Below are 57,671 nucleotides of genomic sequence, written 5' to 3'. Positions count from 1 at the left end.
ACAAGAAGAAGTAGATAGTACTCAACTTCTTTTTGGGTTAACAGGAGAAGAAGAAAAAAAGGAAGAAAAAAAAGAAGAACTCTTCGGATATGACTTTTTTAATAATCCTAATATTTCGTTTACACCAAATTTAAATATAGCTACACCAGAGAATTATATAATAGGAGCGGGAGATGTAGTTTCAATTGATCTTTGGGGTGCTGCAGAGGTAAATTATGAGAAAAAAGTAAACAAACAAGGAGCAATAAATGTAGAAGGTGTTGGTTATATTCAATTAATAGGATTACCAGTTAGTGCTGCAAAATCTAAAATAAAAAACTACCTAAAAAGAATCTATGCAGGAATAGGAGCTTCTTCTGGTAGTTATAATAAAGTAAATATAGCTGTTTCTATAAAAGAAGTAAGAAATGTTCAAGTGAATATTGTAGGAGAAGTGAAGGTCCCAGGGTCATATTCAATTAGTGCTTTATCCACAGTATTAAATGCTTTATATGCAGCAGGAGGGCCAACAAAGAATGGTACTTTCAGAAGGATCCAGCTTTTTAGGAGAGGAGTGAAGGAAGCTGATTTTGATTTTTATCAGTTTTTAGTAAATGGTTCAGAAGAAGGAAACATAACGGTTCAAGATCAAGATGTTATAATAGTAAAACCTTATGAAAGTAAAATTACTATTGAAGGGGCCGTTAAAAGACCAGGTATTTTTGAGATGAAAACTGAAGAAAGTGTAAAAGACTTATTAAATTATTGTAGTGGTTTCACTTCAAATGCATATAAACAAAAAGTTGTTATAGAGAGAATTAAAGGGGTTCAAAAAGAGATTGTAGAGGTTTCAAAAGATAATTTTGATTTAGTTAAAATAAAAGACGGAGATTATATCAAAGTAAATGAAATAGTAGACGAGTTTTTGAATAGAGTTAGTATTGGTGGGGCTGTTTTTCAGCCTGGTAACTACGAATATAAAGAAGGAATGACTGCTTCTAACTTGTTGCTAAAAGCTGAAGGGGTAACCAAAGAAGCCTTTTTAGATAGAGGTATTATTGTAAGAACACATGATAAGAGTAATAAGGAAACGCTATCTTTCTCTCCAAGAAAGGCAATGGAAAATAAAGAACATATACTCTTAAAGGAAAGTGATAGTATTTACATTTTTACGAAAGAGGAGTTGAAAGAAAAAGAGTTTATTACTATTAATGGAGCAGTGAATAAAGAAGGAGAGTTTGACTATATGAAAGGAATGCGTGTTGAGGATTTAATAGTATTGGCGGGAGGATTGAAAGATGGGGCGGATGCAAGTATGATTGATGTATCTAGAAGACTGAAAGATGGAAGTTTTGAAACGGTTAGTGAAAATTTTGATTTAAGTGCAAGTAAAAATCTAGGTACTGATCATTTAGATAATTTTGTGCTAAAACCGTTTGATATTGTTTCTGTAAGATACTTAAAAGGGTATACAGAACAAAAAAGAGTAACTATTACTGGTGAAGTTAATTTTGAAGGAGAGTATTCAATTGGTCAAAAAAACCAAAGAATTTCTGATTTAATAGAACAAGCTGGAGGTTTAACAAAGTATGCTTATGTAGAAGGAGCTTTTTTAACTAGAAAAAATAACGAAGAGGAAGATGAAAAACAGTCAGTTTTTATAGCTGATTTTGCACAAAGAGATTCGTTAGCTAGCAATGTTGAAGAACGTATACAGAAGAAAAAAGATTTTAAAATAGGAATAGAGTTACAAAAAATATTAGCCTCAGGAGGGAAAAAATCAAAGTATGATATAATTTTAGAAGAAGGAGACGAGTTATTTATCCCTTCTGAAAGACAAACGGTGAAGGTTGAAGGAGAGGTGTTGTCACCATCATTGGTGAGATATGAAAAAGGGAAATCATTTAAACATTATATAGAAAACTCTGGAGGTTTTTCTGAAAATGCGAAAAAGAGTAGAGCATATATAGTGTATGCAAACGGAGATATTAGAACAACAAAAAAGTTTTTGTTCTTTAAATCATATCCAGATGTAAAACCAGGTGCAGTTATTTTAGTACCTAAAAAACCTGAGGTAACAAATAAAGTTACAACCCAACAAGTAATAGCTATAACTACAGGGTTAGCAACATTAGGAGTATTGGTAAAAACATTAACGGAGAAATAACTATAGTAAACTATGGAAAGTAAAACTAAATATACTTCTAATGATGAAATAGATTTATTAGATATATTTAAAACTATCTGGGAAGGACGAAGAACGGTTGTCAAATTTCTTATAGTTTTTGTACTAATAGGTTTGTTTATAGCCGTTTTTTCAGGTAAAGAATATACGGCGACAACAATTGTGTTACCACAGAGCTCGAATAACAAAGTAGGAGGTAGTTTAGGTGGATTGGCAGCAATTGCAGGAATTAATTTAGGAGGTGGTAGTTCGGAAGGTATTCCACCTAGTCTATACCCTAAAGTGGTTCAAAGTATTCCTTTTCAAAAAGCACTTTTAGAGGCGCCTTTGAATTTTTCTAGTCTGGAAAAAGAAATTACCTATAAAGAATATTACACAGATTATCAAAAATTTAATTTATTATCTGCTATTAAGGAATACACTGTTGGATTACCAGGGAAAATACTAGGTTTATTTAAAAAGGGAAGAAGTACATTGCCGCAGCAGAGCGAGGTACAAGATTCTATATATGTAATGTCAATAGAGGAAAAAAAACTATTTGATTTATTACAAAGTCAATTTGTTTTAGATGTTAATGATAAAGAAGGTTTTGTTAAAATATCATTCTCAATGCCTGAAGCATTACCAGCAGCACAAATGACAAAAAAAACTCAAGAACTTTTACAAAAGGCTATAACAGAGTTCAAAATACAAAAAGCTAGAGAACAATATAAGTTTATAGAAGAGCGATACAAGGAAGTTAAGAAAGACTTTGTAAGGAAACAATCTATATTGGCTAGTTTTAGAGATAAAAATCAAGGTTTGATACTATCCCGTTCTCAATCACGTTTAGAAAGATTACAATCGGATTATAACCTAGCATACGAAGTATATTCTGAATTAGCAAAACAACTAGAGACTCAAAAAATTAAGTTGAAAGAAGATACTCCTGTTTTTACAGTGATAGAACCAGTAAGCGTACCTGTAATAAAATCAAAACCAAAAAGGCTTTTCATAATAGTTATATGGACTTTTATAGGTTTCATTATGGGGGTGTTGACTCTTTTTATAAAAGTTTTTTTTAATTCCCTTAAATATAGATTGAAAAGTGTAAGTTTTGAAAAAAGCTAGTGTAGAACTTATAAATAATTAAAAATGAGTAGAAAAATATGTATAGTTGGGCTTGGTTATGTAGGATTACCTTTAGCGCATGCATTTGCAGCAAAGAAATATAGTGTTGTTGGTTTTGATATTAATGATAGGAGGATAGAAGAATTAAATACAGGTTATGACAGAACCCAGGAAATAGAAAAAAATCAGTTAGATGATGTTAAAAGTTATATAAAATATACAGCGGATTTAAAGGAGGCTGAAGATTGTACAGTTTTTATAGTAACGGTTCCTACGCCCATAGATACTAACAATCGCCCTAACTTAACCCCTTTGATAGATTCTTCTAAATTAGTAGCTAGTGTTTTAAAAAAGGGAGACATTGTTATCTACGAATCCACAGTATATCCTGGAGTGACAGAAGAGGTATGTGTTCCTGAGTTAGAAAAGAATTCAAAATTAAAATTTAATAAAGATTTCTTCTGCGGTTATAGCCCTGAGAGAATTAACCCAGGAGATAAAGAACACACAGTAACAAAAATTCTTAAAGTAACTTCTGGTTCAACACCTGAGGTCGCAAATGAAGTTGATGAATTGTACAAATCAATAATTGTTGCTGGAACTCATAAGGCATCAAGTATTAAAGTTGCCGAAGCAAGTAAAGTCATAGAAAATACACAAAGAGATGTAAACATAGCTTTAATTAATGAATTAGCATTAATTTTTGATGCAATGGATATTGATACAAATGAAGTTTTAGAAGCGGCCGCAACAAAATGGAACTTTATTAAATTATCACCAGGCCTTGTTGGAGGGCATTGTATAGGTGTTGATCCTTATTATTTAACTTTTAAAGCTGAAGAGTTAGGATACAAACCTAATCTTATACTAGGTGCTAGACAGATAAATAATGGAATGGGGAAATATATTGCCGAGAATACGGTAAAAGTAATGATAGCTAATGACAAAAAGATCAATAAATCAGACGTACTAATTCTAGGAGTAACTTTTAAAGAAGATTGTCCAGATATGAGAAATACAAAAGTTGTAGATATTATTGAAGAGTTAAAGACATTTGGCTGTAATGTTGACGTATATGATCCATGGGTAGATCCAAATGGAGATTATAGTAGTTATAAACACGGAGTAATTGATAACCCTTTTAATTCAACAAAAAAATATGATTCTATAATTGTAGCAGTTGCTCACAAACAGTTTAAAGAGTTAACTGAAAATGATTATAAGAAAATATCAAAAAATGTACCTGTTATTATGGATATAAAAGGAATTGTAAAAAATCCAAATTGGAGATTATAAATGAAAAATTTTGCACTAATAGGGGCTTCAGGATATATTGCCCCAAGACACATGAAGGCGATTAAAGAAACTGGAAATAATTTGATAGCAGCGTTAGATCCCTATGATGGTATAGGGGTTATGGATAGTAACTTTCCTGAGGCAAATTTTTTCACCGAGTTTGAAAGATTTGATAGGTTTGTTGATAAATGGCATAGAGATAATACAGGAAAAAGAATAGATTATATTTCAATTTGTTCTCCTAATTATTTACATGATTCTCATATCAGGTTTGCCTTAAAAAATGGGGCAGATGCTATTTCTGAAAAACCTCTTGTATTGAATCCATGGAATATAGATCAATTAAAAATTATAGAAAAAGAATCGGGTAAAAAAGTTTATAACATACTTCAATTAAGGTTACACCCTTCAATAATAGCTTTAAAAGAAAAAGTAACTAAGGAGTTGGAATTAAACCCAAACAAGGTATATGACATAGATTTAACATATTTAACTTCTAGAGGAAAATGGTATTTTGTTTCATGGAAAGGTGACGAATCTAAATCTGGAGGTATTGCATCTAATATCGGAGTACATTTTTATGATATGTTATGTTGGATTTTTGGTGAAGTACAAGAAAATACGGTTCATTTAAAAGAGGCAGATGCAAATGCAGGAAGTTTTAGGCTTAAAAATGCAAATGTAAGATGGTTTTTATCTGTAAACTACGATTATATTCCAGAAGATGTTAAAATGAAAGGTTTACGTACTTATCGATCAATAACTGTTGACGGAGAAGAGATAGAGTTTAGTGGAGGTTTTACTGATTTACATACTCGTAGTTATGAGGAAATCTTGAAAGGAAACGGTTTTGGTTTAGATGAAGCTTATGGGTCTATTAGTACAGTATCCACAATTCGAAACTTAGATCCAATAGGATTAAAAGGGGAGTATCATCCATTTTGTAAAAAAGTTATAAATGGCTAAATATTTTGTACATGAGTCTTCTTTCATAGATAAAGATGTTAGTATAGGAGATAATACTAAGATATGGCATTTTAGTCATGTTTTATCGAAAAGCAAAATAGGAGAGAATTGTTCTTTCGGACAAAATTGCGTGATTGGCCCTAATGTCAAGGTAGGTAATGGCGTAAAAGTACAAAACAATATCTCTATCTATGAAGGAGTTGAAGTAGAAGATGATGTTTTTCTTGGACCATCAATGGTGTTTACCAATGTAGTTAATCCAAGAAGTTTTATTATCAGAAGAGAAGAGTTTAAAAAAACATTATTAAAGAAAGGTTGTTCGATAGGCGCAAACGCAACAATTATTTGTGGAGTTACAATCGGTGAGTATGCTTTAGTGGGGTCTGGGGCTGTTGTTAATAAAGATGTAAAACCTTACGCTTTAATCGTAGGTGTACCAGGTAAACAAATAGGTTGGGTAAGTAAAGCAGGAAATACATTAAAGTTTGATAAAGATAATAGAGCGATAGATACTTTCGATAATAGTGTATATAGAATTATAGATAATCAGTTAATCGAAGAAAAGTAGTAGAATGAAAATAGATTTTGCAAAACTTCAATATCAGTATCAATTATATAAAGAAGAAATAGACACTTCAATACAGGTGGTATTGAATAAATCTAATTATATAATGGGTGAAGAGGTTTCTGAATTAGAAAAATCTTTGGAAGCGTTTACTGGGGTTAAATATGCAATATCATGCTCTTCTGGAACAGATGCTTTATTGTTAGCAATGATGAGCTTAAATATTAAGCCAGGAGAAGAAATAATAACAACACCTTTTACTTTTGTAGCAACTGCTGAAACAATTGCTTTTTTAGGTTTCAAACCAGTGTTTGTTGATATTGATGAGAAAACATATAATATTGATTCTTCAAAGATAGAAGAAGCAATTACCACAAGAACAAAGGCTATTATGCCTGTTTCGTTATACGGACAACCAGCAAATATGGACGTTATTCAAAAGATAGCGGATAAACATGGTTTAAAAGTAATAATAGATGGTGCTCAATCATTTGGTTCAACATATAATGGTAAAACAGATAGTAATTTAGGAGATATTTCAACAACTTCTTTTTTTCCCGCAAAACCTTTAGGGTGTTTTGGAGATGGAGGAGCTGTATTTACTAATGATAGTAAGTTGGCAGAAAAAATAAAGTCATTACGACTACATGGCCAATCTAAAAGGTATCATCATAAGCATATTGGAATAGGAGGTAGATTAGATACTCTTCAAGCAGCTGTTTTAAATGTAAAGATGAAACATTATAGAAAAGATTTAAAATTAAGGCAAGAAGTAGCAGGTAATTATACTAAAACAATTGATAACTTTGATGTTATAAAACCATTTGTTGAAGAGAATTGTACTTCAGCATGGGCTCAATATTCTATTAGAGTAAAAAACAGGGAAGAGTTACAAGTAAAGTTAAAAGAAAACGGAATTCCTACAGCTGTTCATTACCCGATGCCATTACATTTACAGGAGTGTTTTGAATATTTAGGATACAATGAAGGTGACTTTCCTATTTCTGAACATGTTTCAAAAGAAATTTTAAGTTTACCAATGAACCCTTATTTGACTGAAGAAGAAATAAAATATATTTCGACTAGACTATAAGATAAATGCTTCAAAAATTATTTTCAAAATCAGAATTTTTAAAAAATGTTCTTACATTAACCACAGGAGCAACATTAAGTTCTGCAATACCAATATTAGCATATTTTTTTTTAACTAGGATTTATACCCCATCTGATTTTGGTACCTTATCAGTATTTATTTCTATATACTCCATATTAGCTGTAATAGGAACGGGTAAATATGAGTTAGCTATTCCATTGCCTGAAAAAAAGGAGGATGCAGTTTATCTAGTATTTTTGTGTTTAATTCTTAACACGCTTTTTTCAGTTTTTTTATTATTAATAGTTTTTCTTTTTTACGATTATATAGTTTTCCTGATAGATAATAATGATTTAAAAAAATGGATTTATTTCTTCCCCGTCTTAACGTTTTTGGTCGGAACGTATCAAACCTTTTATTACTATAATTTAAGAGTTAAAAAATTTAAAGAAATATCAAAGTCAAAAATTTATAAATCTTTAAGTTTATCTTTTTCTCAAATTGTATTAGGCCTGTTTAAATTTACCTCATTTGGTTTAATTTTAGGGAATATTATATCAAACTTCTCAGCTAATATTAATCTTATTAAAACCTTTTTTGTAAATGAAGGATTATATTCATACAAACAAAAAACAAAAAAAGACTTTAAACTTGTTGCAAAAGAATACATAAATTTCCCGAAGTTTACATTAGTATCTACCCTTTTAAATACTGCATCTGTTCAAATTCCAATACTTTTATTTTCAGCTTTATTTACTACCAGTTTTGTAGGGCAGTTTTCTATTTCTCATAAAGTTTTAAGCATGCCTATGATTTTATTAGGAGGTGCCATAGGGCAAGTGTACTATCAACGAATTACAGATCAAGAGTTTGTTAGTGACGAATATTTAAAACATATTACATGGAAATTATATAAAATATTATTATTGGTAGGTATATTACCTTTGTCTATAATTTTCTTTTTTGGCGACTCTATATTTGTATTTGCTTTTGGTAGTAAGTGGTTATTGGCAGGTGAGTATGCAAAACCAATAAGTATTTGGATTCTTTTTGTGTTTATATCTTCCCCATTATCCTCAATGTTATTCGCTAAGGGTTTTCAAAAGCAAGCTTTGTTGTTTCAAATTTTTGTATTCATCTCTAGAGTTTTGATAATTTATATTTGCGCAAAGATAGGAGAGGATGAATTATCAATGGTTAATTATTATTCAGTAGTAGGTTTTTTATTGTATTTATTTTTAGTATTTTATGTTTTTTATAAGATAAAAATTCCGATAATAAAAGTTTTTAAGTTTACAGTTATTGTGTTTTTAGCTGTTTTTAGCTTGTTAAAAATATTAAAACTTATAATATTATAATTATGAAATTATCATTAATAAATAACAAGGGGTTTAGGTGGTGTAAATACCAGAATATTTACTTTAAAGGAAACTTTATATTAAATAATGTAATTTATAATTCTAATTTATTTAATAATCAAACGGATCAATTACCAAAAAACATAATAGAAAATGATTCGTTAAAAAAAACGTATGGACAATTTTTATTTGTTGTAGAAGAGGGAAATACTATTATAGTAATAACAGACTTTTTAAGAAGCTTTAACCTATTTTATCAAAAGAATAATTCTGAATATATAATCTCGGATCTTAACGATAAGTTTAATAAAAAAGATATAAACAATAGTTGCTTAGATGAGTTTACTTATACAGGCTTTGTTACAAATAATAATACTATTTACAACGGAGTTAAATCACTAGAATCCTGTAGAAAGTATATATTTAAAAACGATAAAGTAACAAGCTTAGAATATTTTAAATTTAAGTATGATCATACAGCAAAAATAAATTGTAAAGAAAAGATAAATTCTATTTACGATGCTGTTTTTAAGGATTTTATTACTGCCACAAAAGATAAAACTATTGTTATTCCTTTAAGTGGCGGTTATGACTCTAGAATTATTGTGCAGTATTTACATAAATATAAAGTACCCAATAAAGTTATTTGTTTTACTTATGGGGTCAAAGGAAATAAAGAATCGAATATATCTAAAGAGGTAGCAAATTTTTATGGATATGAATGGCATTTTGTAGAGTATACAAAAAGTAAATGGTCACAATCCAGGGTGCTTAAATATGTGGAGGAAACATTTGATGGTGTTTCATTACCACATATTCAGGATTTTATAGCTATAAAAGAATTGAAAGACAATAAGTTAATACCAGACGATGCTATTATTGTACCTGGACATTCAGGAGATTTTATTGCAGGTAGTCACCTAAATCAAAGAGTATTAAACTGTAAAACAAGAGAAGTTTTCGTATATGAAATTCTCTGGAAAAATTATATCCTTAATTTTAGTTTAAATTTTAAAACATTGTATTCACTTGTTAATAAACAAGTAGAAAAATATTTAAATAACTCAGACTATGTGAATTCTTTTGAAGAATGGAATTTTAAGGAGAGACAAGCAAAATTTATAGTTAATTCAGTTAGGGTTTATGAGTATTTTGGTTACGAATGGAGTATTCCCCTTTGGGATGTAAGATTAATAGAATTTTGGTTGAGGGTTAACAATCAAGAACGTTTAAATAGAAAATTATATTTTGAATTTATAAGTTCAAAAGATAAATGGCATATACCAGAAATAAAAACTAATTTGGTAACAGAATTAAAAATATATAAGTACTATTTAAAATGGGCACGCGTGATCTACTTAAATATTACTAATTCTATTTTAAATAAAGAACATCCAATGGGGTGGTACGGAATTTTTAATTATAAATTTAGATTTTCTCATAGCTCAATAAACTCATTGTTAGTTAAGGAGTTAGAGGATGTGGTAAAAAATAAATAAATGATTTATCTTCTTATAAGCCTATTTGTTTTACTTGTTTCTTTTAAATTGTTTAAAAAAGCGGCGGGTACTATGCAACTTAATAGATTAAACATGATTTCTTGGGTTTTTTATTTCAATTTACTAGTACAGTCTTTTTTTGCTGCATTATTGGTTGTAAATAAATTAGATAACCATTATATGATTGATAAAATTTATTACGAAAGTTCTCGGTTTTATGGATGGTTAGCTGTTATGTATACTATGGTTGCTATGCCCATAGGGATGCTTTTTGCCAATCTTTTCTTTAAAGGTGAAGTTAAAACTTATTTAAATGAGTATGCAAAAAAAAAAATTGTTTCTGTAATAAGTTTTAAAGACTCTTACATACGGTTACCTTTATATTTAATTTCAATTATTTGTATATTATCAATTTTTTACACCTTTCATTATTTGTCAGAAATACCTATTTTAAAAGTAATTAAAGGTAATGCTACAGTTATAGAGTTAGCTGGATTGAGAGCAAATTCTTCAAGAAATTTTGCAGGAAATGTATTTATAAGGAACATTTTTGGAATAACATTAACTCCAATTTTAACTTTTATTTTTTATTGTTACTATAAAAAAACAAAATCAAAAAAAGATTTAATCATTTTTTTAATAATGTTCATGTTTTCTTTTTTAATATTAACATATAATCTTGAAAAATCTAGGTTTGTTTTTTTTCTTTTAGGTTTTATGTTTTTAAAGATTCTTATTAATGGTACAATAAGAAAGAAAGTACTAATTTATTTTGGAAGCTTAACAATGATTTTAATTGTTATAGCCTATATGAAAATATCTCAAAAAACAGATGTGACAATGTTGTTTTCAAATTATAGTTCTGGTATTTTAGGACGAGTTTTTTTATCACAAGCAGGTGGTACCTATTTAATGTTTGATTACTTCCCCCGAGTTTATGATTTTATAGGAATTAATTCATTTTCAAATGTATTGTCGAATACTTTAGATTTAAACCACTCTGAAAGGGCGGCAAGATTGGTAATGCTAAAAGCAAACCCCCGTTTTGCTGAAGTTCAAGGTGTTGTTAATTCTCTTTTTATAGGGGAAGCTTGGGCTAATTTTGGAGTTATAGGAGTTGTGATAGCTCCTTTATATGTAGGGGCAGTAATACAAACATTATTTAGACTACTTTTGTCGTTTAAAAAAACACCAATTACTTTGGCCTTATTGGCTTATTTTAGTTATAGCTCTTCAGTTACAGGAGGGATAAATGATTACTTTTATAATATGCAATATTTAATTTTAATGGGGATTTTATTTTCCGTGTATTTAACGAGTAAAGCATTATATATAATATATAACAAAACACACTCATCAATTTTTTAAATAAAAAATGAAAAGAATAATTTTCCATATACCTAATCAGATTAATAAAAACTTAGCTTCAGGCTCTCAAATAAGACCTGTTAAAATGTTAGAAGCTTTTAAAAATGTTGGTTATCATGTGGATGTAGTAATGGGAAGAGTAAAAGAAAGGAGAAAGCAAATAAGAAAGATAAAACAGAATATAAAACAAGGGGTTAACTACTCTTATTTATATAGCGAAAGCTCTACTATGCCGACAGCATTGACAGAACCACATCACTTACCCATAGCTCCTTTTTTAGATTTTAAATTCTTTAGGTTTTGTAAAAAAAACAATATAAAGATAGGTCTTTTCTATAGAGATGTGTATTGGGTTTTTGAAGAATATAAAAAAAGAACTTCTTTTTTTAAAAGGATATTAGCAAAATCTTTTTATAAGTTTGATTTATACAATTACAACAAAAGCCTAGATATTTTATACCTTCCGTCAAAATTAATGAACAATTATATTCCCGTTGAAATAAATTGTGAAATCAAAGAATTACCACCCGCTATTTCTAGCTCAATAATACCAAAAAAAGAAATAAATAGCAATGAGATAGATTTTATTTACATTGGAGGAATTTCACCAATTTATGATATTAAGTTATTTGTTAAAGTAGTATGTGAAGTAGGTGTTAATGCTATCAATTTATGTACAAGAGAAAACGAATGGAAACAATATGTTAATAATTACCAAAGTTATTCGAACTGTATAAATGTTTATCATAAAAGTGGAGATGAATTAAAAGAAATCTACGATAAAAGCACAATTGGAGTTTACTTTGTAAAGCCACAAAAAATTTGGAGCTTTGCCGTGGGAGTAAAACTTTTCGAATATCTTAGTTATAGAAAACCAATAATAGCTGTTGAGGGTACAGCAGTAGGCAGTTTTGTTAGTGAAAATAATATTGGCTGGGTTATTCCTTATGAAGAGAAAGAGTTGAAAAAGTTAATTCTGTTTATCAATAAAAATCCTCAAGAGGTTTTATTGAAAAAAAAGAACATAGAAAATATTATAGAAGATAATACTTGGGAATCAAGAATTGAGAAGATTGATAATGACCTAAGTTTAATTTAAACAAAAGGAAAAATAAACTTTAAAAAGAATAAGAATGAAAATACTTACTATTCTTGGGGCTAGACCTCAATTTATTAAAGCGGGAAGTGTGAGTCGTGAGATTTTAAAACATGATACAATTCAAGAAATAATTATACATACTGGACAGCATTATGATAAAAACATGAGTGATGTTTTTTTTGATGAAATGAAAATACCAAAACCAGATTATTTTTTAGGTATAGGAGGCAAAACTCATGCAGTTATGACTGGGCAGATGATGGAAAAGATTGAGGAAATAGCTTTAGAAGAGGCTCCAGATTGGATATTAGTTTATGGAGACACTAACTCAACGTTAGCAGGCGCAATAGTTGCAAGTAAATTGCACATAAAATTAGCTCATATTGAAGCTGGTTTACGAAGTTTTAATATGAAAATGCCTGAAGAAGTAAATAGAATTCTTACAGATAGAGTTAGTAATCTACTGCTTTGCCCTACCAACACCGCAGTACATAATTTAAAAGAAGAAGGATACGATAATATTGATTGTAAGATTGTAAATACTGGAGATGTAATGCAGGACGGAGCTATATTTTATAAGCAGTTTGCTAGAAAGCCTAAAATAGATATCAAAAAAAATTTTATTTTATCAACTATCCATAGAGCTGAAAATACAAACGATTTGTATAGATTGAAAAACATATTTGAAGCTATTGAAATAATAGCGAAAGAAAGCCAAGTGATATTACCTCTACACCCTAGAACAAAAAAAGTATTAAAAGAAAACAATATTGATTTATCTACTAATATTACAATTATAGATCCAATAGGTTATTTGGAAATGGTGTGGTTAATTAATAATTGTAAGTTAGTAATGACCGATAGTGGCGGTTTACAAAAAGAAGCTTTCTTCTTTGAAAAACCATGTGTAACACTGAGAGATGATACTGAGTGGGCTGGATTAGTAGAAAATAAAGCTAATATTTTAGTAGGAGCAAATAAAGAAGCTATCTTAGACGGATACAAAACAATGAAAAATGCTAATATTGATTTCTCATTAAATTTATTTGGAGGAGGTAAAGCAAGTGAAAAAATTATAAGAGAAATAAAAAGTTATGAAAATATTATTATTGTCTGATTGTAATAGTATTCATACAATTAAGTGGGCAACTTCTTTGTTTAAAAAAAGCATAGATGTTTCAATATTTAGTATAAATAAATGCAAAGTAGTGGACTATGAAGAGTATCCTGCAATAAAAATTTACGATAGTACTGTAAAAGTAACAAGAAGTGAAAGTACTTTGGATAAAGTAAGATATTTAAAATTACTTCCTCAATTAAAAAAAGTAATAGGTGAAATAGAACCTGATATTGTACATGCGCATTATGCTTCTAGTTATGGTGTTTTGGGAGCACTTTGTAATTTTTCTCCATTTATACTATCTGTTTGGGGGTCAGATGTTTTTAGTTTTCCTAAAAAGTCATTTTTATATAGAAGTATACTTAAATTTAACTTAAGAAAAGCTAATAAAATTTTATCAACTTCTCATATAATGGCAAAGGAAACAAGTTTGTATACAGAAAAAAAAATAATAATAACACCTTTTGGAGTAGATATAGAAAAGTTCAGTAACCAAAAAAAAGAAACATTATTTAATGAAGAAGATATTGTGATAGGAACGATAAAAGCTTTAGAAGAAATTTATGGGATAAAATACTTGATCGAAGCTTTTGCAGTTATTTGTAAGAAGTACAAAAACTTACCTTTAAAATTATTAATTGTAGGAGAAGGCAGTCAAGAAAGAGAGTTAAAAAATCAAACAAAAAAGTTAAATATAGAAGATAAGGTTGTTTTTACTGGGAAAATTCCTTTTGAGAATATACCTAATTATCATAATATGTTGTCAATCTCTGTTTACTTATCAAAAGAAGAGAGTTTTGGAGTAGCTATTATTGAATCCTCATCCTGTGAGAAACCAGTTATTGTTAGTAATGTAGGAGGTTTGCCTGAGGTCGTTAAAGACGGTGTAACTGGAATTGTAGTTCCAGGACAAAATATTGATAAAACAGTTCAAGCCTTAGAAAAATTAATTTTAGATAAAAATCTTCAAGAACAAATGGGAAAAGCAGGTAGAAAAAGAGTAGAAAAAATGTACAATTGGGAAGAAAATGTACAGCAGATGATTAAAATATACGAGGAAGAGTTGGGTGTTTAATTGATTTTAATATTTGCTCAAGTGCAATGAGGTTATTAAAAATATAAAGATATCAATAACATCAACACAACTTGGAAAAACTCATTCAAGAAACAAGTATATACTAATAGGGAACTTTTAATAATAGATAGTTATTTTGTTAATATACAAGGGGTTAGTATGTTTATGTACACAGAAATTGCAAGATAACTTTTTCAACTAGAAACTAATTTAGGAGTAGGTTTAACAAGAAACAACTCAATAGAACTTCTGGTTGTTTTATTGTTTTTTGTAATAAAGATGATGTTTAATCAGAGAATCAGTTAGAAATATTGAATGAGAAAAAAACAATGTGTAATGTAAATGTTTTCATAAAAGGAGATACTATTTACAGTCAATAAATTTAAGAACAAATTAATAATATGTTTTAAAGAGGATGAAAAGAGTTTTGTTTTTAACGGATAATTTCTATCCCGAATTAAATGCTCCAGCCACCAGAACACTTGAACACTGTAAAGTTTGGGTTAAAAAAGGATATGATGTAACTGTAATAACTGGAGTTCCTAACTTTCCAAAAGGGAAAGTATTCAAAGGATATAAGAATAAAATATTTCAAAAAGAAAAAATTGAAGGAATTAATGTAATCAGGGTGTGGACTTATATTACAGCAAATGAAGGATTTTTGAAAAGAGTATTTGATTATTTAAGCTTTATGATTAGCTCATTCTTTGTTGGAATATTTTTAAAGACAGATATAATTATAGCTACTTCTCCACAATTCTTTACTGCTATTTCAGGAAGGTGGTTAGGTTTTTGGAAAAGAAAAAAATGGGTAATGGAAGTAAGAGATATCTGGCCAGAATCTATCAAAACTGTTGGAGTGATGAAGGACGGTGTAGCAATACGTTTTTTCGAATTTTTAGAAAAAAGAATGTATAAAAGTGCACACAAAATTATAGTAGTTACAAATAGTATTAAAGACTATATAGTTAAAGAACATAGTATCGATTCAGAGAAAATAGAAGTTATAAGAAATGGTGTAAATAAGGAATTTTTTTATCCAACTCCTAAAAAAGAAAGATTACTTAAAGAGTTAGGTGTAGAGAAAAAAATTATAGTAAGTTATATAGGTACTCATGGAATGGCTCACGCTTTAGATTTTATTTTAAAGTCGATTAAAGAAGTTTCTGAAGATTATCATTTCTTATTTATAGGTGAAGGAGCGGAAAAGGATAGGTTAATTCAATTGAAAAATGAGTTGAAGTTAAGAAATGTTACTATGATAGGAATGCAACCTAAAAATAAAATTAGAGATTATATATCAATATCAGACATAAGTCTTGTTAACTTGAAAAAATCAGACACTTTTAAAGGAGCTATTCCTTCAAAAATATTTGAAAATGCTGCAATGTATAAACCTATATTATTAGGACTAGAAGGTGAAGCGAAAGACATTATTGAGAGGTATGGAATAGGAGTGTCTTTTACACCTGAAAATAAAATAGCTTTTTTAAAACAACTAGATTATTTAAGTGAAAAAAAGATTAAAAAAGAAGGGTTTGACAAGTTTATAGAAGATTTTGATAGAACTAATTTAGCTATTAAAATGATAAATTTTATTACTATTTAAAACAATAATAAAAGTACTAATGTCAACTAGAAGATAAAAAAAGAAGAATAAATTTTTTAATGCCAGTAACTTTCTTAATTTTGCGTTAAAAATTCCATGCTATTATGTTGTTAGGCTTATTGGGTATGTTTTTGTTAGGTTCTTTTTTAGTAACCTATTGTATTATACCTAAAATAATTAAAGTAGTGTTTCATAAGAAATTGCTAGATGAACCTAATATAAGGAGTTCTCACAAAAGAGTAACACCAACACTTGGAGGAGTCGCTTTTTTTATAACTATAATATTGTCTTTTTTCTTTTTAAAAAAATGGGATGAAGATATCATAAGTTTAAACTTAATGGTGAGCTTGACTGTTTTGTTTATAATTGGTTTGAAAGACGACTTAGTAGCATTGTCAGCTACTACAAAATCGATAGCCCAAATATTAGCCATAACTTTTTTAGTATGTGATAATAATTTGTTGATAGAGTCTCTGGGAGGCTTTTTAGGAATAACTGAATTAAATTATTGGTTTTACTTATTCTTTATTTATTTTTCAATTTTCTTTATAATAAATTCATTTAACCTAATTGATGGTATTGATGGTTTAGCTTCTTCAGTTGGAATAACAATATTTACATTTTTTGCTGTTATTTTTTACTTTTTAGAAAAGAATTATTATTTCTTTCTATGTATGGTTATCGTAGGGACACTACTAGCTTTTTTGACTTATAACTTATCTGAAAAGAAAAAGATATTTATGGGGGATACCGGTTCTATGATTATAGGCTTTCTAATAGCTGTATTGGCATTAAAAATACTATCATATCAAAAAGAAATTGGGTCTATAGGAGTTTTACCTGAAAATTTACCTATAATTATAACTTCAATAATATCAATCCCTATTCTTGATACTATAAGGGTTTTTATTATTAGAACTGTAAATAAAAAAAGCTTTTTTATAGCAGATAGAAATCATGTACACCATATTTTTATAGATAGAGGTTTTACTCATAAAAAAACAACATTTTTTATAGTTATAATAAACATGATTATTACATTGATAATATATTTGTTGTCAATGAGATTTAATAGTTTTATTTTATTATTGTTTTTTGTTTTATTATCAATGGTTTTTTATTTAGCTATTTTTTATTTGTTAAAAAAAAATGAGTCTAATGACTTAAAAAAAAAACGCTAATTTTCTAAATAGAGTAGCAGACTCCATTTTAAGTGTGTTTTTATAGAAAAAGAAGCTTCTTTTACAACAATAGAGATACCTTTTACACTAAACTTAATTACTCTTGAAATATTATACTTTAAAAGACACATTAAAAATTTCTTATAAACGCAAAAAATACTCGTAACAAATAATTTAGGATTTATAGGATTTCATGTAGTTATAGAACTACAAAACGAAAGTTTTTAAGTTATAATTATTGATGATTAATCAAACAGTAAAATTGAAGTATTAGGTCAAATAACTGAGATTTCTAATGTTAAACCAAACTTTTATTAAATATACCTAAGAGATAAAAAAGTAGTACATAGCTTTTTTAATGAGAGTGTAATTGATGGAGTAATACATTGTTACATATGTATATGCAGATACAACTAAAGCGAATGAAGTTTTAGGATGGAAGCCTCAAGAAACATTAGAAGAGGCTTTATTATCCGCCTGGAAATGGCAGCAAAAACAGTAATAATTTAGAATTCAAAGCTCAGGTTTTCCTGAGCTTTATTTTTTCTATAAATTAGCGTACTTTAAACGTTTGATAAATGAAGGGTATTATATTAGCAGGAGGTTCGGGAACACGATTATATCCAATTACTAAAGGAGTATCAAAGCAGTTACTTCCGGTATATGATAAACCGATGATTTATTATCCATTATCAGTATTGATGTTAGCTGGTATTCGAGAAATATTAATTATCTCTACACCAGATGATCTTCCAAGTTTTCAAAAATTATTAGGAGATGGTAATGATTTAGGAATACACTTAAGTTATGCAGTACAACCTTCACCTGACGGATTAGCACAAGCATTTATCATTGGTGAAGAATTTATAGCGAAGGATGATGTTTGTCTTATTTTAGGAGATAATATTTTTTATGGTCATGGATTACCTGAAATGTTACAATCTGCAATTGATAATATAAAAGAAAAAAATAAAGCCACTGTTTTTGGATACAATGTAAAAGATCCTCAACGTTACGGAGTAGTAGATTTTGATGTTAATGGAAATGCTATTTCTATTATAGAAAAACCTGAGATTCCTAAATCTAATTATGCGGTAGTTGGTTTGTATTTTTATCCAAATGATGTAATTCAAGTAGCCAAAAATGTAAAACCATCAGAAAGAGGAGAGTTGGAAATTACTTCTGTAAACCAGTATTATTTAGAAAACGAACAACTAAAAGTTGAATTGATGGGACGTGGTTTTGCTTGGTTAGATACCGGGACGCATGATTCTTTATTAGAAGCAAGTCAATTTATTGAAACCATTGAAAAACGTCAAGGTTTAAAAGTAGCATGTATAGAAGAAATAGCGCTCTATATGGGGTATATTAATAAGGAACAAGTCAGAAATTTAGCAGGACCTTTGAAAAAAAACAGCTACGGACAATATTTATTAAACTTAGCAAAAGAGAAATAATGATTTTTACGAAGACCAAAATTCCTGAAGTTGTTGTTATTGAACCAAAAATTTTTGGAGATCAAAGAGGGTATTTTTTTGAATCTTTCAATCAAAAAGAATTTAAAGAAAATATAGGAAATGTAAATTTTGTTCAAGACAATGAGTCGAAATCGACTTATGGAGTTCTACGCGGATTACATTTTCAAAAGCCACCTTTTGCTCAAGCGAAGCTAGTGCGATGTATTCAAGGAAAAGTATTAGATGTAGTTGTGGATGTTCGAAAAGATTCACCTACCTATAGTAAGTACATCACCTTAGAATTATCTGAAGAAAATAAAAAACAACTATTTATACCGAGAGGGTTTGCACACGGATTTGTAACCTTATCCAAAGAAGCTGTTTTTGCATACAAAGTAGATAATTGGTATGCCCCTGAATATGACTCAGGAATTATTTGGAATGATACTACATTGAATATTGATTGGAGAATTGATACTGAAGACATAATACTTTCTTCAAAAGACCAACAACTTTCTACTTTTACAGAGTTAAAAACTCCGTTTATTTATTAGTAACTTTGAGTTTATATACTAAACTTTCATGAGGAATATATTAATTACAGGAGGAGCTGGCTTTATAGGCTCTCATGTGGTAAGATTGTTTGTAAATAAATACCCAAACAAACACATAGTAAATTTAGATGCGTTAACATACGCAGGAAATCTAGAAAATTTAAAAGACATTGAGCATCAACCGAACTACACCTTTGTAAAAGGAGATATTTGCGATGAAGATTTATTGAAAAAATTGTTTTCTAGCTATTCAATTGATGGAATTATTCATTTAGCAGCTGAATCGCATGTAGATCGCTCTATTACAGATCCTTTGTCGTTTGTTAAAACAAATGTTTATGGAACCTTAAATTTATTAGAAGTAGCAAAAAATAGTTGGAAAGACAATTTTAAAGGAAAATTGTTTTATCATATTTCTACGGATGAGGTTTATGGAAGTTTAGGAAATGATGGTTTTTTTACTGAAAAAACTTCGTATAATCCCCAATCACCATATTCAGCATCCAAAGCTTCATCAGATCATTTTGTAAGGGCATACAAAAACACCTATGGTTTGCCAATCGTAATTTCTAACTGTTCAAATAATTACGGATCATATCAGTTTCCTGAGAAATTAATTCCGTTATTCATTAATAATATTTGTAGTAACAAACCTTTACCAGTGTACGGTAAAGGAGAAAATGTAAGAGATTGGTTATACGTGGAAGATCATGCGAAAGCAATAGATGTTATTTTTCATAAAGGGATAATTGGAGATACGTATAATATTGGAGGGCTTAATGAATGGAAAAATATTGATTTAATTAAAGTTCTAATAAAAGTAGTAGATAAGTTTCTTGGAAGAGATGAAGGAGCGTCAGAAAAACTTATCACTCACGTTAAAGATAGAGCAGGTCATGATTTTCGTTATGCAATAGACGCATCAAAGCTTAAGAATGAGCTAGGATGGAAACCTTCTTTACAATTTGAAGAAGGAATAGAAAAAACAGTTAAATGGTATTTGAAAAATAAAGATTGGGTTAAGAATGTCACAAGTGGAGAGTACCAAAAATATTACAAAGAAATGTATGGGTAATACAAAAGCCAAAACTTTTTAGTTTTGGCTTTTGTATTATAAAATTTAGATTAGATTTTATCTAAGTCTACTTAAACTTAAATCTTCATTGTATTTAACAATAAATAAACCTTGATTTCCACTGCTCCCAAACATCTTTTTATGGTAGTCAAATTTATTTTCAACACGTAAAGAAACACCTTTTTTAAAGGTGTCTGTAAGTTCATTTCCTGAAGCCAAACGCATTAAAACATCATATGTTATATCAAAACCTTTAATAGCATAGTCTGAAGGAATAGTGTTGTTTTTTTGTAAATATTTATTGTTAAAATCTTTAGTTTCTATGGCATTTTCGTCTGAATAAGTATTAGAAACATAAGTGAAATTTATACTAGCAAGTTTATTATTATCAATCTTATCGTAAGCATTGCCTTTACTAATAGCAAATACCTGAACTTTAGTTTCGTCAGGTAAACTAATCATACTATTTAGAGCATCAGCAACTACTACATTGTCGTCAGAAGCAATTATAACCCAGTTATGTCTTTTAGAAGACATCTTACTTGTAAAACGCGTTCTCTTTATATAGCCTTTTTCAGGCTTTAAGACATGTATATTATTAATACTATCATGTTTTTTTAGTTCAGATATAATTATAGAAACTTTTGAATTTGTGTCTTTCTTTTCGTCACTGACAATAAATATTTCTTGATCTTTATAACTATCTTTTAAATAAGATGCTAAGTATATCTGATAGCTGTTTTTTTCAGGAGCTGTCTTAATTAACTTAGGTGAAGAAAATTTATCTTGTTTATTAGAGTAGTGTGGAAAAACGACTTTAGAGTTTACATTACGAGCAATAACTTCTGCTTTATCAGAATAAAAAGGACCAATAATTACATCTGTATTTTCTAATTTTTTATTTTCAAGAATTGTGGTTACATTCTTTCCTCTATTTCCTGTATCAAAAACGTTAACATTTACTTTAACTCCTTGTCTTTTTATAGAATCAATAGCAATTTCTGCTCCCATATAGAAGTCAGTTACCATATTAGTTAAAGGGTTGTCATCAAAAATATCTTTATTTGATTTTTCACTATATTCATCAGCCTTGAAAGGAAGTAAAATAGCAAGATTAATAGATGTGTTAACTTGAATAGAATCTTTGTAAAAAGAATAGTTTTCTCTTTTACTAACCTCTTCAATAGGTTTTATTTTTAATAATTGACCTACTGATAATTTATTGTCAGCCAAATCTGGATATTCTGGGTTCAAGCGTAGTAAGTCCTCTTTAGATACATTGTAAAAACGAGTTAAACTATACATAGTTTCTTTACTCTTAACAGTATGCGTTAAGAATTTTTCTAAAACTTCATTTTTATTAATAGTAACTGTTTTTTCTAAAGCCTTAACCTTTAATATCTGACCAATACTTAAATTATTACTTTGAATATTGGTGTACTCAGGGTTAAATTTAATTAAATCCTCTTTTGTTATACCATATTGTTTTGTAATACGATACACAGTTTCTCCCTTTTGAACTTCGTGAGTTTCATACTCAACAACTGTTTGTTGAAAAACAGTATCATCTTCTCCAGTTTCAATAGCCGTACCTTTGTTATTATTAGTATCGGTAGTATTTACCTCTTCTTCAGCTGAGGTAGTAGACGAAGAAGTACTCTTTTTAATTTTAGGGTTTGGTATTACAATTACTGTGTTAGCTTCAGGACGTCTTCCGACATCAGGGTTTAAACGTAATAAATCTTTCGTTTTTATGTCTAAACGATCCGCAATGTCTCGCATCGTTTCACCTTCTTGAATTTTGTAGGATACATAACGTTTTTGCTGGCCACAAGAAACGGCAAAAGTTAAAACACAAACTAATAGTAAAAACTGTAATTTCTTCATCTACTCTTTTTTTATATTAATGGTGGATTTTTATTCCCACTCAATTGTTGCTGGTGGTTTAGAGCTAATGTCATATACAACTCTGTTTACACCTTTTACATTATTAATTATTTTATTTGATGTTTTTTGTAAAAACTCATAAGGTAAATTTACCCAGTCAGCAGTCATACCATCAGTGCTTTCTACAGCTCGTAAAGCTACCACTTTTTCGTAGGTTCTTTCATCTCCCATAACCCCAACAGAATTTACGGGTAATAAAATAGCACCAGCTTGCCATACTTTATTATACAACCCACTTTCTTTTAATCCGTTGATGAATACAGCATCTACTTCTTGTAAAATACGAACCTTTTCAGCTGTAATATCTCCTAAGATTCTAATAGCTAAACCAGGCCCAGGAAAAGGGTGACGACCTAATAATTCTTTATCAATTCCCATAGAAGCACCAACCCTACGTACTTCATCTTTAAAAATCATACGTAAAGGCTCAACAACTTTCAATTTCATGAAATCAGGTAAACCACCTACATTATGATGACTTTTAATAGTAGCTGAAGGACCTCCATTAACTGAAACTGACTCAATTACATCGGGATAAATTGTTCCCTGTGCTAACCATTTGGCATCTTCTATTTGGTGTGCTTCATCATCAAAAACATCAATAAAAACCTTACCAATAGCTTTACGTTTTGCTTCTGGGTCACTTAATCCAGCTAGTTCGTCCAAAAAACGTGCCGAAGCATCGACCCCTTTAACGTTTAACCCCATACCTTCGTATTGTTTTAATACGTCGGTGAACTCATTTTTACGTAACAATCCGTTGTTTACGAAAATACAGTGCAAATTACTTCCAATTGCTTTGTGTAATAAAACTGCAGCTACGGTAGAATCTACTCCTCCAGATAAACCTAAAACAACTTTGTCATTACCAATCTTAGCTTTTAATTCAGCTACAGTTTCGTCAACAAAAGAATCTGGTGTCCATGTTTGAGCTACCCCAGCTATAGTAACTAAAAAATTTTGTAATAATTGTTTACCATCAGTAGAATGATAAACCTCTGGATGAAATTGGATGGCATAGGTAGTTTCACCTTCAATTTTATAAGCAGCATTATCAACATCGTGAGTACTTGCTAATAATGTTCCGCCAGTAGGCAATTCTTTAATAGTATCTGAATGGCTCATCCAAACTTGGCTTCCTTCAGAAATCCCTTTAAAAAATTCCTCTCCTTCTTTAATAAAAGATAAGTTAGCTCTACCATACTCACGAGTATTAGAAGGAGCTACTAAACCACCTGAAAAATGAGCTAAATATTGTGCGCCATAGCACACTGCTAATAATGGTTTCTTACCTCTGATTTCAGACAAATTTGGATGAGGAGCCTCTTCTGAACGAACAGATGATGGACTTCCAGAAAGAATTACAGCTTTAAAATCGTTTAAATTTTGTGGTATTTTATTGTAAGGATGAATTTCACAATAAATGTTTAATTCTCTTACACGGCGCGCAATTAACTGTGTGTATTGCGATCCGAAATCTAATATAAGTACATTGTGTTGTTGCATGCGCAAAAATAGTACTTACATTTTATATTTGCGAGAATATTTAGTAAGAAATTAAAGAGTTTTTTAAACTATTAAATCTTGTAAACTATAGCATTAATATTCATACCAGCACCTACTGATGCTAAAATAATAACATCTCCTTTTTTTACTTCTTGGTTTTCAATATTTCCTTTTAAAACTAAATCAAGTAGGGTAGGTACGGTTGCTACTGAACTATTTCCTAATTTATGAATGCTCATTGGCATAACACCTTCAGGAATTGGTTTTTTGTACAAACGATAAAAGCGTTTAATAATAGCTTCATCCATTTTTTCATTGGCCTGATGAATGAATATTTTTTTTACATCATCAATAGCTACACCACTTTTATCTAAAGCAGTTTGCATAGCTTTTGGAACATTGGTTAAGGCAAATTCATAAATTTTTCTTCCATGCATCTTAATGTAGCGTACGTCTTTGTCTTTGTTTTTATCGTTTGAATTTCCAAAAAATAAAAAGTAGGCTTCATCTTTAGTAAAGGTTTGTGAAGCATGGCTTAAAATTCCACTGTCATTTTTATCAGTAGCTTCTATGATGCAGGCACCAGCACCATCACTATAAATCATAGAGTCACGGTCATTCATGTCAACAACCCTTGATAAAGTCTCACCACCAATAACTAAACATTTTGTAGCAATTCCTGCTTTTATAAACGCTTGTGCTTGAATGACACCTTCAACCCAACCAGGACAACCAAATAAAATATCGTAGGCAACACAGTTAGGGGTTTTTATTTGTAACAAATGTTTTACACGAGTAGCTAAACTTGGAAGAATGTCACTTTGAATGGCATTCTTTTTAACATCACCAAAATTATGAGCAAAAATAATATAATCTAATTCTTCTTGATTAATTTTAGCGTCTTTAATAGCTTTTTGCGCAGCAAAAAAACCTAAATCTGAAGCTTTATATTCATCTTTAGCGTAACGACGTTCTTCAATGCCAGTAATGGATTTGAATTTTTCAATAATTATAGGGTTAGGGTTGTCAAAAGATGTTCCATCGGCATTTAAAAATGAATGATTATTAAAGTTAGCATTTTCCTTTTTGATAGATGGGATAAATGAACCTGTTCCTGTAATTACTGATTTCTTCATTGAAATAAATGATTTTTTTAGGGTTGGTAATTACAAATAAAATATTTTTATTGATGATAACCGTTTTATTTACATTCAAATTCAAATATTTGTTATGTTTTTAAAAAAAACAAGTTAAATTGTTTTTTTTTAAAAACAGAGGTGCTTTTTTTGTGATTTTGATACTCGGTAGTTGTTACAAATATGAGCTATCAAATGAAAAAGGTAATAATGAAAGTAACGATTCCGTTTTTACTATTTGTCCAACTTCTCCTGTAAATAGTATTTCAATTGGTTGTTTTTGGTTGATTTCATATTCTGATAATGTTTGACGACAAGCTCCACAAGGACCAACAGGTTTATCTACCGTAGAGTTTTCAGAAGCAGCAGTAATGGCTATTTTTAGTACTTTCATGTTAGGGTATTCAGAGCCCGCTTTCCAAATAGCTACTCGTTCTGCGCACATACCTGAAGGATAAGCAGCGCTTTCTTGATTGTTTCCTAAAACAACTTGACCATTGTCTAGTAATACAGCAGCTCCAACATTAAATTTAGAGTAAGGAGCGTAAGCTTTTTGTCTTGCCTCAATAGCTTTTTGAATTAAAAAAGCATCTTCAGTTGATAATTGTGATATATTATCAAATACAGTTGCTTTAGTAGTTACGTCAATTTTCTTCATCGTAAATAAATTAGTCAAAAAAAGCAGTCGGTAAGACTGCTTTTGTATTCTGATACGAATTTATAAAAAAAATACCACTTTTTAATATACTTCATATAGTTCTCCTAAATCAAAAGATAAAGAAAACCGTAATGTATTTTCTAACGGGTTGTTAACAGCTGCAGTATTTATTAAATAAGATAAATCTAAAGTAAAAGCTCTAGCAGTAAATCCTGTACCTAAGGTAAAGTATTGACGTTGTCCTTTTTCTTCACTCTCATGAAAATAACCAGCTCTAAGAGCAAAGGCATTGTTATACAGATATTCTGCACCTAAAGCCCATGTAGTTTCTTGCAATTCTTCACTAAAACTTCTGTCTCCTAAAGATGTAAACATTCCTTCAAACCAACTTCTCTCTGAGTTAGGACTTGAAGGAACAAGTAATTTTGTAAGTTCCAAGTTAAGTCCCAAAATGTTTTTGTCATCAAAAATGAAATCAAAACCACCACCAATTTTTGCATTGGTTGGGATGAAGTTAGGAACACCAGGACTATATTCTACTTTTGGGCCAATATTAGCGATATTAAAACCTAATCGGTAACGACCATTAAAGCTTCCAAAGTTTTTTTCCTTAGATTGATAATAACCAGAAACATCAACTGCAAAAGAATTAACTGCATCTAAGTTGGAGTCATTACTTCTGATTTTATAATTAGAATGAATATACTTTAAACCTATACCCATAGAAAAATTTTCACTCAACTTTAATGAATAAATACCAGTAATAGCTAATTCATTTGGGTTTTCAATTCCATTAGAACCGCCATTAGTATCTGTTAAATTAACTTCTCCAAGAGAAAAGTATTTTAAGTCAACACCCCAAGCAGATTTTTCACTGTACCTATTAACGTAAGAGCCTCCACCAACAAAAATATCGTCAGTTAAGTTTCTAAGCCAAGGCGTGTAATTGAGTCCTATGCTAATTTTATTTTGATTAAATGCAGTTTTTGCAGGGTTATGAAAAATTGAATAAGCATCTGAAGAGGTAGCTACTCCAATATCTCCCATACCACCAGCACGAGCATCAGGTGTAATCAATAAGAAAGGCATTGCCGTTGTGTTTATTGATGTTTGGGCTTGCGCTTTATTTTGAAGGGTAAAGCACACAAAAAATAATACGATAGATAATTTTTTCATGTAAAATTTGATTAATTGTTTAGCAAATATATAATTTTTCTTGAGGGAGTTTATAACTAGTAACTTTTTTTAGATTTCGTATAAATAAAACTTAATGGTTTATTTATTAGTTAACTAACTAAACGAGTTTGCTTAAACAATATTATATATTGTATACGTAATAATGAAAAAAATATTTTTAGGCTGTTAAAAAATAATAAACTTTAATAGTCTGTTTTTTAATCTTTTTCTTAGATTCGTAATACTAAAGTATAAAAACTGTCGTTTGTAATCTAGCATAGATAAGGTTACTAAATGTGAATTTATAAATAAATTAGTTGTAAGAAATTAGAAATATTGTAAATTGCGACACCCTTAAAAAACAGTTAAAAATACATGAAAAGTACGTTGAAATTATTTAGTTTATTGGCGATCACTAGTTTATTAATTACTTCTTGTAAAAGTAATGGAGGTGGGTCGAGTAAATCTTCATTAACTGGTTGGAACTTTAATGACCCAAACTATGGAGGATATTTAAAGGGAGAGTATAAAGAAGGAAAAAATGTACCACCAGGGATGGTTCACATAGAAGGAGGTACTTTCACCATGGGATTAGTACAAGATGATGTTATGTTTGATTGGAATACAACTCCACAAAAAATGCATGTTCGTACTTTTTACATGGATGAAACAGAGGTAACGAATGCAGAATATGGGTTATTTATGCAGTATACTAAAGATGTTTTTCCTCCAGAAGATCCACAGTTTAAAAACATTTACCCTTCGGTATTACCAGATACTTTGGTATGGAGGAAAGGATTAGGGAATACGAATCTTTTATCAGAGAGTTATTTAAGACACCCTTCTTATGCTGAATATCCAGTTGTAGGTGTTAGTTGGATTCAAGCAAATAAATATTGTAAGTGGCGTACCAATGCTGTTAACTTGAAAATTTTAATGGATAAAGGTGTTATAAAAAACATTTTTAAAGAAGATTCTATAAGCTTTAAAGGAGAAAATAATTTTGATACCGATACTTATTTAACAGATCCTTACGCGATATTCGACGGAGACTCTACAATTTATAAAAAGGGTATACCAGTTCCAAAGGTAAAAGGAGAACCAAAACCAGAAAAAGGAACCTTCACAGGTAGACAGGTTACATCTTCAGATGGTATTTTATCTCAAAAATTCAGACTGCCTACTGAGGTAGAATGGGAATATGCTGCAAAAGCTATTTTTGAAAACCGTGAATATAATAATATTAGAGGAAGAAAAAAATATGCTTGGAGTGGAAAGTATACTCGTGACAGAGATAAGAGAAGAAGAGGAGATCAATTAGCTAACTTTAAGCAAGGAAAAGGAGATTATAGTGGTATTGCTGGATGGAGTAGTGATGGATCAGATATTCCTAATGCAGTAAGAAGTTACCCTCCTAATGCTTTTGGACTATATGATATGTCTGGTAATGTTTCTGAATGGGTAGAAGATGTGTATAGACCAATTATCGATTCTGAAGCAAATGACTTTAATTATTTTAGAGGTAACATTTTTACTAAAAAATTAATCAATGAAGAGGGTAAAGTTGTTATTGTGGGTGATGGTGAAGTAGAGTATGATACTTTAGAAAACGGTAGAATTGTTCCTAAAGATTTACCGGGAAGTGTTAAGTATATTCCTATTACTAAAGAAGATACTTACATGAGAAGAAATTATAACTTAGCTAACAATTCTAGTTTAGGTGATGGAGATCAGGCTTCTTCTAAGTTCTATGGATTAGATAAAGATCAATTAGATCGTACAAAAAGAATGTATAACTCTCCTCAAAAGCCAGAAGCTGAAATTGACACATTAGGTAATGTGGTTAATAATTATAAATATGATGATAAGAGAAGAACTACATTAATTAGTGATAAGTCTAGAGTATATAAAGGTGGTTCTTGGGCTGACAGAGAGTACTGGTTAGATCCAGCTCAAAGAAGATATTTCCCAGAATATATGGCAACAAACTACATAGGGTTTAGATGTGCTACAGATAAAATGGGACCAATGGTGCTAAATAAAAGAAAAACAGCTACACCAGATAGAGCTAGATAATAAAATAGTATTTTATACAACAAAACCTCATTGAATTTCAATGAGGTTTTTTATTTTTACTTTATGAAGATAGAAGAGTTATACAGTTTATATATCACACATGGTTTAGTAGATACAGATACTAGAACTATTAGAAAAAACACACTTTTTTTTGCATTAAAAGGAGAGAATTTTAATGGAAATATGTTTGCCGAAGAGGCAATAACTAATGGAGCTAGTTACGCAATAATTGATGAAGCTGATTATAAAACTTCAGAAAAATTAATTTTGGTTGATAATGTTTTGGAAACTCTACAAAAACTTGCAAATCATCATAGAAATCAATTAGGAATTCCTGTAATCGCATTAACAGGAAGTAATGGGAAAACAACAACAAAAGAATTGATAAATTCAGTTTTATCAAAAAAATATAAAACTACAGCAACTTTAGGAAATCTTAATAATCATATTGGTGTACCATTAACTTTATTGTCAATGAATAAGAATACAGAAGTTGGCATTGTAGAAATGGGAGCAAATCATGCTAAAGAAATTGAGTTTTTATCAGAAATAGCAAGCCCTGATTATGGGTATATAACAAATTTTGGAAGCGCACATTTAGAAGGTTTTGGTTCTTTAGAAGGTGTGGTAAAGGCTAAATCAGAATTATATGATTATTTGAGAGCCAAAAACAAAAAAGTTTTTGTTAATCCCAATGATGAAAAGCAGATAGCTAAAACAAAAGATATAGAGAGTATTACCTTTGATGAAAGCATAAAGTTTTTAGAGGCTAATCCATTTGTAAAGTTGTCGTATAATAATACAGAGATATTAAGTAATTTAATAGGAGTCTATAACTTTGCTAACATATCAGCGGCGATAACTATTGGTAATTACTTTAATGTAACAACAGAATTAATAAAAGAGGCAATTGAAAGTTACGTCCCTTCTAACAATAGGTCTCAGGTAATAAATACAAAAACTAATAGAATAATTCTAGATGCTTACAATGCTAACCCTACAAGTATGAAAGCAGCCTTAGAGAGTTTTAGTAAGCTGCAAGCTAATAATAAAACAATAATTTTAGGAGATATGTTTGAACTTGGAAAATATAGTTCAAACGAACACCAGAGTATTGTAAATTTTATAAAAGAATTAAACTTAGACGAAGCTTTCCTTATAGGTGAGAATTTTTATAAAACCACGACTAAGTATAAAAGGTTTAATGGGTTTTATGAGTTTGAAGAATATATAAAGAACAACCAAATTGAGAGTAGCACAATTTTAGTAAAAGGCTCTAGAGGTATGGCTTTAGAAAGAGTTGTAGCGCTTTTTTAAAAAGAATTATTTCGGTGAAAGTTAACCAAATTATCAATAGGACGTTGAATTACATTAGTAATAGATAAATTATTTTTAGAGGCGACATTGTCTAATATATCCTGAAAGTAATAAGCAATTGATCCGATAAAATAAATTGGTGTTTGACTATTTTTTTCAAAAGGAAGAATACGATACTTGAAAAACTCTTGAACTCCTTTTTTTATCATTTTTCTGACGTATTTTTCATCTCTATACTCCAGCATAAATTTAGCAAAAGAAGCTAAATACATATTTGGATATGGTTTTTTATATAGGTTTATTTTTACGGTATCAGTATCAAGTTCAAAAGAAGTTTTAAATGCTGAAGCTATTTTTTTTGGCATTTTATTATAGTAAAAATCACGTAATAATTTTTTGCCAAAATAATTCCCGCTAGCTTCATCCATAATAGTGTAGCCAAGTGATGGAGCTGTAGTAATCATGTCTTTTCCATCATAATAACAGCTGTTAGAACCTGTTCCTAAGATACACACAATACCAGGATTTTTACCAGTACTAGCATAAACAGCGGCTAAGGTATCTTCAGAAACAAATACAGTTGCTTTTTTAAAGATAGATTTTAGAACATTTTGTAAACTTTTAGCAGCTTTAGGACTTCCACAACCAGCTCCATAAAAGTGGACTTGTAAAGTGTCGTTTTGTATTTTTAATAAGTTGTTAGCATTATTTATTGTGCTAAGCATTTCATCTTTTGTTAAAACAGACGGGTTTAGACCTAGAGTAGTTGTTCTAAAAACTTCTTTTTTAGTATCATCGAGAGCTATCCAATCAGCTTTAGTAGAACCACCATCGGCAATTAAAACCATTTCTTATCTTATTTACAAGCTAAATATACTACTAAAAGAGTTAAGGAAAATATCAAAAATAAGATGAAGCATTAAATTTTCTTCATTTGTTGTTTCATCATTTGCATTTGCTCTTTAAGCATGCCATGTTTATCTAGCTTTTTAGCTTCAGCCATTAAGTTTGTAGCCTCTCTTTTTCTACGTTTAGTCATTGCTATTCCAGCCAATTGTAATTTAGCCATGGCTAAATCATGATCCATAGCTAGACCTAACTTAACAGCTTTCTTTAAAAACTTTTCGGCTTGAGTAATGTTAGTTTGAGATAGCATAATACCATGTAGGTAATTATAATACCCTTCTTGCTTTTTTGTTAATGCAGTAGATGGGTTTTTAATATACCCTAACCATTTTTGAGCTCCAGCAAAATTTTGTTTACGTAGTTGTAAGAAAGCTAAAAGAATAAACTCGTTTTTAAAATAAAATAAAATAAATAGTCCAGCAAATAATAGTATTGATATACCGTTCATAATGTGCCCTTGTATGAACTCATATACAGACCATATAGTAATTAAGGTAGCTAAAACTAATTTTATATTTTTATTGAACATAATTGTCTCTTCTTTTTATCGGTTTGCAAAAATACATTTTTTTAACAGAAAACCTATCAACTTATTTTTTGTAATACTTTTTGTTTTTTATCCAAGCAAGAGTTCCTAAAACAGCAACAAAAGCTAAAGAATAATAAACTGATGCTGGCGTAACTACTTTATCACCACTTGCATAAGAATGTAGGCCAGATAAGTAAAAATTAACCCCCATGTAAGTCATCATAATTGATGAGATGGCTAAAATAGAAACTAAATTGAAAGTGTATCTTCCTCGTAAACCTGGTATTAAACGCATATGTAATACAAAAGAATATATCATAATAGAAACTAAAGCCCAAGTCTCTTTAGGGTCCCATCCCCAATAACGTCCCCAGCTTTCATTTGCCCACATTCCACCTAAAAAGTTACCAATCGTAAACATTACTAAACCAACAGTTAATGCCATTTCGTTTATAATAGTTAATTCTTTAATGTGTAAATCCATTTTCTTTTTGTTCTTCTTGTTGGTGAAAACGATTAAAAACAAAGCAAATACACCAAGAATCATTCCTAAGAAGAAAGGTCCGTAAGCAGCAACAATTATAGAAACGTGTACATATAGCCACCAAGAGTTTAATACTGGTTGTAAGTTAGCAATCTCAGGGTCTAACCAATTTTGGTGAGCAAAAGCTAAAATAATCGAGACTAAAAATGTTGTAGCAGCTATGGTTAATGAAGATTTTTTTCCTAGAATTAACCCAAATAACATAGTTGCTAAACCTACAAAAATAATGGACTCATAAGCATTACTCCAAGGGGCATTGCCACTAATATACCATCTAGCTGTTAATCCTAATACATGAAAAACGAAAAGGAAAATAACAATTCCTATAAGTATCTTAACTATATAGTTAACCCATGGTTTGTTATTAAAAATTTGTAAGAAAACAAAAACAATTAAAAGTAAACTTACGTATCCGTAATATTTAGAAAGTTTTACAAAAATATTTAACTTATTGTAAGCTATTTCTAAATCGATTTTGTCTTTAGAAGGAATAACTTCTGAACCAAATTTTTGTTGGAATTTCTTAATTCCATTTAAAACCTTATTGGTTTCAGTATAATCTCCCGATTTTTTTGATGCTTGTAATAACTGTAAATATACGGGTAATGACTGACGAACAAAAACAGAATCTGTTCCTTTAAAATTTGCCTGTAGTGTTTCGGGCTGCGAAACCCATTTGTTATTTTCGTCGTTAGGAATTGGATAAATACGTAATATACCACCTCCTAAAGCTTGCGATAACAACCAAACTCTTCTTTCAATCTTAATAGCATCTTGTTCAAATTTATTTTGAATCCTTTTCTTCTCAGCTTCAACAACAAGTTTGCTAATTTTTGAAGAGCCATCAGGGTTGTAAAAATCAATAAAACGAGCATATTCAGTATCTTCAGAAAGCCCTAAAATTTCTCTAATTTGTGTATTCCCTTTTTCCAGATACACAAAGGGAACGTTTAACCAAAGCATCGGACTTTCTGTAATTGAAAGTAAAATCTGGCTAGGATCCATGTCTTTAAATTTATCTACATGGGCTACTTTTCTAACTAATTCTGAAGCAAAGGTGTGGGCAGGCTTCATACGTCCACCAGCATCTTGAATAACTAAAGAACTAAATAAATCAGCATGTTTATTATCTACTTTATTTGCGATTAAAATAGAATCAATTTGGGCTTCAGAAACTTGTTTTGGTTCATGTTGTTTATGTTGCGTATAACTAGCTAAAGAAATAAATAAAGCAATTAGAGATAGCTTGGATTTCTTGTTTCGTATTTTAACTAATGATTGTTTTAAGTCGTAAAAACGAGTATTTTTAACAAATAAAGAAGCAGTTAAACCAAAGAACAATAAGAAATAACCAATGTACGTGACCCAAGTACCCCAAAAATCGTGATTTACAGATAAATGTGTTTGCTCGTGTTCACCGTCAATTTTATAACTTGATTGGAAAAATTTATACCCTCCGTAATCTAAAATATGGTTCATAAATATTCTATAATCGAATGTTTCGTTAGGAGCAATTACAGTAACTTCACTAGCATAAGCTGCAGCACTTTCTGATCCTGGATATTTTTCTAATTGAAAATCATTTAATTTTACGCTAAAAGGGGTTTGTAACAATTTAGATCCATACCAAGCTCTAAAATTTAAATTTCCAATACTAAATTGTTGTTGGTTGTCTACATTAAACTTGCCTCCATAAAACTCAACACGTTCAGTTTCTCCATTTGTAGTTATATCAAAAATTACGGTGTCATATTTTTTATCATCTTTTTTACCCCTAACTGTTTTAATCTCTCCTTTTTCTGGAGACTTAGGGACTACAAATTGTAATCCATTTACGTTGTGAAGTGTTAATAATTGAAAATGTTGAGCACTATCTTTAACTATTAAACCTTTCTTTTGATCAGCCATTCTAAACCAATCTCCATTATTTTTAGAAATCATTTTTAAGCTACCGTCTTCATAAAAGAAGTTAATTGAAGCTGCCTCTTTATTAGGAGCTTCAAAGCCTACTAAAATATTATGAATATTTTCAATAGTTCCTCTCTTAATGTAATGCTCGTGTCTGCTTCCATCAGAACTTTCTACAAAAAATAAATGTTCTGTTCCGTTTTCGTCTAAAACCATTTTTGTTTCAGACCAAGGAATATAGTCAACTAAATTAAAAGAAACCGTATGATTTTTTCCTGCCTTTTTAGGTTGAAAGTTTTCTTCAAAACTTGCAGAGTTTTTACCCCAAGCAGATAAAAGTAATTTGTTTGCAGTAGTTTTTTGAAATTCACCATTGTCAATAATGACATTTAAGTAGGTGTGCTCAGAATAAAATTGATTGGTTGTTTCTCCTTCATCAATAACCATTAAACCTTCATAACTAATATAACGAGTAATACCGGCGCCTATTAAGATTAATAGAAATGATATATGAAATAATAACACAGACCATTTTTCTTTTTTGTATAATCGGTACTTAAAAATATTTCCAAAAAAATTGATAACAAAGAACACCATAATCAACTCAAACCACCAAGTATTGTACACTAATGCTTTAGAGGTTTGGGTTCCGTAATCGTTTTCAATAAAAGTGGCAATTCCCATGGCAATGGCAAAAACAAAAAATAATACAGCCATTAAACGGGTAGAGTAGAGAATATCTAAGATTTTTTTCATCAGTAAATCTGCTAAGTATAAAACGTTGCAAATTTACGGATTAAAGCTCGCTTTTTTGAAAGAATGAGTGTTATTTTGAGAAAAGAATTGTTAAAATTAGCATAATTAAATACCTATCTTTTCTCCCATCTTAACAAAGGTTTCCATCTTGTTTTTGGTGTTGGTTAAAATATCTTCATCAATAGTTATTTTGGAACTATTAACTAATAACACAATAGTTGAACCGCCAAAAGCAAAATATCCCATTTCATCGCCTTTTTTTACTTCGGAATTAGGTTTGTAGGTTTCAATAATACTTCCAACCATGGTCGCTCCAACGGGAGCAATTATAATATCTCCTTTGTCTTGTGTTGCCAAAGTACAGTACTCTCTTTTGTTTTCGCAGAATACTCTAGTGAAGTTAGCAGCCAAAGCGTGCGGAGAAACTGAGAAGTAGCGTCCTTTAATTTTGGTTACTTCGGAAGGAGTTCCGTTGTATGGAAAATGATACCTGTGGTAATCATTTGGAGCGAGTCGTAAAATAATTAAAGAATCGTTTTTATGTTTTGTGGCTAGCTCTTTATTGCCTAGAAATTCCTCTAAGGTAAATTTTCTTCCTTTGATAAAGAAGTTATGAATATCAGAAATGCTTTTAAATGCTAACATTTTTCCGTCACCAGGAGAAACAAAGCCTTCCTCAATAGGGCGTGCACCAGGTTTTAATTTTCGATAGAAAAAGTCATTGAAAGAAATGTAGTCTTCAGATGGTCTTTCGGCTTCACTCATGTCGATTTGAAGTTCTCTAACAAAACTGTTTATTTTGTTAATAGAATTAGGTTTGTTCATGAGCTTACCATACCATGATGACAAAAATTTACGTTTAACTAATGGTAATAAAGCCATTTTACCAAATGGATTATTATATAGCAATTTTAAATACCCTTCTCCAGGAGGGGTTTCGGTAATTATTTTACCTGTTTTTCTATCAATAAATTTTATTTTCATAACTGTTATTCTTCTACACTATCAATTAAAATAGTTAACATATCAATGGCAGCTTGCGCAATTTTAGTTCCAGGGCCAAAAACACCTACAGCACCAGCGTCAAATAAGAATTGGTAATCTTGTGCTGGAATTACACCACCAACAATAACCATAATATCTTCACGGCCATATTTTTTAAGTTCAGCAATAACTTGCGGAACTAACGTTTTATGTCCTGCAGCCAATGATGAAATACCTAAAATATGTACATCATTTTCTATAGCTTGTTTGGTGGCTTCTTGTGGTGTTTGGAATAATGGACCTATATCTACATCAAAACCTAAATCAGCATAACCAGTAGCAACTACTTTAGCACCACGATCGTGACCGTCTTGTCCTAATTTAGCAATCATAATTCGAGGACGTCGTCCTTCTAATTCTGCGAACTTGTCGGCTAACTCAGTAGCTTTTTTAAATAACTCGTCGTCTTTTATTTCTTTACTATACACGCCAGATATGGTTTTATGTACTGCTTTATGACGTCCAAAAATAGTTTCAAGAGCGTCTGAAATTTCACCTAAAGTAGCTCTGTTTCTTGCAGCTTTTACCGCTAAATCTAATAAATTTCCTTCACCTGTTTTAGCAGATTCAGTTAAATCACGTAAAGTTTTATCTACTTCAGCTTGATTTCTTTTCGATTTTAAGTCGTTTAGTCTGTCAATTTGAGATTGACGAACAGCTTCGTTGTCAACTTCTAAAATATGTAGAGGATCTTCTTGTTTTAATTGGTATTTGTTTACGCCAACAATTACATCTTGACCACTATCAATTTTGGCTTGCTTTTTAGCAGCCGCTTCTTCAATACGCATTTTAGGAATCCCCTTTTCAATAGCTTTGGTCATTCCTCCTAATTCTTCAACTTCTTGAATTAGCTCCCATGCTTTATTGGCAATTTCTTCAGTAAGTTTTTCTACATGATAACTACCTGCCCAAGGATCAACTGTTTTTGTAATATGGGTTTCTTGTTGTAAGTATATTTGTGTGTTACGAGCAATGCGTGCTGAAAAATCGGTAGGTAAGGCAATTGCCTCATCTAAAGCGTTGGTATGTAAACTTTGTGTTCCTCCAAAAGCAGCAGCCATAGCTTCAATTGCAGTACGGGCTACATTGTTAAAAGGATCTTGCTCAGTTAAACTCCATCCACTGGTTTGACAGTGGGTTCTTAATGCTAATGATTTTGGATTTTTTGGGTTGAATTGCTTTACTAGTTTAGCCCATAGCATTCTACCAGCGCGCATTTTAGCAATTTCCATAAAATGATTCATTCCAATAGCCCAGAAGAAAGATAAGCGAGGAGCGAAGGTGTCAATGTCCATTCCTGCTTCTAACCCTTTTTTAATGTATTCCAATCCGTCAGCTAAAGTATAAGCCAATTCAATTTCTGCAGTAGCACCAGCTTCTTGCATATGGTACCCTGAAATAGAGATTGAATTAAACCTAGGCATATTTTCAGAAGTATATCTAAAAATATCAGCAATAATTTTCATTGATGGAGTAGGTGGGTAAATGTAAGTATTACGCACCATAAACTCTTTTAAAATATCGTTTTGAATAGTTCCTGATAATAGTTTAGGAGCTACACCTTGTTCTTCAGCTGCTACAATATAAAATGCCAAAATTGGTAAAACGGCTCCATTCATAGTCATGGAAACGGACATTTTATCTAATGGTATTTGGTCGAACAAAACTTTCATGTCTTCCACAGAATCTATAGCAACACCAGCTTTTCCAACATCACCTTGTACACGTTCGTGGTCTGAGTCGTAACCACGGTGTGTAGCTAAATCGAAAGCAACTGATAATCCTTTTTGACCAGCAGCTAAATTTCTACGGTAAAAAGCATTGCTTTCTTCAGCTGTAGAAAAACCTGCATATTGACGAATTGTCCAAGGTCTACGAACATACATGGTAGAGTAAGGTCCACGTAAGTTAGGTGCAATACCAGCAACAAAATCTTCGTGTTTGAAGTTTTTGCTTTGCTGTTCTTGGTTTTTATCTATTTGTATGTTTGATATATCTTTTCTACTCATTTTTGTTCAAGGTGTTTAAAACGGTATAATACAGTTCGAATGCAATAAAGGTTTTCAAAGAAGGATCTTTGTAGTTTTCTTTATTTATGTATGTAAAAGCAAAAGCACTTGACTGAGGAGATGTGTCAGGCATATCTCTTAAGGTTGTTAGCACCTCCTTTAAATCGTTAACTTTTGTTTCTTTAAGTAGTTTACCTGAATATTCATCAAAATAATTCACTCCTAACTTGTTAGTGTATAGAGGTTCTGAGCTACCTCTCTCGTCTTTAATTTCGGTTATCAGAATTTGTTCTTTTTCTTCAGTGTTTTTTATAAATCGTTCAAATTTTTCTTTATCAGTTACCCAGATATATTTTTTTAAAGTTTCATTAGAAATCTTTAAAAGTTCTAGCTCTTCTTTAGAAGTTAAGTCGTTTATGTTAATTTTGTTAGAATTAAAATCATTTACATACTTAAAAAAAGCTTCACTAGAATTTTCTTTGTTGATTGAATAGTAATTGCAAATTTGATTCTCGAATGAGTCAACCATCAATTTAATAAGCTCAGTTTTTGGAATGTTACTCAAGTTTTGAGCATTTAAGGCTAGTGTTTCGGAAAGTAATGTAATGAAAACGGATATGTAAACTAGTTTTCTACTCATTTTCTAAACGTTCTTGTTCTAGCTTTTCAGCTAATCGTTTTTGAATAATAGGTTGAATTAGTGTTTTTTCGTTACGAATTTTCAAGAAAGGCGAAACTTCTAAATCGTTTTTCATCTTGTCATTTTCGTTTTGAATTTTGTTTGTTCCAAGTAAAACTAATTCTCCTGAGTCAAATAATTGTTGTTCTTTATCTGCAGACTCTTTTATTTTTCGTTGGATAACTCCTTCTTTTAATTGTTTTAAGAAACCACCACCTTTTTCTATTAATTTAAAAACTTCTAGTGCTTTTTGGGCAAGTTGTTGAGTAATTGTTTCAATGTAGTATGCACCATCAGCAATCTTTTGAGCTTCTGCTAGCTCACTTTCTTGCTGTAAAATTAGTAGCTGGTTTCTAGAAATGCGTTCCCCAAATTCATTTGAGTGGTGGAAAATTTTATCATAGGAACTATTAGCTACAGTGTTGGTTCCTCCTAAAATAGCACTCATACACTCAGAGGTAGTGCGTAGCATGTTTACATTGTAGTCGTATATAGTTTTGTTACGTGAACTTGGTTGTGTAAAAATATGAGCAGTAGCTTTGGTGTTGTATTCGTTTAATAAAGAATCCCATAAAATCCTAAAAGCTCTTAGTTTGGCAATTTCAAAAAAGTAATTACTTCCTACAGAAAAATTAAAGTGAATATTGTTTGCAATTGAGCTTCCAAAATGATTCAAGTATTCGTTTGCGTGTGCAAGTGCATATGCTAATTGTTGAACTATGGTTGCTCCTGCATTTTGATAAATGGAAGCATTAACACAAATAGCATTTTGAGTAGCTTTTGCTATTTCTTCTAATTGTGTATGATCGCTTTTAAGATTAGAATACCAGTTTCCTGAGCTAGCTAAGTTTCCTATAACATCTATATTGAAGTAGCACTTGTCCGAGTTTGTGAAATCAGCTAGTTTTTTTACAAATTGTGATGATAAAAAATTAAAAGTAAAGTAAAGTAAGGTTTTTTGAGTGTCAATTCCTTTTAATAAGGTATTGTAGTCAAACTCTTTTTTTGCGCTGAATTTTATGGCGTTTGCTCCTCTTTTAATTGAGTAGATAGCAAATGTATTTGCTTCTTCTTCATTCTCAATGTTAATAGATTGACAAATAGCAAAACCTTTATTTGGAGTATTAATCTGAATATTGGTTCTGTCTTCTTTAGTGTAAAAAGGTTTTACAGTAATACCTTCTTCAGTTTTCCATAAAAGTGTATCGTTATAATCGGCACCTTTAAGGTCTACTTGTATTTTTTGTTTCCATTCTGCAGGGGTAACACCTTGAAATTCGTCAAATAAATAGTTACTCATTACTTTTTTATGGTATCAAATTCAATAATATAAATATCTTCATCTTCTTTCTTCATTAAGTACTTTTCTCTAGCATAGCGTTCTAGTTGAAGAGAGTCTTGTAGTTGTTGAATGGTTTTTTTGTCTTTCTTGATTTTTTTTTCATGATAATCAATCCAGCTCTTTAGTTCATTAATCTCTTTATTAAACTCTCTATGGGTAAGGTAAGAATTTTCATCAAAAAAAAGCATCCAAACCACAAAAACAGTGAGTATAATCACGTAAATATTAGTGACTATTTTAAAGGAAGGTTTGTTTTTAATTGATTTTAAACTCATTTTATAAACGGTCGTTAATTACAGTTCTTACAATATCTATAGCTACGGTATTATATCTATCGTTAGGTATAATGATATCAGCATAATTTTTTGTAGGTTCGATAAATTGTTGGTGCATAGGTTTTAAAGTGCTTTGGTAACGGTTTAAAACTTCATCAACATCTCTACCTCGTTCTTTAATGTCTCTTCTTACACGTCTAATCAAGCGTTCGTCAGCATCAGCATGAACAAAAACTTTTATATCACACAAGTTACGAAGTTCTTTGCTATTAAAAATCAAAATACCTTCAATTATAATAACTTTTCTGGGGTGTGTTTTTATAGTGTCTTTGGTTCTGTTGTGGGCAACGAATGAATATACCGGTTGTTCAATAATGCATCCGTTTTTTAATTCAGATAGATGATCCACCATTAAATCAAAATCGATAGCTCTAGGGTGATCAAAGTTTATCTTAGTACGTTCTTCGTAAGTTAGGTTATCTGTTTGTTTGTAGTAAGAGTCCTGTGAAATAACGCAAACTTCATCTGCAGGAAGTTCGTTAATAATTTGGTTTACTACCGTGGTTTTTCCACTTCCTGTACCTCCAGCAATACCAATAACAAATATATTTTTCATTAAGTTTTTGTAAAAATAGAGTTATGACAAATTTAGCAAAATAAGCGCATAAAAAAAGCGCTAACTTTTTGTTAGCGCTTTTAGTTTTGAGCCGATGGAGGGACTCGAACCCACGACCTGCTGATTACAAATCAGCTGCTCTAGCCAGCTGAGCTACATCGGCGTTTGCCTCAAAAGCGTGGCAAATATATAATGTTTTTTGAAACTGAAAAAACTTTTTTTTATTTTTTTTAAAAGGTGTTTTTTGTAATGATTTTAGAAGTTTTTTAAGTTGTTGAATTTTAGTTTGTTTTGATTATTTAGAGAGGTAGAATTTTTTTGAAAAAAAATAAAAGAAGTCGGGATGAGTGGATTCGAACCACCGATCTCTGGTCCCCCAGACCAGCACTTTAACCGGACTAAGCTACATCCCGATGTTACAAATATATTTAAAAAAGAAAAGTTCTAAGTAATTTTACTTAGAACTTTATCAAGAATAAATATTATAATGAGAGTGGTAGTTGATGAAACTACTATTCCTATTGTGTATACTGTAAACGAGCTTAAACATTATTTATTGTTTAAGCTGTTAAAGGTTTTCCTTTTAAACGTTTTTCAATGCGTTGTTTTACAGCTGTTAACCGTTTCATTAAATCCATTAATGCGCTGTCTTTTGTTTGTTTATATACCTCATTAATCTCTAGTATAAGAGCTTTTGCTTCTCTAGCGGCTAGTATTCTATCACTAGTAGTAATAAACTTGAATTTTCTGTTTTCAAATTCTTCCGCCTTATTGATTAATTCTGAATTCATAAAATTTACCAATTTAATTTAAAATTTCTTTATTAGGTTTTGTCTGATAAAAAAGATATGTGCCTAAAAATAACTGGGGCGACAAATATATGGGAAACTTTCTGTTTCTAAACAAATAAGCTTATCAATTTGGTTTATTAGTTAATAAGTTTTTCTTATAAGACTAAAATATTTTTTAGCATTATCGTATTATCAGTTATAAGTATTATCTATAAATATAAAAGTAACGATTTTATTTTGCTATTTCAAATTATTAATAGAAAATTAACAGTTTTAGCTGGTTAATTTAGTGAATTTTTAAGGAATGAGAGAGTTTTTAGTTATTATGCAGTACTTTTGCGTTTATATAGACGTTAAAGTAGGAACATGAGAAAGTTATTATTCTTAATTTTTGTTGTTTTAATATTTTCTTGTAACAGTCAAGGAAAAAGAAGTGTTTTAGGAGATTCTAATTTTCAAAAGGAAATGAATGCTAAGTTTAAAGATGCTTCAAGATCTCCGCTTACAAAAAAAGGGTTAAAGAAATTTAAAGGCTTAGATTTTTTCCCTATTGATAAAAAGTACACTGTAAAAGCTAACTTAGAAAAGACGTTTAATACTCCTATTACTAATTTTCCTACAACAACAAACAGGTTGGTAATGTATAGAAAATATGGAGTTTTATCTTTTTCTATTGATGGAGAAGACTTTAAACTTACTATTTATCAAGATGTAAATCCTACTCCTGAGTATGCAAATCATTTGTTTTTACCTTTTTTAGATAAAACAAATGGAAAAACATCGTATAAAGGTGGTCGTTTTATAGATATTTATACGACCGATATACAGGAAGATGGAACTATAGAGGTAGATTTTAATAAAGCTTACAATCCTTACTGCGCTTACAGTGATAGGTATTCTTGTCCAATTACGCCAAGTGATAATTACCTAAATACAGAAATTAAAGCAGGGGTAATGGCATATAAAAAACCAAAATAAAAGAGTCCTGCAATTGCAGGACTCTTTTATTTTGAAGGAGGTGTTAAACCTTCTTCACTGTCTTGTTTAATTGCTTTTATTAACGAATCCAAATATGGTTTTCTTACCTTGAGTTTAGTTTCTTTATGAGCTTTCTTGTTTAGTTTAGAAAACATTGAAGCTACTTTGATTGCAGTAGGTAATAGATGTTCTTGAGGAACAATTTTATCTAAAAAACCAGCGGTAATAGCATCTTGTGGATTGTAAATTTCAGAGCAACTAACACTTCTTTCAAAATAAACAGGGGTTAAACGTGCTTTAGCTATTTCAATACCGGCATTGTGCATGGTCATACCGATTAAAACTTCGTTTAATCCAATTTTAAAATCACCTTCAATTCCCAGTCTGTAATCAACAGATAGGAGTAAAAAAGCTCCTTTAGCTACTGCATGTCCAGAACAAGCTGCAATTATAGGGTAAGGAAAAGACAACATTCTATGCGATAAATTAGAGCCTTTGGTAACTAATTCTAAAGCTGATTCAGGAGATTGAGTCATGCTTTTTAAGTCGTAACCAGCAGAGAATATTCCTGGTTGTCCTGTTAGTATTACTGGTTTTTCTTCTTTTTCAGCTTTGTCAAAAGAGGTGTTTAAAGCATCAATCACTTCATGAGAAATAGCATTAGCTTTTCCGTTAGTAATAGTGATGATTACATAGTTTTCTTCTGATTTGTATTGTATAAGTTCACTCATTTGTTATATAAATTTACTCACAAAGTGAGATTTGTTTTTAGGGTAAAGTGTAGTTTAAATAGTTTGTGAATTCGTCCAAAAATAATTTACTAAGTAAATTCCTGCGAAAACAGCTAAAAATCCGATGATAAAGCTAGTAACAGTATATAGCGCAAAAGAGGCGAAATCTCCAGATTTTAGAAAGATATGATTTTCATAGGCAAAGGTTGAAAAAGTTGTAAATCCGCCACAGAAACCAGTAGCTAATAATAAAGTGTGGTTTTGTGTTATGGTTTCGTTTTTAGTAGCAAGTCCTAAAATAATTCCAATAAGTAAACTACCAAGAATGTTAGCAACAAAAGTTCCGTACGGAATTCCTGTTTGAGAGCTGTTTAGAGCTTTTCCGATAATATATCGTAAAACGCTTCCTGCTCCACCACCTATAAAAACTAATAATAACTGTTTCACAAAAAATACTTCTGGGTTAATAGCCAAATTTTGCTCTTTTTATTGAATGAGATGTTGTAAGAATCTCTACAGGAGCTTTTCATGTCATTGCGAAAATAAGAAAACCTCACAAATTTGTGAGGTTTTCTTTATGTATATGTTATAGCGGTTTATAGTTCTACATCGTCAGCATCTGTCCAATTCCATTTTCCTGAAATGATTCCCTTTTTTACAGTAACAATACCAGGGTTAGCTCTGATTACGGTTTTTAGAGCAGTTTCATCACAAAAACCAAAGGTGTAAGGAAGGCCATATTCTTTTTGGGTAGCAGCTAAATCTTCAATGTAAGAAGCGGTTAATACATAAATTTCATAACCTTGTTCGCTAGCTTGTTTTGCAATCTTAGAAACATCAGCGATACCTTCTTTTTCTGTTTTCTTTAAATTAGACATAATAACAAGCATTGCTTTTTCTTTTGCAAGCATTTCTTCTAACTTATCTCCTTCGTCTGTCTCTATCATGAAATCATGTATAGGAGGAAGTTCGTCGCTATCTTCTGGGTATTCCATTCCTTTGGCAATATCTGTACCTATAGAATAAGCTCTAAAATCAATAATTGGTAAATGTTGTAAAACATAATAAGTTATAATTAATGATAGAAAAACAGAGCTAAAGGTTGTTAAAGAAGCAAATTTATTTGAAACTAAAGGTTTAATGTGTTTAACTCCAATAATAAGAATCACAATAAAAATCATAAAAACAACATTCTTGTAAAATGTTTCTTTAGGTGTAAGTTTTAAAGCGTCACCAAAACATCCACAATCTGTAACTTTGTTGTAGGTATAAGAGTACCAAGTTAAAAATAAGAAAACTAGGTTTAAACCAAATAAGCTCCAAACAGTAAGTTTAGGTTTGTAACCTACTAAAAGCATAATACCTAAAACCAATTCGGTAACAATTAAAAGAATTGAAAAAGGTAAAGCGAAAGGAATTAAGAATTCTAAATTTAATACATCGGCGCCAAAATATTCTTCAAATTTATATTGAGATCCGATTGGATCTATCAATTTTACAAATCCAGAGTAAATAAAAAGAAGTCCTACAAGTACTCTTGAAATATGAGTTAGCATTTTTAAAATCATAGGGGTGTTTTTTAGGTTAATTATCTGATTCAGAAAGGTGAATCATGGCAAAAATAGCATAATTAATCATATCTTGATAATTAGCATCAATTCCTTCAGAAACTAAAGTTTTGCCTTGATTGTTTTCAATTTGTTTTACACGAAGTAGTTTTTGCAGAATTAAATCGGTTAACGAAGAAACTCTCATGTCTCTCCAAGCTTCACCATAATCATGGTTTTTGTTTTCCATTAACTCTTTGGTGATTTTTATGTGTTTATCGTATAAAGTAGTAGCCTCTTCGGTAGTTAAATCAGGTTGCTCAACAATACCTAACTCAATTTGAATTAATGCCATTACCGAATAATTGATAATGCCTATAAATTCTGATTTTTCTCCTTCATCAACTTTTCGCTCAGTATTTTCTTGTAATTGGCGTATACGTTGAGCTTTGATAAATATTTGATCGGTTAATGATGGAAGTCTTAAAATCCTCCAAGCACTACCATAATCGCTCATTTTTTTTATAAATAAACTTTTACATTCTTCAACTACAGCATCATACTGTTTTGAGGTATCTTGCATCTTTCCTGTTTAAAAGTATTCGACCAAAAATAGTAAATATTACAAGCTTTTCATTTATTTTTACTTGGAAATTTAGCATGATGACAATTAATTGTAAAGGAACCTTGGTGGATTTAACTAAGCCTAAGGTTATGGGGATTTTAAATGTTACTCCTGATTCTTTTTTTGATGGAGGAAAGTATAAAAATGAACGAGATATCCTTGTACAGGCAGAAAAGATGTTGAGTGAAGGGGCTACGTTTATTGATGTAGGTGCATATTCTTCAAGACCAGGAGCAAAGCATATTTCGGAAGAAGAGGAACTACAAAGAATGCTTCCTGTGGTGGAGTTGTTGGTTAAAAATTTTCCTGAAATTATTTTTTCGGTAGACTCATTTAGAAGTAGAGTAGTGGAAGAGTCGATAAATGCAGGTGCTGGAATTATAAATGATATTTCTGGTGGAAAGATGGATGTGAAAATGTTTGATACAGTGGCAAAATTACAAGTTCCATATATTATGATGCATATGCAGGGAACACCGCAAAATATGCAACAAAATCCTCAATATGAAAATGTGGTTACAGAAGTGGTTTCTTTTTTTGCAGAACAGCTTTTTAAATTGCGTCAGCTAAAGGTGAATGATGTAATTATAGATGTTGGTTTTGGTTTTGGTAAAACACTTAATCAAAACTATGAGTTGCTTAAAAGGTTATCAATGTTTAAAAGTTTAGATGTTCCTATTTTAACTGGGGTTTCTAGAAAATCTATGTTATATAAATTGTTAGGAATTACATCGCAAGAAGCTCTAAATGCTACTACTGTAGCAAATACAATTGCTTTGCTAAACGGAACCCATATTTTAAGGGTGCACGATGTAAAAGAAGCAGTTGAGGCGGTTAAAATTGTGGAACAGTTGTAATAAAATCCTTACATTTACTTATTAGGTAAAGACAAAATGCCTAAAAGCTTGTTTTAAAGTTAAAAAACTTCAAAAAATTAATGAATTTAGATTTCATCAACTTTTCGTTTCTTGATGTGTTAGATATTTTTTTGGTAGCTGTGTTGCTTTTCTATATCTATAAGTTGTTAAAAGGAACCGTAGCGATTAACATTGTAATAGGAATTGCATTTATATTTTTAATATGGAAAGTTACTCAAGCCTTGCACATGGAGATGTTAAGTGGTATTTTAGGTTATTTACTTTCTGGTGGTGTTATAGCATTGATTATTGTGTTTCAACAAGAAATTCGTAAGTTTTTATTAATGATAGGAACTACTAACTTTTCTACTAAAAAGGGGTTTTTAAATCAGTTGAAGTTTCTAAAAACTGAAATTCATTCTGAAACAGATGTTGAAACTATTTTAACAGCTTGTGTTAACTTGTCAAAAACTAAAACAGGGGCATTATTAGTCATTGAAAAAACAAATAACCTTGATTTTTTAATTAATACGGGAGATAAAATGAATGCTTTGGTGAATGAAGCAATTATAGAGAGTATTTTTTATAAAAATAGCCCGTTACATGATGGAGCAACAGTTATTCGCGATAATTATATTGTAGCTACTCGAGTAATACTACCTATTTCTAGTAGTACTAAAATACCTTCTAGGTTTGGGTTACGCCATAGAGCAGCTATTGGGGTTAGTGAGAAAACAGATGCCCTTTGTTTATTGGTTTCAGAAGAAACAGGTGAGCTTTCTTATATAAAAGATGGTGAATTTGTGTTGTATAAGTCGCTGGAAGAACTTCGTAAAAAATTAGAAAAAGATGTCATGGCATAAAAAAAGCTCGCAACTTGCGAGCTTTTTTTATGTTCTGTCCAAAAAAGATTATTGAGCAGGAGCCATTTTAGATTGAATAGCAGTCATAACTTGGCTAAACTTAACAGCATCATCTTGACTTAAATTACCAAGAATTTCTTGTGATTTACTAGCTAATTCAACACCTTTTTGAGCTAATTCAGAGTTTTTTACTACATCTCCTTTTGCTTCTATGTATGTTTTAGCATACTCAGTATAAGACTGTAAGTATTCACCTACTTTTGGATCTTCAAATTCAGGAATTTCGATACCTTCAATTGCAGACTCTACAGCTTTAACAGCTTCTTCAGTAGTTTCTTCAACTTCCTTAGCAGCTTCTTTAGTTTCTTCAGTAGCTTTGTCTACTGTTTCAACAGCTTCTTTTTTAACGTCTTTAGCTTCTTCTTTTGTGTTTTTACAAGAGGTTGCTAATAAAGAAGCAACTACAAATGCAGATAAAATTACTTTTTTCATCGTTTTTGATTTTTAATTTTTAGATTGAATAACAAATGTACTATTTTGATTGATGTAAACAAATTTATTTACACTACCGTTTCATTATTAAACTGTTTTTCGTACAAATTCTTATAATAGCCGTCGTGTTTTTTTAATAACTCTATGTGATTTCCTTTTTCGACTATGGATCCTTTGTCCATAACTATAATCATATCAGCCTTTTTAATAGTTGCTAAACGATGAGCAATTACAATAGAAGTTCTATTTTTTGTAATTTCATCCGTAGCATATTGAATCATTTGTTCTGCATGTGCATCAACTGAAGAAGTAGCTTCGTCTAAAATTAAAATACTAGGTTTACTAACATATGCTCGTAAGAAAGCAATTAATTGGCGTTGACCAGATGATAACATACCACCACGTTCTTTTACATTATAATAGTAATTGTTAGGAAGACTCATAATAAATTCATGAATTCCTATTTGTTTAGCGGCAGTTTGTACTTCTTTGAGAGAAATTTTATCATTTTTAAGAGTGATGTTGTTTAAAATACTATCAGAAAATAAAAAAACATCTTGTAATACCACAGCTATTTTTTGACGTAAAGAAGTTATTTTGTAATCTTGAACAGGAATATTGTCAATAGATATTTCACCACTATCTATTTCGTAAAAACGATTTATAAGATTAATTATAGTTGATTTTCCGGCTCCTGTAGCCCCAACAATGGCAACGGTTTGTCCTTTTTTAACACTAAAATTAATACCTTTTAAAATTTCTTCCCCTTTTATATAGCTAAATTTTACATCTTTAAAGTTAATAGCTCCTTGTATGTTGTTAGCAATAATTGATCCATTCTTATCTATAGAGCTCTCTGTGTCTATTATGTTAAAAACACGTTCACCAGCAACAATCCCCATTTGTAACTGATTAAATTTGTCAGCTATTTGTCTTAAGGGTCTAAAAAGCATTTGAGCCATTTTTATAAAACCAATAATGGCACCAACACTTGCAGCTTTGTTTTCAACTACTTGTAAACCACCATACCAAACAATTAAACCTATTGCAATTGAAGATAAAATCTCTGCGATAGGAAAAAAAATAGAATAATACCAAACTGTTTTAACATGTGCTTTTTTATGTTTGTTATTAATATCAATAAAGTTTTTATACTCTATCTTTTCTCTATTAAAAAGCTGAACTATTTTCATTCCCGTAACTCTTTCCTGAACAAAGCTGTTTAGGTTTGCTACTTGGTTTCTTACATCTTGAAAAGTAGATTTTATGGCTATTTGAAATAATTTAGTAGCATAAATTAAAACAGGTAAGGTTGCAAGTGCTATTATTGCTAGTTTCCAATTGGTATATAGCATTACGACTATTACCACAATCATTTTCAAAACATCGCTAACGATCATAAAAACACCTTGTGTAAAAAAATTAGCAATAGTTTCTATATCAGAAACAACACGAGTTACTAATTTACCTACTGAAGAGTTGTCAAAATATCCCATTTTAAATTGGAGTATTTTTCTAAAAGTGATAGCTCTTATGTCTCTAATAATATGTTGTCCAACCCAGTTAGCGTAGTAAATAAAACTAAATTGGAAAAAGACTTGAATTAATAAAACCACAATCATGGCTATTGTGAAATACAATAGTCTAGAAAAATCTTTGTTTGTAATAAAGTCATCTATGGCTGCCATTAAAATGACAGGGGTTAGCACAGCAAATCCTGCTAGTAAAATAGTAGATAATGCTGCAATTATAAATCGTATGCGATACTTTTTTGCAAAACTCATTAGTCGTGCAAAAATTTTAATATCGAATGCTTTTCCTGTTGTTTTACTCACTATATATATTCGTATTTTACTTTTGTTAAAAATAAACCTTTTGCAGGAACAGATACGCCTGCTTTACTTCGATTTTTACTTTCTATGATTTTTTTGAAATCATTTACAGTTATTTTTTCTAAACCAACGTCAATTAAAGTTCCAACAATAGCACGAACCATGTTTCTTAAAAAACGATTGGCACTGATATGAAACGTTAACTCATTACCATTTTTAATCCATTTAGCATTGGTTACAGTACAGTTAAATGTATGTACATCTGTCTTTACTTTTGAAAAGCATTCAAAATTTTCATAATCATATAGAGTTGCAGCGGCTTTATTCATTAACTCTATATTTAATTGCTGGTGGTGTAATTGCCAAGTAGTATTTAATAAAAAAGGATTTCTACCTAGCCAAATTTTGTACTCATAGCTTCTACTAAGTGCATCAAAACGAGCATGAGCATCGTTATGTACTAGTTGAGTATTAAAGATAACGATGTCATTAGGTAAAATAGCGTTTAACTTGTAGGTGAAATTACTGTTTAGTGGGGTTTCTACATCAAAATGAGCAAACATTTGAGATGCATGCACGCCAGCATCTGTTCTTCCTGCACCTACGATAATTATTTCTTTTCTTAAAATAGTGCTAATAGCCTTATTTATTTTTTCTTGAACGGATATTGCGTGTGGTTGTATTTGCCATCCATGATAATTTTTTCCGTTGTATGCTAATTCAATGAAATACCTCAAGAAGTGTAAAGATTTTAAATAGCTAAATTATAAAATTATAACTTGAAATGTACTAGATATGAGGTAAAATAATGTTTTAAGTTTTACTAAAATACTTATAAGTTAATAATGTGTTGGTTTGATTTTTATTAGTTTTGTTTCAATGAAGAAAATTTTATTACTTTCCGATACACATAGTTTTATAGATGAACAAATTTTAAAGTTTGTAAAACAAGCTGATGAGGTTTGGCATGCAGGTGACATTGGAAACCTACAAGTTACTGATAGTATAAAAAAGCTAAAACCACTGAGAGCAGTATATGGAAATATTGATGATAAAAGTGCTCGGGCAGAATTTCCGTTAGATAATAAATTTATAATAGATGGCGTTTCGGTTTGGATAACTCATATTGGAGGCTATCCGAATAAATATAATCAAAGGGTTCGAGAAGAGTTAAAAAGTAATACACCACAACTGTTTATTTGTGGACATTCGCATATATTAAAAGTTCAGTATGATAAGAATCTGAATTTGTTACATTTAAATCCAGGAGCAGCAGGAAATCATGGATTTCATAAAGTTAGAACGATGCTACGTTTTGAAATAGGTAATAGTAATATAAAAAATATGGAAATTATTGAATTAGCTAACAGAGGTTAACTTGTTAAAGTTGTTTTCTTTTCTTAATATTGGAACTATAATTTGTATTGTAGTGCCTACATTTATTTGAGACTTTATGGTTAGTTTGCCATCCATCATGTGAACTCTAGCTTCAACTTGGTTAAGTCCAATACCATCAGAAAAAGAAGAAGACGAGGTAGAAAATCCTACCCCATCATCCTTAACGAGAACGGTTAGTTGATTCTTCTCTTCTTTTAAATCTATTTGTGCATGTTTGGCTTTACTATGTTTCAAGATATTATTGATTAATTCTTGAATCACATTAAATATTTTTATTTCAAATTCTTGATTATATCTATTGATGTTTTTTGCGGAAACCTCAAGCTTCAATTGGCTATTAGAATATTTTTTAACAACATCTTTAATAGCATATTCTAGCCCAAATTTTAAAAGGATAGAAGAAACTAAGTTGTGAGATAAGTCTCTAACTTTTTGAGAGGCTTCTGAAATAATAGCTTGTGTTTTTTCTATTTCTTGTGGTGTACCTCCGTTAAATTGTTTTTTTGTGGCTGTTAAATGCATATTAGCAGATGAAAGTAAAGCACTAACATTATCGTGTAATATTTCTGCGATAAGTTTTCGTTCAGTTTCTTTTCCGTCAATCGTAGCATTAAGAATCTTAATTTGAGCTTCGGATCTTACTTTCTCAAGGTTTTGTTGTTGTATAAGTTTACTTTCAGATAACTTGAGGCGTAAGTTTTTTTGACGAAGTTTATAGTTATATATAATTACTCCTGAAACAATTAATACTAAAAAACTTAAAGCACCAAAGAGCATAGAGGTTTTAGCTTCTTGTGCTTCTTCTAGTTTACGTTGTTCTTCGACTAAATTAACTTTTTGTTTCTCTAAGTCAACTTTATGTTTTTCAAAAACTCCTTTAACAATTCTTCGCATTTCTCTATCAGTTAAAGTATCTTTTATTATGTAGGACTTTTCTTGATATTCATAGGCTTTATAATCTTTCAATAAATACAATGCCCATGCAATATTATAATATATGTCTTGTTTGTGTTTTATTGCATCTAGGCTACTATCGTTTCTTATTATGTTTATTGCTTCAAAATATGTCTTTTTAGCTAATTCATATTTTTTTTCATTCAATATGATATTGGCTAAATTGGTAAGGGCTTTTGATTCTGATAACCTTTTATTATTCTGCCTATGTATTTCAATAGATTTTTTGATGTATTCTTTCGCAAGCTCATAATTTGATTCTTGTATGTAAGTTGCTGAAAGATTATTATATGCTTTTCCTTTTATGTAGGTCAAGTTTTTATTGAGTGGATCTAATTCTGTAATTTTTCTGTAATAAAGTTTAGAGCTGTCTCTGATACCTAGTATAGAGTATTGTACACCTATTCTTAGATAGGTATTAGCTAATGTTGTGTCATTCGGAAATTTATTATAATCATTACTGTCGATTAAGGATTTCTTCGTCAAGATTTTTAATGATTGATTAAAGAAATTTAGGGCCTTTTCATGATTGTTTCTTTTTTTGAAAATGTTTCCTATTAGAAACAAACATTTGTATTCCATCTCTAAATTTTTTCCGCTCACTGATTGAGATAAATCTAATAATTGCTCGAGTGCTTTGGAGTACTCTTCATTATTGTACAATTTTAAAGCACTATCATACCTTGAATTTTCATTTGATGGTTTATTTTCCTGAAAATAGACAAAATAATTACATGTTCCTGCTTTTATATATAAAGCAGGAAGAATTATAAAAAAAAGAGAAAATATGTTTTTTCTAAAGTCCAAAATTTTTGATTAAGAGGCTATGTCCCATACTACTTTAGGTTTTTCTACTATGGTAGATTCCTCGCCTCTACTTAAATATTTATGATTTACAAAATTTAACTTAATCAAGTTAGAGGAATTGACCTGTAACTGTCTCGAAAACCTGTTCTCTACTACTGATTCTCCGTTGGCTAAATGCACTTCGTAGGTTTCTGTTTCTTTGTTGTATACGAAGTCTGTAGTTACATTATTATTTACAGTAAAATCTAACTTATAAGTACCATCTCCATTTGCTGTAATACTATACGAATTTAAAAATTCTGTAATTCCTTTAGCAAAGGTAATATTTTCGTCTTCAATGTAAATATTAGTCCTTTTTCCGTTCCTGGTTTCTAGGAAACCAATTTTTAAATGATTGTTTTCAATAGAAAAATCATTAGAGTGTTTTGTAGATGTTTTTTGTGCAGTTTCAGCTAAAATAATCTCTTTAGAATTGTCTGTATTAGTCAATGTAGTTACATCGGTATTATTAGCTGTATTAAAATCAATAGAGTAGGCCCCAGTTGCATCTCTTTTAAGTGTATATGATTGTAATAAACTTTCTGGATTATTCTCTATAACTTCTGCTTCGTTAGAAGAACAAGAAGCAAAAATAACACTAAGACTCAAAGCTAGTAAATAAGGAGTAAAGTTTTTCATGACTTGTATATTTATTGAGATTAGATTTTTTTTAAAAATAGCGATGTACTTAGGATAGATGTTAAGAGACGGGGGACAATATCTCTTAGGGGATAAAAGAAAACAAAATGAAGGGGTTTTCTATACTATGTTAAATAACGCGTACATCGCTATTGGGTTTATTATTAGTAGCAGTTGATTAGCGATGCATGAAGTGAATAGACTCGGGGGGCTTCTTCTTAATCTGGGGGACTAAAGAAAATTTGAAGGGTTGATTATGTCTTTACACTATTTTGTTTCTCACAGCATACATCGCTAAACCTACTACATTTTTTACTTTTAATTTTTTATATAAATTACTTCTATATGTTTCTACTGTTTTAATACTAACATTTAGTTTTTTTGCTATTTCACTAGAGCTTTTTTCTTTTGCTATTAATCTTAATACAGCAATTTCCCTCTCGGTTAAATCTCCATGCAAAAACTCTGGTTCATCTTCGTCTTTTGCATCTGAAGCATATAAGTCTAACAACTTTACTTTAATGTCTTCGCTAATGTATTGTATACCATTGTGAACGACTTTTATAGCGTCAATTATTTGCTCATTAGCTCGACTTTTATCAACAAAACCATTGGCTCCTAATGCAATCATTTCTTGAACAAGTTTTGGATCACTCAAACCAGAAAGAATTATTGTTTTAATAGTTGTATTACGTTTTCTAAACGTTTTTAAAACTTCAATACCATCCATTTCAGGCATGTTTATGTCTAAAACTAATACATCAGCTGTGTTTTTTGAAGACCAATTTACTACTTGCTTACCAGTTAAAGAATAGCCTTCAACTTCAATGTTATCTTCAGTATTTAATAAAGCAATGACACCGTCTATTAATATCTTATGGTCATCTGCTATGTGAACTTTTATCTTGTTGTAATTCATGATTGTTATTACAGTTACAAATTTATGAGGTTAAAAGAGTGTGTACAATACACAGTATCCCTAATTGTTTTATTAGTGACTCAGGGAAAACCCTGAGTTTTTTTTAACATTTCTTTAACATTTAAAGCTAGAGGGCTTGAATAGCCTACGGAATCAAAAATAAAAAACCGAGATTTAATTCTCGGTTTTTTTCGCACTAAATATACTAAGATGTTAGGTTTATCGTAATCTATCTACAGATTTTACAAGATCTTCATCCTTCTTAATGGCTCTATTTGCTAAAACTAATAGCAAAATAACAATGATAGGAAAGAACATCCCAATACCTTTCTCAGAAACCAAAGCTTCTCCAGATAATGTTTGTGATAAATAAATCAATAGTCCTAATAAAAAAAGGTTTATCAATATGTTTAACCGGTTTAGTACAAATTGTAACTGACGATTTTTAAATAGAAATATTGTTACAATAGCTACTAAAGCCGAAATAAAAAATAAAACAGGAATACTTTTTTGTAAGATTGAGTTCCCAGAAAATAAATCTAAAACATAAATAGGATTAGTTTGGGAGTTACTCCAAAGACTAACTATAAAAGTCAATCCTCCAGAGATAATTCCTGCTACTAATAGGTATATAGATTGTATTCTTTGTATCATAATTTTTTATCGGGTAGCAAATGTAATACTTCTTTTTTTAAAAAGAAATATTAGAAGTTAAAATATTTGTATATATTTGCCTTGTATGTAACCGCACAAAATTATTATATAGCCCCTATATAATTAGCACTCAAAACAAAACTTAATACAAAACAATTCTTTACAAATAAGGAATTTTAGTAACTTAATTATTTAACGAATGTTCGATATTTCGGAATTAAAAACTAAAAAATTAGCTGATTTACAAGTTATTGCCAAATCAATAGGATTAACAAAGATTAGTCAACTAAAAAAACTAGACTTAGTATACAAAATTTTAGATGCGCAAGCAGAAGCAAGTGCTAATGAGGCTAAACCTAAACCTGCTGCACCTAAAGCAGACAAGCCTAAAAGGAAAAGAATAGCTAAAACAGAAGCTAAAACTACTGCAGAAAATCCAGAAAAGGTTGTTAACGAAACTGAAGTGAAAAAAACTCCAGAAAAAGTAACTCCAGAAAAAAAGGAAGTTGTTAATAAGCCTAAGAAAAGACAAGAAGAGAAGAAGCAAGTTCAAGCTTCAGAGGATAAAAAGCAACAACCTCAACAGCAAAAGCAGCAGCATAATAAAAACCACAATAATAGAGGTAATAAGCATAATAAAAACCAGAATACTAATAAGCAGCATCATAAAAGTGGGAATAAGTACCGTGACCCTGATTTTGAGTTTGATGGTATTATTGAAAGTGAAGGTGTCTTAGAAATGATGCCTGATGGATATGGTTTTTTACGTTCTTCAGATTACAACTATTTATCATCACCTGATGATATTTATGTGTCACAGTCTCAAATAAAGTTATTTGGATTAAAAACAGGTGATACAGTTAGAGGTAACGTACGTCCTCCAAAGGAAGGAGAAAAGTACTTCCCGTTAATTAGAGTATCAAAAATTAATGGATTAAATCCTAACATCGTAAGAGATCGTGTATCTTTTGAACACTTAACACCATTATTTGCTAATGAAAAGTTTAACTTAGCAGAAAAAGGAAGTTCATTGTCAACTAGAATCATTGATTTGTTTTCTCCAATAGGAAAGGGACAACGTGGTATGATTGTGGCGCAACCTAAAACGGGTAAAACAGTATTGTTAAAAGATGTAGCAAAAGCAATTGCAGCAAATCATCCTGAAGTTTATCAGATTGTTTTATTAATTGATGAACGCCCAGAAGAGGTTACTGATATGCAACGTAGTGTACGTGGTGAGGTGGTTGCATCTACTTTTGATGAACCAGCGGATAAACATGTTCGTGTGGCTAATATTGTGTTGGAAAAAGCAAAACGTTTAGTAGAGTGTGGACATGATGTAGTAATTTTATTAGATTCTATTACACGTTTAGCAAGAGCATACAACACCGTGGCACCAGCATCTGGGAAGATTTTATCAGGAGGTATTGATGCTAATGCATTACACAAACCAAAACGTTTCTTTGGGGCAGCTCGTAACATTGAAAATGGTGGTTCTTTAACTATTATTGCTACTGCACTTACTGAAACTGGTTCGAAAATGGACGAGGTTATCTTTGAAGAATTCAAAGGTACGGGTAATATGGAGTTACAATTAGAGCGTAATATTGCTAATCGTAGAATTTACCCTGCAATTGACTTAATTAAGTCGAGTACACGTCGTGATGATTTATTATTAGATGAAAAGACTGTACAACGTATGTGGGTATTACGTAAGTATTTAGCTGATATGAACCCTATTGAAGCAATGGAGTTTATTCAAGATAGAATTAAAAGATCTTTAAATAACGAGGAGTTCTTGATTTCAATGAACGGATAGTCGTTAGTTTATATAAAATAAAAAAATCCCGCTAGATGTGGGATTTTTTTATTTTGGATATATCACAAAGTCTAATGGAACGTCAAACTTATGAGTATCTTTTATCTTTTTGATAGGGGGAAAGAAGTTAAGTCCAATGGTACGAGTATCTTCTCTACATTCAGATAAAAATCGATCATAAAAGCCCTTTCCGTAACCAACTCTATAGTTCTGTTCGTCAGAAATTAACATAGGAACAAAAACTAAATGAATATCTTTTACATTAGCTTCTTCCGCATTTATAGGTTCTGGAACTCCAAATTTATTGAGTTCTAGCTCAGTGTCTTTTTCAAAATAGAAATGTGAAAGAGTATCATCTTCGAAATTACAACGACTAACAATAATTCTTTTTCCTTTGCCTCTAAAAAAATCAATGATGGGCTTCGTGTCTATTTCATTGAACTTTCGCATGGATAAAAACAAATGTACAGTATGAATATCATCAGTTTGTAACTCGAATATTTGTTGGTAAATGCTCTCTTGTAATTTTTCTTTTTCTGTTTGAGTAAGCGTATTTCTCTTTTGTTTGTATAGTTTTCTAAGGTCAGATTTGAGCATGTTAGCTGATTTTATTTTGATTCATTTTTCGTTGAATTAAGAAAATCACAATTGCAGTAATCGCTGAAGAAGGAATGACTACTTGAGTGAGACTTAACTTAAAGTAATCGGCAGTG

The 57,671-nt window shown here is 30.4% G+C and carries 52 protein-coding genes, 2 tRNA genes and 1 pseudogene (2 of these 55 running past the window's edge); 25 read left to right on the top strand and 30 right to left on the bottom strand.

Annotation, left to right across the window (positions count from 1 at the left end):
- The 18 genes and pseudogenes from D6200_RS07835 to rfbB all read left to right on the top strand — a co-directional run.
- Positions 1-2,146: the 3' portion of an SLBB domain-containing protein gene (locus D6200_RS07835; protein WP_125064397.1), read on the top strand. Its footprint begins 299 nt before the window's first position; 2,146 of the gene's 2,445 nt are visible here — the last part of the coding sequence; its start codon lies off the left edge, out of view; its stop codon occupies positions 2,144-2,146.
- A 12-nt stretch (positions 2,147-2,158) separates the two neighbouring features.
- Entirely contained in the window at positions 2,159-3,274 is a 1,116-nt protein-coding gene (locus tag D6200_RS07830; RefSeq protein WP_047790250.1) for a Wzz/FepE/Etk N-terminal domain-containing protein, read from the top strand.
- Positions 3,275-3,298: 24 nt separating this feature from the next.
- Entirely contained in the window at positions 3,299-4,570 is a 1,272-nt protein-coding gene (locus tag D6200_RS07825) for a nucleotide sugar dehydrogenase (protein ID WP_073184732.1), read from the top strand.
- Positions 4,571-5,536: a Gfo/Idh/MocA family protein gene (locus D6200_RS07820; RefSeq protein ID WP_047790248.1), complete on the top strand. Its 966-nt coding sequence runs from the start codon at positions 4,571-4,573 to the stop codon at positions 5,534-5,536.
- Complete coding sequence (locus D6200_RS07815) at positions 5,529-6,104, top strand: acyltransferase (protein ID WP_047790247.1); 576 nt, start codon at positions 5,529-5,531, stop codon at positions 6,102-6,104. The genes D6200_RS07820 and D6200_RS07815 overlap by 8 nt, the downstream gene beginning before the upstream one ends.
- A 4-nt stretch (positions 6,105-6,108) precedes the next feature.
- A complete protein-coding gene (locus D6200_RS07810; protein WP_073184729.1) occupies positions 6,109-7,194 on the top strand; it encodes a DegT/DnrJ/EryC1/StrS family aminotransferase in 1,086 nt (361 codons plus the stop codon).
- Positions 7,195-7,199: 5 nt separating this feature from the next.
- Positions 7,200-8,552: a lipopolysaccharide biosynthesis protein gene (locus D6200_RS07805; protein ID WP_073184727.1), complete on the top strand. Its 1,353-nt coding sequence runs from the start codon at positions 7,200-7,202 to the stop codon at positions 8,550-8,552.
- Positions 8,553-8,554: 2 nt separating this feature from the next.
- Positions 8,555-10,051, top strand: a complete 1,497-nt coding sequence (locus D6200_RS07800) for an asparagine synthase C-terminal domain-containing protein (protein WP_073184725.1) — start codon at positions 8,555-8,557, stop codon at positions 10,049-10,051.
- A 72-nt stretch (positions 10,052-10,123) separates the two neighbouring features.
- Positions 10,124-11,419: an O-antigen polymerase gene (locus D6200_RS07795; RefSeq protein WP_125064396.1), complete on the top strand. Its 1,296-nt coding sequence runs from the start codon at positions 10,124-10,126 to the stop codon at positions 11,417-11,419.
- A 7-nt stretch (positions 11,420-11,426) separates the two neighbouring features.
- On the top strand, positions 11,427-12,518 hold the full coding sequence (locus D6200_RS07790) for a glycosyltransferase family protein (protein WP_073184722.1): 1,092 nt from the start codon (positions 11,427-11,429) through the stop codon (positions 12,516-12,518).
- A 34-nt stretch (positions 12,519-12,552) separates the two neighbouring features.
- Complete coding sequence (gene wecB / locus D6200_RS07785; protein ID WP_073184719.1) at positions 12,553-13,635, top strand: non-hydrolyzing UDP-N-acetylglucosamine 2-epimerase; 1,083 nt, start codon at positions 12,553-12,555, stop codon at positions 13,633-13,635.
- On the top strand, positions 13,613-14,713 hold the full coding sequence (locus D6200_RS07780) for a glycosyltransferase (RefSeq protein WP_073184717.1): 1,101 nt from the start codon (positions 13,613-13,615) through the stop codon (positions 14,711-14,713). The genes wecB and D6200_RS07780 overlap by 23 nt, the downstream gene beginning before the upstream one ends.
- A gap of 415 nt (positions 14,714-15,128) precedes the next feature.
- Positions 15,129-16,322 carry a glycosyltransferase family 4 protein gene (locus tag D6200_RS07775; RefSeq protein ID WP_047790240.1) on the top strand — a complete coding sequence of 398 codons (1,194 nt, stop codon included), beginning with the start codon at positions 15,129-15,131 and terminating at the stop codon, positions 16,320-16,322.
- 104 nt (positions 16,323-16,426) lie between these two features.
- The gene (locus D6200_RS07770) at positions 16,427-17,503 is read left to right on the top strand and encodes a glycosyltransferase family 4 protein (protein WP_073184714.1); all 1,077 of its coding nucleotides are present in this window, start codon (positions 16,427-16,429) and stop codon (positions 17,501-17,503) included.
- Positions 17,504-17,891: 388 nt separating this feature from the next.
- A pseudogene (locus D6200_RS15565) lies at positions 17,892-18,005 on the top strand (UDP-glucose 4-epimerase GalE); the annotation flags it as partial.
- A 76-nt stretch (positions 18,006-18,081) separates the two neighbouring features.
- Positions 18,082-18,960, top strand: a complete 879-nt coding sequence (gene rfbA, locus D6200_RS07765) for a glucose-1-phosphate thymidylyltransferase RfbA (RefSeq protein WP_047790238.1) — start codon at positions 18,082-18,084, stop codon at positions 18,958-18,960.
- Positions 18,960-19,514, top strand: coding sequence for a dTDP-4-dehydrorhamnose 3,5-epimerase (gene rfbC / locus D6200_RS07760; RefSeq protein WP_073184712.1), 555 nt, complete (start codon positions 18,960-18,962; stop codon positions 19,512-19,514). Before rfbA ends, rfbC begins: the two co-directional genes overlap by 1 nt.
- Positions 19,515-19,542: 28 nt before the next feature.
- Positions 19,543-20,589, top strand: a complete 1,047-nt coding sequence (rfbB, locus tag D6200_RS07755) for a dTDP-glucose 4,6-dehydratase (RefSeq protein ID WP_073184710.1) — start codon at positions 19,543-19,545, stop codon at positions 20,587-20,589.
- A 57-nt stretch (positions 20,590-20,646) separates the two neighbouring features.
- On the opposite strand, the gene D6200_RS07750 is transcribed toward rfbB, so the two are convergent.
- The 5 genes from D6200_RS07750 to porV form a co-directional block, all read right to left on the bottom strand.
- Entirely contained in the window at positions 20,647-22,476 is a 1,830-nt protein-coding gene (locus D6200_RS07750) for an amino acid ABC transporter substrate-binding protein (RefSeq protein ID WP_073184708.1), read from the bottom strand.
- Positions 22,477-22,506: 30 nt separating this feature from the next.
- The gene (gene guaA / locus D6200_RS07745; protein ID WP_073184706.1) at positions 22,507-24,042 is read right to left on the bottom strand and encodes a glutamine-hydrolyzing GMP synthase; all 1,536 of its coding nucleotides are present in this window, start codon (positions 24,040-24,042) and stop codon (positions 22,507-22,509) included.
- 71 nt (positions 24,043-24,113) lie between these two features.
- Positions 24,114-25,178: a 3-oxoacyl-ACP synthase III family protein gene (locus D6200_RS07740; RefSeq protein WP_073184704.1), complete on the bottom strand. Its 1,065-nt coding sequence runs from the start codon at positions 25,176-25,178 to the stop codon at positions 24,114-24,116.
- Between the two features lie 175 nt (positions 25,179-25,353).
- The gene (cdd, locus tag D6200_RS07735) at positions 25,354-25,836 is read right to left on the bottom strand and encodes a cytidine deaminase (protein ID WP_047790233.1); all 483 of its coding nucleotides are present in this window, start codon (positions 25,834-25,836) and stop codon (positions 25,354-25,356) included.
- 81 nt (positions 25,837-25,917) lie between these two features.
- Entirely contained in the window at positions 25,918-27,012 is a 1,095-nt protein-coding gene (gene porV, locus D6200_RS07730; RefSeq protein ID WP_073184702.1) for a type IX secretion system outer membrane channel protein PorV, read from the bottom strand.
- A 375-nt stretch (positions 27,013-27,387) separates the two neighbouring features.
- Between porV and gldJ the strand changes: the two genes are divergently transcribed.
- Entirely contained in the window at positions 27,388-29,088 is a 1,701-nt protein-coding gene (gldJ, locus tag D6200_RS07725; RefSeq protein ID WP_047790231.1) for a gliding motility lipoprotein GldJ, read from the top strand.
- A gap of 63 nt (positions 29,089-29,151) precedes the next feature.
- Entirely contained in the window at positions 29,152-30,405 is a 1,254-nt protein-coding gene (locus D6200_RS07720) for a UDP-N-acetylmuramoyl-tripeptide--D-alanyl-D-alanine ligase (protein ID WP_073184700.1), read from the top strand.
- Here D6200_RS07720 and D6200_RS07715 read toward each other — a convergent pair.
- The 12 genes from D6200_RS07715 to D6200_RS07660 all read right to left on the bottom strand — a co-directional run bounded on the left by D6200_RS07715 (position 30,402) and on the right by D6200_RS07660 (position 41,804).
- Positions 30,402-31,253 (bottom strand): N-acetylglucosamine kinase, encoded by an 852-nt coding sequence (locus tag D6200_RS07715; protein WP_047790229.1) that lies wholly within the window; start codon positions 31,251-31,253, stop codon positions 30,402-30,404. The genes D6200_RS07720 and D6200_RS07715 overlap by 4 nt on opposite strands.
- 71 nt (positions 31,254-31,324) lie before the next feature.
- A complete protein-coding gene (locus D6200_RS07710) occupies positions 31,325-31,840 on the bottom strand; it encodes a hypothetical protein (RefSeq protein ID WP_073184697.1) in 516 nt (171 codons plus the stop codon).
- Positions 31,841-31,901: 61 nt separating this feature from the next.
- Complete coding sequence (gene ccsA / locus D6200_RS07705; protein WP_073184695.1) at positions 31,902-35,048, bottom strand: cytochrome c biogenesis protein CcsA; 3,147 nt, start codon at positions 35,046-35,048, stop codon at positions 31,902-31,904.
- Positions 35,049-35,153: 105 nt separating this feature from the next.
- Positions 35,154-36,032: a phosphatidylserine decarboxylase gene (locus tag D6200_RS07700; RefSeq protein ID WP_073184692.1), complete on the bottom strand. Its 879-nt coding sequence runs from the start codon at positions 36,030-36,032 to the stop codon at positions 35,154-35,156.
- 5 nt (positions 36,033-36,037) lie between these two features.
- A complete protein-coding gene (scpA, locus tag D6200_RS07695) occupies positions 36,038-38,101 on the bottom strand; it encodes a methylmalonyl-CoA mutase (RefSeq protein ID WP_073184690.1) in 2,064 nt (687 codons plus the stop codon).
- Positions 38,094-38,741, bottom strand: coding sequence for a hypothetical protein (locus tag D6200_RS07690; RefSeq protein ID WP_073184688.1), 648 nt, complete (start codon positions 38,739-38,741; stop codon positions 38,094-38,096). The genes scpA and D6200_RS07690 overlap by 8 nt, the downstream gene beginning before the upstream one ends.
- On the bottom strand, positions 38,734-40,080 hold the full coding sequence (locus D6200_RS07685; RefSeq protein WP_047790223.1) for a methylmalonyl-CoA mutase subunit beta: 1,347 nt from the start codon (positions 40,078-40,080) through the stop codon (positions 38,734-38,736). Before D6200_RS07685 ends, D6200_RS07690 begins: the two co-directional genes overlap by 8 nt.
- The gene (locus D6200_RS07680; protein ID WP_047790222.1) at positions 40,080-40,397 is read right to left on the bottom strand and encodes an FtsB family cell division protein; all 318 of its coding nucleotides are present in this window, start codon (positions 40,395-40,397) and stop codon (positions 40,080-40,082) included. The genes D6200_RS07685 and D6200_RS07680 overlap by 1 nt, the downstream gene beginning before the upstream one ends.
- Position 40,398: 1 nt before the next feature.
- Positions 40,399-41,004: a uridine kinase gene (gene udk / locus D6200_RS07675; protein ID WP_047790269.1), complete on the bottom strand. Its 606-nt coding sequence runs from the start codon at positions 41,002-41,004 to the stop codon at positions 40,399-40,401.
- Positions 41,005-41,102: 98 nt separating this feature from the next.
- Positions 41,103-41,176, bottom strand: a tRNA-Thr gene (locus D6200_RS07670).
- Between the two features lie 175 nt (positions 41,177-41,351).
- Positions 41,352-41,426, bottom strand: a tRNA-Pro gene (locus D6200_RS07665).
- Positions 41,427-41,573: 147 nt separating this feature from the next.
- Positions 41,574-41,804, bottom strand: a complete 231-nt coding sequence (locus D6200_RS07660) for a hypothetical protein (RefSeq protein WP_047790221.1) — start codon at positions 41,802-41,804, stop codon at positions 41,574-41,576.
- Between the two features lie 366 nt (positions 41,805-42,170).
- Here D6200_RS07660 and D6200_RS07655 point away from each other — a divergent pair, with 366 nt between their 5' ends.
- Complete coding sequence (locus tag D6200_RS07655; protein WP_073184686.1) at positions 42,171-42,782, top strand: DUF1684 domain-containing protein; 612 nt, start codon at positions 42,171-42,173, stop codon at positions 42,780-42,782.
- A 26-nt stretch (positions 42,783-42,808) separates the two neighbouring features.
- Here the strand turns inward: D6200_RS07655 and D6200_RS07650 are convergent, their stop codons facing one another.
- The 4 genes from D6200_RS07650 to D6200_RS07635 form a co-directional block, all read right to left on the bottom strand.
- Positions 42,809-43,513 carry a crotonase/enoyl-CoA hydratase family protein gene (locus D6200_RS07650; RefSeq protein WP_073184674.1) on the bottom strand — a complete coding sequence of 235 codons (705 nt, stop codon included), beginning with the start codon at positions 43,511-43,513 and terminating at the stop codon, positions 42,809-42,811.
- Between the two features lie 54 nt (positions 43,514-43,567).
- Entirely contained in the window at positions 43,568-43,960 is a 393-nt protein-coding gene (gene crcB, locus D6200_RS07645; protein WP_047790268.1) for a fluoride efflux transporter CrcB, read from the bottom strand.
- A gap of 149 nt (positions 43,961-44,109) precedes the next feature.
- Positions 44,110-45,081, bottom strand: a complete 972-nt coding sequence (locus D6200_RS07640) for a BT_3928 family protein (protein ID WP_047790218.1) — start codon at positions 45,079-45,081, stop codon at positions 44,110-44,112.
- A 16-nt stretch (positions 45,082-45,097) separates the two neighbouring features.
- Entirely contained in the window at positions 45,098-45,643 is a 546-nt protein-coding gene (locus D6200_RS07635) for a DUF1599 domain-containing protein (protein ID WP_047790217.1), read from the bottom strand.
- Between the two features lie 80 nt (positions 45,644-45,723).
- Here D6200_RS07635 and folP point away from each other — a divergent pair, with 80 nt between their 5' ends.
- Both folP and cdaA read left to right on the top strand, forming a co-directional pair.
- Positions 45,724-46,542 carry a dihydropteroate synthase gene (folP, locus tag D6200_RS07630; RefSeq protein WP_073184671.1) on the top strand — a complete coding sequence of 273 codons (819 nt, stop codon included), beginning with the start codon at positions 45,724-45,726 and terminating at the stop codon, positions 46,540-46,542.
- An 80-nt stretch (positions 46,543-46,622) separates the two neighbouring features.
- Complete coding sequence (gene cdaA / locus D6200_RS07625) at positions 46,623-47,405, top strand: diadenylate cyclase CdaA (protein ID WP_047790215.1); 783 nt, start codon at positions 46,623-46,625, stop codon at positions 47,403-47,405.
- 48 nt (positions 47,406-47,453) lie between these two features.
- On the opposite strand, the gene D6200_RS07620 is transcribed toward cdaA, so the two are convergent.
- From D6200_RS07620 to truA, 3 genes are all read right to left on the bottom strand, one after another.
- Entirely contained in the window at positions 47,454-47,897 is a 444-nt protein-coding gene (locus D6200_RS07620; RefSeq protein ID WP_047790214.1) for a hypothetical protein, read from the bottom strand.
- A gap of 68 nt (positions 47,898-47,965) precedes the next feature.
- Positions 47,966-49,732: an ABC transporter ATP-binding protein gene (locus tag D6200_RS07615; RefSeq protein WP_073184669.1), complete on the bottom strand. Its 1,767-nt coding sequence runs from the start codon at positions 49,730-49,732 to the stop codon at positions 47,966-47,968.
- On the bottom strand, positions 49,732-50,466 hold the full coding sequence (truA, locus tag D6200_RS07610) for a tRNA pseudouridine(38-40) synthase TruA (RefSeq protein WP_047790212.1): 735 nt from the start codon (positions 50,464-50,466) through the stop codon (positions 49,732-49,734). The genes D6200_RS07615 and truA overlap by 1 nt, the downstream gene beginning before the upstream one ends.
- Positions 50,467-50,608: 142 nt before the next feature.
- On the opposite strand from truA, the gene D6200_RS07605 reads away from it, so the two are divergent.
- Positions 50,609-51,106 carry a metallophosphoesterase family protein gene (locus D6200_RS07605; protein ID WP_073184667.1) on the top strand — a complete coding sequence of 166 codons (498 nt, stop codon included), beginning with the start codon at positions 50,609-50,611 and terminating at the stop codon, positions 51,104-51,106.
- Here D6200_RS07605 and D6200_RS07600 read toward each other — a convergent pair.
- The 4 genes from D6200_RS07600 to D6200_RS07585 form a co-directional block, all read right to left on the bottom strand.
- Positions 51,089-52,888 carry a tetratricopeptide repeat-containing sensor histidine kinase gene (locus tag D6200_RS07600; RefSeq protein WP_073184665.1) on the bottom strand — a complete coding sequence of 600 codons (1,800 nt, stop codon included), beginning with the start codon at positions 52,886-52,888 and terminating at the stop codon, positions 51,089-51,091. The two genes, D6200_RS07605 and D6200_RS07600, sit on opposite strands and share 18 nt — an antisense overlap.
- A gap of 9 nt (positions 52,889-52,897) precedes the next feature.
- Positions 52,898-53,566 carry a hypothetical protein gene (locus D6200_RS07595; protein WP_073184662.1) on the bottom strand — a complete coding sequence of 223 codons (669 nt, stop codon included), beginning with the start codon at positions 53,564-53,566 and terminating at the stop codon, positions 52,898-52,900.
- Positions 53,567-53,828: 262 nt separating this feature from the next.
- Positions 53,829-54,485, bottom strand: coding sequence for a response regulator (locus D6200_RS07590; protein WP_073184660.1), 657 nt, complete (start codon positions 54,483-54,485; stop codon positions 53,829-53,831).
- A 219-nt stretch (positions 54,486-54,704) separates the two neighbouring features.
- Positions 54,705-55,139: a DUF4293 domain-containing protein gene (locus D6200_RS07585; protein ID WP_047790208.1), complete on the bottom strand. Its 435-nt coding sequence runs from the start codon at positions 55,137-55,139 to the stop codon at positions 54,705-54,707.
- 199 nt (positions 55,140-55,338) lie between these two features.
- On the opposite strand from D6200_RS07585, the gene rho reads away from it, so the two are divergent.
- A complete protein-coding gene (gene rho, locus D6200_RS07580) occupies positions 55,339-56,958 on the top strand; it encodes a transcription termination factor Rho (protein ID WP_047790207.1) in 1,620 nt (539 codons plus the stop codon).
- Between the two features lie 48 nt (positions 56,959-57,006).
- Here rho and D6200_RS07575 read toward each other — a convergent pair whose 3' ends face one another.
- On the bottom strand, positions 57,007-57,555 hold the full coding sequence (locus tag D6200_RS07575) for a 5-formyltetrahydrofolate cyclo-ligase (RefSeq protein WP_073184658.1): 549 nt from the start codon (positions 57,553-57,555) through the stop codon (positions 57,007-57,009).
- Position 57,556: 1 nt separating this feature from the next.
- Positions 57,557-57,671 carry the 3' portion of a hypothetical protein gene (locus tag D6200_RS07570; RefSeq protein ID WP_047790205.1) on the bottom strand. Its footprint extends 446 nt past the window's final position, so the window shows 115 of its 561 coding nt (coding positions 447-561); its start codon lies off the right edge, out of view — the gene reads right to left on this strand; its stop codon occupies positions 57,557-57,559.

This window comes from Tenacibaculum mesophilum, assembly GCF_003867075.1.
Classification (GTDB): Bacteria; Bacteroidota; Bacteroidia; order Flavobacteriales; family Flavobacteriaceae; genus Polaribacter; species Polaribacter mesophilus.
This window is presented reverse-complemented; position numbering and strand designations above follow the sequence as displayed.

What these genes read in the sequence shown, in the direction of transcription:
- D6200_RS07590 (WP_073184660.1), bottom strand. Translation starts at nt 54,485, where the DNA reads ATGAATTACAACAAGATAAAAGTTCACATAGCAGATGACCATAAGATA.
- D6200_RS07780 (WP_073184717.1), top strand. Translation starts at nt 13,613, where the DNA reads ATGAAAATATTATTATTGTCTGATTGTAATAGTATTCATACAATTAAG.
- D6200_RS07690 (WP_073184688.1), bottom strand. Translation starts at nt 38,741, where the DNA reads ATGAGTAGAAAACTAGTTTACATATCCGTTTTCATTACATTACTTTCC.
- D6200_RS07605 (WP_073184667.1), top strand. Translation starts at nt 50,609, where the DNA reads ATGAAGAAAATTTTATTACTTTCCGATACACATAGTTTTATAGATGAA.
- D6200_RS07815 (WP_047790247.1), top strand. Translation starts at nt 5,529, where the DNA reads ATGGCTAAATATTTTGTACATGAGTCTTCTTTCATAGATAAAGATGTT.
- wecB (WP_073184719.1), top strand. Translation starts at nt 12,553, where the DNA reads ATGAAAATACTTACTATTCTTGGGGCTAGACCTCAATTTATTAAAGCG.
- D6200_RS07575 (WP_073184658.1), bottom strand. Translation starts at nt 57,555, where the DNA reads ATGCTCAAATCTGACCTTAGAAAACTATACAAACAAAAGAGAAATACG.
- D6200_RS07775 (WP_047790240.1), top strand. Translation starts at nt 15,129, where the DNA reads ATGAAAAGAGTTTTGTTTTTAACGGATAATTTCTATCCCGAATTAAAT.
- D6200_RS07650 (WP_073184674.1), bottom strand. Translation starts at nt 43,513, where the DNA reads ATGAGTGAACTTATACAATACAAATCAGAAGAAAACTATGTAATCATC.
- D6200_RS07680 (WP_047790222.1), bottom strand. Translation starts at nt 40,397, where the DNA reads ATGAGTTTAAAATCAATTAAAAACAAACCTTCCTTTAAAATAGTCACT.
- D6200_RS07800 (WP_073184725.1), top strand. Translation starts at nt 8,555, where the DNA reads ATGAAATTATCATTAATAAATAACAAGGGGTTTAGGTGGTGTAAATAC.
- D6200_RS07640 (WP_047790218.1), bottom strand. Translation starts at nt 45,081, where the DNA reads ATGATTTTAAAAATGCTAACTCATATTTCAAGAGTACTTGTAGGACTT.
- D6200_RS07655 (WP_073184686.1), top strand. Translation starts at nt 42,171, where the DNA reads ATGAGAAAGTTATTATTCTTAATTTTTGTTGTTTTAATATTTTCTTGT.
- cdd (WP_047790233.1), bottom strand. Translation starts at nt 25,836, where the DNA reads ATGAAGAAAATTGACGTAACTACTAAAGCAACTGTATTTGATAATATA.
- ccsA (WP_073184695.1), bottom strand. Translation starts at nt 35,048, where the DNA reads ATGAAAAAAATCTTAGATATTCTCTACTCTACCCGTTTAATGGCTGTA.
- cdaA (WP_047790215.1), top strand. Translation starts at nt 46,623, where the DNA reads ATGAATTTAGATTTCATCAACTTTTCGTTTCTTGATGTGTTAGATATT.
- folP (WP_073184671.1), top strand. Translation starts at nt 45,724, where the DNA reads ATGACAATTAATTGTAAAGGAACCTTGGTGGATTTAACTAAGCCTAAG.
- D6200_RS07805 (WP_073184727.1), top strand. Translation starts at nt 7,200, where the DNA reads ATGCTTCAAAAATTATTTTCAAAATCAGAATTTTTAAAAAATGTTCTT.
- D6200_RS07635 (WP_047790217.1), bottom strand. Translation starts at nt 45,643, where the DNA reads ATGCAAGATACCTCAAAACAGTATGATGCTGTAGTTGAAGAATGTAAA.
- D6200_RS07795 (WP_125064396.1), top strand. Translation starts at nt 10,124, where the DNA reads ATGCAACTTAATAGATTAAACATGATTTCTTGGGTTTTTTATTTCAAT.
- D6200_RS07710 (WP_073184697.1), bottom strand. Translation starts at nt 31,840, where the DNA reads ATGTTCAATAAAAATATAAAATTAGTTTTAGCTACCTTAATTACTATA.
- D6200_RS07595 (WP_073184662.1), bottom strand. Translation starts at nt 53,566, where the DNA reads ATGAAAAACTTTACTCCTTATTTACTAGCTTTGAGTCTTAGTGTTATT.
- D6200_RS07585 (WP_047790208.1), bottom strand. Translation starts at nt 55,139, where the DNA reads ATGATACAAAGAATACAATCTATATACCTATTAGTAGCAGGAATTATC.
- D6200_RS07810 (WP_073184729.1), top strand. Translation starts at nt 6,109, where the DNA reads ATGAAAATAGATTTTGCAAAACTTCAATATCAGTATCAATTATATAAA.
- D6200_RS07700 (WP_073184692.1), bottom strand. Translation starts at nt 36,032, where the DNA reads ATGAAAATAAAATTTATTGATAGAAAAACAGGTAAAATAATTACCGAA.
- D6200_RS07740 (WP_073184704.1), bottom strand. Translation starts at nt 25,178, where the DNA reads ATGAAGAAATCAGTAATTACAGGAACAGGTTCATTTATCCCATCTATC.
- D6200_RS07770 (WP_073184714.1), top strand. Translation starts at nt 16,427, where the DNA reads ATGTTGTTAGGCTTATTGGGTATGTTTTTGTTAGGTTCTTTTTTAGTA.
- D6200_RS07620 (WP_047790214.1), bottom strand. Translation starts at nt 47,897, where the DNA reads ATGAAAAAAGTAATTTTATCTGCATTTGTAGTTGCTTCTTTATTAGCA.
- D6200_RS07750 (WP_073184708.1), bottom strand. Translation starts at nt 22,476, where the DNA reads ATGAAGAAATTACAGTTTTTACTATTAGTTTGTGTTTTAACTTTTGCC.
- guaA (WP_073184706.1), bottom strand. Translation starts at nt 24,042, where the DNA reads ATGCAACAACACAATGTACTTATATTAGATTTCGGATCGCAATACACA.
- rho (WP_047790207.1), top strand. Translation starts at nt 55,339, where the DNA reads ATGTTCGATATTTCGGAATTAAAAACTAAAAAATTAGCTGATTTACAA.
- rfbC (WP_073184712.1), top strand. Translation starts at nt 18,960, where the DNA reads ATGATTTTTACGAAGACCAAAATTCCTGAAGTTGTTGTTATTGAACCA.
- D6200_RS07660 (WP_047790221.1), bottom strand. Translation starts at nt 41,804, where the DNA reads ATGAATTCAGAATTAATCAATAAGGCGGAAGAATTTGAAAACAGAAAA.
- D6200_RS07820 (WP_047790248.1), top strand. Translation starts at nt 4,571, where the DNA reads ATGAAAAATTTTGCACTAATAGGGGCTTCAGGATATATTGCCCCAAGA.
- D6200_RS07790 (WP_073184722.1), top strand. Translation starts at nt 11,427, where the DNA reads ATGAAAAGAATAATTTTCCATATACCTAATCAGATTAATAAAAACTTA.
- D6200_RS07685 (WP_047790223.1), bottom strand. Translation starts at nt 40,080, where the DNA reads ATGAGTAACTATTTATTTGACGAATTTCAAGGTGTTACCCCTGCAGAA.
- gldJ (WP_047790231.1), top strand. Translation starts at nt 27,388, where the DNA reads ATGAAAAGTACGTTGAAATTATTTAGTTTATTGGCGATCACTAGTTTA.
- D6200_RS07720 (WP_073184700.1), top strand. Translation starts at nt 29,152, where the DNA reads ATGAAGATAGAAGAGTTATACAGTTTATATATCACACATGGTTTAGTA.
- rfbB (WP_073184710.1), top strand. Translation starts at nt 19,543, where the DNA reads ATGAGGAATATATTAATTACAGGAGGAGCTGGCTTTATAGGCTCTCAT.
- D6200_RS07830 (WP_047790250.1), top strand. Translation starts at nt 2,159, where the DNA reads ATGGAAAGTAAAACTAAATATACTTCTAATGATGAAATAGATTTATTA.
- D6200_RS07825 (WP_073184732.1), top strand. Translation starts at nt 3,299, where the DNA reads ATGAGTAGAAAAATATGTATAGTTGGGCTTGGTTATGTAGGATTACCT.
- D6200_RS07715 (WP_047790229.1), bottom strand. Translation starts at nt 31,253, where the DNA reads ATGGTTTTAATTGCCGATGGTGGTTCTACTAAAGCTGATTGGATAGCT.
- rfbA (WP_047790238.1), top strand. Translation starts at nt 18,082, where the DNA reads ATGAAGGGTATTATATTAGCAGGAGGTTCGGGAACACGATTATATCCA.
- porV (WP_073184702.1), bottom strand. Translation starts at nt 27,012, where the DNA reads ATGAAAAAATTATCTATCGTATTATTTTTTGTGTGCTTTACCCTTCAA.
- scpA (WP_073184690.1), bottom strand. Translation starts at nt 38,101, where the DNA reads ATGAGTAGAAAAGATATATCAAACATACAAATAGATAAAAACCAAGAA.